Annotated in this window: 35 protein-coding genes (1 of these 35 running past the window's edge); 22 read left to right on the plus strand and 13 right to left on the minus strand. The window is 55.5% G+C overall.

Going from position 1 to position 57671, the window contains the following annotated elements:
* The first annotated feature begins 451 nt into the window (after positions 1 to 451).
* Positions 452 to 1321: a GxxExxY protein gene (locus Pla52o_RS24070; protein WP_146597194.1), complete on the plus strand. Its 870-nt coding sequence runs from the start codon at positions 452 to 454 to the stop codon at positions 1319 to 1321.
* A gap of 709 nt (positions 1322 to 2030) precedes the next feature.
* Positions 2031 to 3458, plus strand: coding sequence for a DUF1552 domain-containing protein (locus Pla52o_RS24075; RefSeq protein ID WP_146597195.1), 1428 nt, complete (start codon positions 2031 to 2033; stop codon positions 3456 to 3458).
* A 69-nt stretch (positions 3459 to 3527) separates the two neighbouring features.
* On the opposite strand, the gene Pla52o_RS24080 is transcribed toward Pla52o_RS24075, so the two are convergent.
* The 5 genes from Pla52o_RS24080 to Pla52o_RS24100 all read right to left on the minus strand — a co-directional run bounded on the left by Pla52o_RS24080 (position 3528) and on the right by Pla52o_RS24100 (position 10910).
* Positions 3528 to 4910, minus strand: a complete 1383-nt coding sequence (locus tag Pla52o_RS24080; protein WP_146597196.1) for a DUF1501 domain-containing protein — start codon at positions 4908 to 4910, stop codon at positions 3528 to 3530.
* A 3-nt stretch (positions 4911 to 4913) separates the two neighbouring features.
* The gene (locus Pla52o_RS24085) at positions 4914 to 7409 is read right to left on the minus strand and encodes a PSD1 and planctomycete cytochrome C domain-containing protein (RefSeq protein WP_197169472.1); all 2496 of its coding nucleotides are present in this window, start codon (positions 7407 to 7409) and stop codon (positions 4914 to 4916) included.
* Between the two features lie 952 nt (positions 7410 to 8361).
* Complete coding sequence (locus tag Pla52o_RS24090) at positions 8362 to 9456, minus strand: redoxin domain-containing protein (RefSeq protein ID WP_146597197.1); 1095 nt, start codon at positions 9454 to 9456, stop codon at positions 8362 to 8364.
* A gap of 690 nt (positions 9457 to 10146) precedes the next feature.
* Complete coding sequence (locus Pla52o_RS24095) at positions 10147 to 10455, minus strand: Rieske (2Fe-2S) protein (protein ID WP_146597198.1); 309 nt, start codon at positions 10453 to 10455, stop codon at positions 10147 to 10149.
* A 5-nt stretch (positions 10456 to 10460) separates the two neighbouring features.
* Positions 10461 to 10910 (minus strand): hypothetical protein, encoded by a 450-nt coding sequence (locus tag Pla52o_RS24100; RefSeq protein ID WP_146597199.1) that lies wholly within the window; start codon positions 10908 to 10910, stop codon positions 10461 to 10463.
* 105 nt (positions 10911 to 11015) lie between these two features.
* On the opposite strand from Pla52o_RS24100, the gene sdhB reads away from it, so the two are divergent.
* Both sdhB and Pla52o_RS24110 read left to right on the plus strand, forming a co-directional pair.
* A complete protein-coding gene (gene sdhB, locus Pla52o_RS24105; RefSeq protein WP_146597200.1) occupies positions 11016 to 11843 on the plus strand; it encodes a succinate dehydrogenase iron-sulfur subunit in 828 nt (275 codons plus the stop codon).
* Positions 11836 to 12258 (plus strand): YbaN family protein, encoded by a 423-nt coding sequence (locus Pla52o_RS24110; protein WP_146597201.1) that lies wholly within the window; start codon positions 11836 to 11838, stop codon positions 12256 to 12258. The genes sdhB and Pla52o_RS24110 overlap by 8 nt, the downstream gene beginning before the upstream one ends.
* Positions 12259 to 12534: 276 nt before the next feature.
* Here the strand turns inward: Pla52o_RS24110 and Pla52o_RS24115 are convergent, their stop codons facing one another.
* From Pla52o_RS24115 to Pla52o_RS24125, 3 genes are read right to left on the minus strand one after another with little or no spacing between them, the layout of a single operon-like run.
* Positions 12535 to 13575: a WD40 repeat domain-containing protein gene (locus Pla52o_RS24115; RefSeq protein WP_146597202.1), complete on the minus strand. Its 1041-nt coding sequence runs from the start codon at positions 13573 to 13575 to the stop codon at positions 12535 to 12537.
* Positions 13572 to 14864, minus strand: a complete 1293-nt coding sequence (locus Pla52o_RS24120; protein WP_146597203.1) for a DUF1501 domain-containing protein — start codon at positions 14862 to 14864, stop codon at positions 13572 to 13574. The genes Pla52o_RS24115 and Pla52o_RS24120 overlap by 4 nt, the downstream gene beginning before the upstream one ends.
* Before the next feature lie 21 nt (positions 14865 to 14885).
* On the minus strand, positions 14886 to 16532 hold the full coding sequence (locus tag Pla52o_RS24125; RefSeq protein ID WP_197169473.1) for a DUF1549 domain-containing protein: 1647 nt from the start codon (positions 16530 to 16532) through the stop codon (positions 14886 to 14888).
* 661 nt (positions 16533 to 17193) lie between these two features.
* Here Pla52o_RS24125 and Pla52o_RS24130 point away from each other — a divergent pair.
* The 3 genes from Pla52o_RS24130 to Pla52o_RS24140 all read left to right on the plus strand — a co-directional run bounded on the left by Pla52o_RS24130 (position 17194) and on the right by Pla52o_RS24140 (position 21754).
* Positions 17194 to 18138 carry a 5'-nucleotidase gene (locus tag Pla52o_RS24130; RefSeq protein WP_146597205.1) on the plus strand — a complete coding sequence of 315 codons (945 nt, stop codon included), beginning with the start codon at positions 17194 to 17196 and terminating at the stop codon, positions 18136 to 18138.
* A 407-nt stretch (positions 18139 to 18545) separates the two neighbouring features.
* On the plus strand, positions 18546 to 19295 hold the full coding sequence (locus Pla52o_RS24135; RefSeq protein WP_146597206.1) for a hypothetical protein: 750 nt from the start codon (positions 18546 to 18548) through the stop codon (positions 19293 to 19295).
* A 281-nt stretch (positions 19296 to 19576) separates the two neighbouring features.
* On the plus strand, positions 19577 to 21754 hold the full coding sequence (locus Pla52o_RS24140; RefSeq protein WP_197169474.1) for a family 16 glycoside hydrolase: 2178 nt from the start codon (positions 19577 to 19579) through the stop codon (positions 21752 to 21754).
* Between the two features lie 569 nt (positions 21755 to 22323).
* Here the strand turns inward: Pla52o_RS24140 and Pla52o_RS24145 are convergent.
* On the minus strand, positions 22324 to 22911 hold the full coding sequence (locus Pla52o_RS24145) for a c-type heme family protein (RefSeq protein WP_146597208.1): 588 nt from the start codon (positions 22909 to 22911) through the stop codon (positions 22324 to 22326).
* Between the two features lie 269 nt (positions 22912 to 23180).
* Positions 23181 to 23588 carry a hypothetical protein gene (locus tag Pla52o_RS24150; protein ID WP_146597209.1) on the minus strand — a complete coding sequence of 136 codons (408 nt, stop codon included), beginning with the start codon at positions 23586 to 23588 and terminating at the stop codon, positions 23181 to 23183.
* A 1059-nt stretch (positions 23589 to 24647) separates the two neighbouring features.
* Here Pla52o_RS24150 and Pla52o_RS24155 point away from each other — a divergent pair.
* The 14 genes from Pla52o_RS24155 (at position 24648) to Pla52o_RS24215 (ending at position 50007) form a co-directional block, all read left to right on the plus strand.
* On the plus strand, positions 24648 to 26657 hold the full coding sequence (locus Pla52o_RS24155) for a DUF1592 domain-containing protein (RefSeq protein WP_146597210.1): 2010 nt from the start codon (positions 24648 to 24650) through the stop codon (positions 26655 to 26657).
* Positions 26658 to 26710: 53 nt separating this feature from the next.
* Complete coding sequence (locus Pla52o_RS24160; RefSeq protein ID WP_231612625.1) at positions 26711 to 28075, plus strand: DUF1552 domain-containing protein; 1365 nt, start codon at positions 26711 to 26713, stop codon at positions 28073 to 28075.
* 457 nt (positions 28076 to 28532) lie between these two features.
* Positions 28533 to 29252 carry a 6-phosphogluconolactonase gene (gene pgl / locus Pla52o_RS24165; protein WP_146597211.1) on the plus strand — a complete coding sequence of 240 codons (720 nt, stop codon included), beginning with the start codon at positions 28533 to 28535 and terminating at the stop codon, positions 29250 to 29252.
* 611 nt (positions 29253 to 29863) lie between these two features.
* Positions 29864 to 31729 (plus strand): CocE/NonD family hydrolase, encoded by a 1866-nt coding sequence (locus Pla52o_RS24170; protein WP_146597212.1) that lies wholly within the window; start codon positions 29864 to 29866, stop codon positions 31727 to 31729.
* A gap of 46 nt (positions 31730 to 31775) precedes the next feature.
* Positions 31776 to 31910 (plus strand): hypothetical protein, encoded by a 135-nt coding sequence (locus tag Pla52o_RS27740; protein ID WP_261343360.1) that lies wholly within the window; start codon positions 31776 to 31778, stop codon positions 31908 to 31910.
* Between the two features lie 311 nt (positions 31911 to 32221).
* Complete coding sequence (locus Pla52o_RS24175; RefSeq protein WP_146597213.1) at positions 32222 to 34459, plus strand: DUF1549 and DUF1553 domain-containing protein; 2238 nt, start codon at positions 32222 to 32224, stop codon at positions 34457 to 34459.
* 9 nt (positions 34460 to 34468) lie between these two features.
* Positions 34469 to 36637 carry a serine protease gene (locus Pla52o_RS24180; RefSeq protein ID WP_146597214.1) on the plus strand — a complete coding sequence of 723 codons (2169 nt, stop codon included), beginning with the start codon at positions 34469 to 34471 and terminating at the stop codon, positions 36635 to 36637.
* Positions 36634 to 38067 (plus strand): DUF1501 domain-containing protein, encoded by a 1434-nt coding sequence (locus tag Pla52o_RS24185; protein WP_231612626.1) that lies wholly within the window; start codon positions 36634 to 36636, stop codon positions 38065 to 38067. Before Pla52o_RS24180 ends, Pla52o_RS24185 begins: the two co-directional genes overlap by 4 nt.
* 226 nt (positions 38068 to 38293) lie before the next feature.
* Positions 38294 to 41509, plus strand: coding sequence for a PSD1 and planctomycete cytochrome C domain-containing protein (locus Pla52o_RS24190; protein WP_146597215.1), 3216 nt, complete (start codon positions 38294 to 38296; stop codon positions 41507 to 41509).
* Between the two features lie 4 nt (positions 41510 to 41513).
* A complete protein-coding gene (locus Pla52o_RS24195; protein WP_146597216.1) occupies positions 41514 to 42983 on the plus strand; it encodes a DUF1501 domain-containing protein in 1470 nt (489 codons plus the stop codon).
* 773 nt (positions 42984 to 43756) lie between these two features.
* Positions 43757 to 44671 carry a DUF1559 domain-containing protein gene (locus tag Pla52o_RS24200; RefSeq protein ID WP_146597217.1) on the plus strand — a complete coding sequence of 305 codons (915 nt, stop codon included), beginning with the start codon at positions 43757 to 43759 and terminating at the stop codon, positions 44669 to 44671.
* 116 nt (positions 44672 to 44787) lie between these two features.
* Entirely contained in the window at positions 44788 to 45201 is a 414-nt protein-coding gene (locus Pla52o_RS24205; protein ID WP_146597218.1) for a hypothetical protein, read from the plus strand.
* Between the two features lie 504 nt (positions 45202 to 45705).
* On the plus strand, positions 45706 to 46377 hold the full coding sequence (locus tag Pla52o_RS24210; RefSeq protein WP_146597219.1) for a hypothetical protein: 672 nt from the start codon (positions 45706 to 45708) through the stop codon (positions 46375 to 46377).
* A gap of 273 nt (positions 46378 to 46650) precedes the next feature.
* Positions 46651 to 50007 carry a LamG-like jellyroll fold domain-containing protein gene (locus tag Pla52o_RS24215; protein WP_197169475.1) on the plus strand — a complete coding sequence of 1119 codons (3357 nt, stop codon included), beginning with the start codon at positions 46651 to 46653 and terminating at the stop codon, positions 50005 to 50007.
* Positions 50008 to 50253: 246 nt separating this feature from the next.
* Here Pla52o_RS24215 and Pla52o_RS24220 read toward each other — a convergent pair whose 3' ends face one another.
* The 3 genes from Pla52o_RS24220 to Pla52o_RS24230 are packed head-to-tail and all read right to left on the minus strand — an operon-like array spanning position 50254 to position 55954.
* Positions 50254 to 51624, minus strand: coding sequence for a c-type cytochrome domain-containing protein (locus tag Pla52o_RS24220; protein ID WP_146597221.1), 1371 nt, complete (start codon positions 51622 to 51624; stop codon positions 50254 to 50256).
* A gap of 21 nt (positions 51625 to 51645) precedes the next feature.
* On the minus strand, positions 51646 to 54159 hold the full coding sequence (locus Pla52o_RS24225) for a DUF1549 domain-containing protein (RefSeq protein ID WP_146597222.1): 2514 nt from the start codon (positions 54157 to 54159) through the stop codon (positions 51646 to 51648).
* A 1-nt stretch (position 54160) separates the two neighbouring features.
* Entirely contained in the window at positions 54161 to 55954 is a 1794-nt protein-coding gene (locus Pla52o_RS24230) for a PPC domain-containing protein (RefSeq protein ID WP_146597223.1), read from the minus strand.
* Between the two features lie 445 nt (positions 55955 to 56399).
* Between Pla52o_RS24230 and Pla52o_RS24240 the strand changes: the two genes are divergently transcribed.
* Positions 56400 to 57671: the 5' portion of a DUF1501 domain-containing protein gene (locus Pla52o_RS24240; protein ID WP_146597225.1), read on the plus strand. 168 nt of this gene lie beyond the right edge of the window; the window shows 1272 of its 1440 coding nt (coding positions 1-1272); the start codon lies at positions 56400 to 56402; its stop codon lies beyond the right edge, outside the window.

The raw sequence follows: 57671 nt of genomic DNA on the forward strand, positions 1-57671 counted from the left end.
TTCTGTCAATCATCTTCCTGTAAACCAACTCCCCAGAAACGAACAACCCCATGCCGATTGAGCTGCGATTGTGAGTAGCGATCTCATCCAGAAGGCTGGGCGGCGGAAATCAGATAAACAGAAAAATGAGTGGCAGGGAATGAAACGCAGTCACTCCATTTTTCTGTCAATCATCTTCCTGTAAACAAATCCCGAGAAACGAACAAGCCCACGCCGATTGACCGCGATTGTGCTTAGCGATCTCGTCCAGAAGTCTGGGCGCCGGAAATCAGATAAACAGAAAAATGAGTGACAGGAAAATGAAACGCACTCGCCCCATCTTTCTGTCAAACATCTTCCTGTTAACCAAACCACCCCAGAAACGAACAAGCCCACGCCGATTGACCGCGATTGTGCTTAGCGATCTCGTCCAGAAGTCTGGGCGACGGAAATCAGATAAACAGAAAAATGAGTGGCAGGGAATGAAACGCAGTCACTCCATTTTTCTGTCAATCATCTTCCTGTAAACAAATCCCAAGAGACGAACAACACCATGCCGATTGAGCTGCGATTCACGCCTGAGCGTTGGGATCAGGAGCGATTTACGAAAGTCGCCTATGAAGTGCTTGGGAAGACCTTTGATATTCATAATGAATTTGGCCGGTTCTTTGACGAAGAGATTTACAAACGTGAATTGGGATTTCGTGTTGGCGGTCTCTCCTTGGAAGAACCCATTGACGTTGTGTTTAAAAGCTATCGGAAACAATATTTCATCGACGTATTAGCGGGGTCTGGAGCGATATTTGAATTCAAGGCCACTGAATCACTGACGGAACGACATCGATCACAGCTCATCAACTATTTGTTACTTACCGGCCTACCTCGTGGAGTGTTGATCAATGTACGAACTGAAAAAGTTCAGCATGAGTTTGTGAACTGTACACTAATGCCTGCCGACCGCCAGCAATTTGAGATCGACGATAAGCTTTGGCAAGCTGAAACCCAACGCGAGATTGATTTGAGGAACTGGGTGGAAGGTTTCCTTCGTGATATTGGCGTTGGACTCGATGTTGCCCTGTACGAAGATGTCGCGACAGAATTCCTGGGTGGCGAGCGACGGGTCGTACAAAATGTGGAAATTGTTTCGCAGAACGGTAATCTGGGAAGTCAAAAATTCAGACTGTGCCGCCCACGCATCGCTTTTCGAATCACTGCACTCGCCGACCAGTTACATATTTTTGAGCATCACGCCCGCAGAATCCTTAATCACACTGCACTCAAAGCGATTCACTGGATCAATATCAACCGATCGATGGTCACCTTCAAAACTTTAACCGCGTAACCCCCATCTTTCTGTCAATCATCTTGCTGTAAACCACCTCCCCAGGAACGAACAAGCCCATGCCGATTGACCGCGATTGTGATTAGCGATCTCATCCAGAACGCTGGCCGACGGAAATCAGCTAAACAGAAAGATGAGTGACAGGAAAATGAAACGCACTCGCCCCATCTTTCTGTCAATCATCTTCCTGTAAACCAACTCCCCAGAAACGAACACGCCCATGCCGATTGACCGCGATTGTGCTTAGCGACCTCGTCCAGAAAGCTGGGCCACGGAAATCAGATTTACAGAAAGATGAGTGACAGGAAAATGAAACGCAGTTACCCATCTTTCTGTCAATCATTTTCCTGTAAACCAAATCCCGAGAGACGGACGACCCCATGCCGATTGAGCTGCGATTGTGCTTAGCGATTGCGTCCAGAAGTCTGGGCCACAGAAATCAGATTTACAGAAAGATGAGTGACAGGAAAATGAAACGCACTCGCCCCATCTTTCTGTCAATCATCTTCCTGTAAACCAACTCCCCAGAAACGAACAACCCCATGCCGATTGACCGCGATTGTGCTTAGCGACCTCGTCCAGAGGGCTGGGCGACGGAAATCAGATAAACAGAAAAATGAGTGACAGGAAAATGAAACGCACTCGCCATATTTTTCTGTCAATCATCTTCCTGTAAACCAACCTCCATCCCCCTCGCGGAGACGAACGAATGAAGATCACGTGTATTGATCGACGCATGCTTCTTAAAGGGATCGGTGGAGTCACTATCGGACTGCCATTCCTCGAGGAGATGTTGGTATCGACGGCGCATGCCGCGGAGAAAGCGATCGTTCCTGTGCGGGCCTTCAATGTTTTCTTTGGCCTCGGCATTCCGGCTCCGCTCCAAAAAGAGGGATTTGAAGGGGTGCTCGAACCACTCAAGCCGCTGAGTAATAAACTGCTGATCATGCGTGGAGTGGACCATCTGCGTGCCGACGAGAAAGGAATCAACGCTCATTACGATGGTGCGACCGCGGCGTTCACAGCCGAACCACCGGACGGGGAAGCCAAAGCCGGCGGTGCTTCGATTGACCAAATGGTTCGCCGCGCCCACCACCCCAATGGCCTTCCGCCGGGAATGGTGCCGACGTTGGTGGCCGGCACGTTCTTCCGCCGCAGCCGCGTGGGCCGCTACGTTCACAGTTTCAACCCAGACGGCACCGTGGCCGCGACGATGCAAGAGAAACCTCGCGACGTGTTTGAGCGTGTTTTCGGCTCGCTGGCAATGCCAAACGAATCGAGTGACGCTCGACGCGATCGAATCAAACGCAGCGTGCTCGATACCGTCGCCGAGGAGTACAAGTTCTACACTGGAGTAAATTCGCCGTTGGGCACCGCGTCCAAAGCGCGCATCGTCGAACATCTCGAACGAATCCGAGAGTTCGAGCAGCGAGCGTACGCGATGCATTCAAAAACGACCGGTGGGCCGAATCTGCCCGCTGAATCGAAACTGTTGCACGGCGGGGCCGCCGATCCGGGTGGGATGGGAATCGACATCACCGTGGAAGAACTCACCAGCGAATGGCGGTTGATGGCAGATCTGTACGCGTTTGCCATTCAAATGGATCGCGTTCGCTTTGGTTCGCTAACTTTCCTGGCCGCCGGTGAACGCATTCGCTTGAAGGGTGACTACGAATACGACGGCCGCAAGGTGATTGCCTTCGATGATGCGGCGCAACTCAAATCCTCGGGCGACAAGGGTTGCAGTCACGAATGGTGGCACCAGTTCAACGAAAAGAAGAACAACGAACAACTTCGCGCGCACGCCCACTTGAAGATGCGTGAAGTGGCGTACTTCCTGAGTCGACTGGACGATAAAAATTCGGTGGACGCCAACGGCAAGACACTGCTGGACAATTCGTTGATCACGATCTCGACTGAATCTGGAGATGGACGGCATAACGACGTCAAACGTGAACTCTCCGGTATTTTCCACGCCATCACCGCCGCTGATGGTCGATTCAAGACAGGCCAAATCATGGACGTCAATGCCGAAGGGCTGGACGTTTACAACACAATGCTCACCGCAATGGACGTCAAAGATCGCCTTGGCTCTGAAAAACGAAAAATGACGTCCGTCGATTCAATCCGTACCTAACTTGATTGGTTGTCGTTCCCGGGCTCGTCCATCGTCACTGCAGTATCCGGCACATGCCAAGTCCGGCGGTTAAGCGATTAAGTCGCGAATCACCTTCGCTTTCTCGACTCCCGTCAGACGCATATCGAGGCCTTGGAATGGAAAACTGAACCGATTTGAGTCGATTCCCAACAAATGCAACATGGTGGCGTGGAGATCGCGGACGTGCACGACGTCGTTAACGGCGTGATACCCCAGTTCGTCGGTCTCTCCGTAGCTGGTGCCTCCTTTGACGCCGCCGCCTGCCATCCACATCGAAAATCCTTTGATGTGGTGATCTCGCCCCGGCCCCCCTTTGCCTTGAAACATCGGCGTGCGACCAAATTCACCGCCCCAAATCACCAGCGTGTCTTCGAGCATCCCACGCTGCTTCAAATCGTGGATCAACGCCGCAGTGGGTTGGTCCGTCAATCCACAGCAGATGTCCATGTACTTCTGCAGATCGCCATGGTGATCCCAGCCGCGATGGTAAAGATGGATGAACCGCACGCCGCGCTCAGCCAGACGTCGCGCCAACAGACAATTCGAAGCGTAAGTGCCATCACCCGGCTGGGCACCGTAGGCATCGAGAACGTGCTGAGGTTCATTCGATATGTCCATCAGTCCAGGCACCGATGTCTGCATTCGAAACGCCATTTCGTAGGCCGAGAGCCGAGTGTCGATGTCGGCGTTCGCGACCTGGGCGTTGCGTTTTTGGTCCAGCTTGTGAATGGCATCGATCAGCGCCGCTTGCTGATTCGCCGAGACGCCTTGGGGATTGCTTACGTAATCCACCGGATCGCCGGTGGAGTTAAATTCGACGCCCTGAAACCGACCTGGCAGAAATCCAGCCGACCATTGACGTGAGCCAATCGGTTGTGGGTTGCGGCCACCCTGGCTGGTGAGCACGACGAAGCCAGGCAATTCCTCGGTTTCCGAACCCAAGCCGTACGTGACCCATGACCCCATCGACGGTCGTCCGCTGATCGCGGTCCCCGTATTCATGAAAGTATGCGCCGGATCGTGGTTAATTTGCTCGGTCACCATCGAGCGGACAATCGCGATATCATCAGCGATTTTAGCTGTGTGAGGAAGATAATCGCTGATCCGTTGGCCGCTCTGGCCGTGACGTTGAAACTTGGTGAGATGGCCCTGAATCTTCAGTGTCTGTCCCTGTAGCTGGGCGATGGGTTGGCCGTTTGTGAACGACTCCGGCATCGGTTGCCCGTCTAACTGGTCCAAATGCGGCTTGTAGTCAAAGGTTTCCAAATGAGACGGGCCTCCTGCCATACACAGAAAAATTACCCGCTTCGCTTTGGCCGGAAAGTGAGGCAGAGTGCGTGGCGAAGCGGCGGAGGCTAGGCTCGACATCGCGGCGGAACCGAGGCTGAGACCGGTTTGGTTGAGGAACGTGCGGCGGGTAAAAGGATTCATGATCTAGTTCCGGGTAACCGTTTCGTTCAAGTTTAACAGCGTCCGACAGATTGCCGTCCAACTAGCAAGTTCGATCTTGTCCAGTTGCTTCGAAATCGGTGCGATGCCTGTTTTGAGCAACGCGTCTGCACGAGCGGGCTCGCTGACATACTCAGTCTGCGTCGTTTCTAGAAGCGTCTTCAGCACGTCCCGTTCCTCGGCATCCGACGACCGCGACAGCACCACACGATAAGCAAACTCAATCCGATCATCGGCCGTTTCTCCGCCCTCCGTCAGAATCCGTGCCGCCAACACTCGAGCGGCCTCGATAAACGTAGGATCGTTCAGCAACACGAGTGCCGCATTGGGAGTGTTCGAGCGTGCGCGCTGCGACGTGCATTCCTCTCGGCTCGGAGCGTCCATCGCCTTGAGCATGGGATGCAGAAACATCCGCTGCCAATGCACGTAGAGTCCCCGCCGCCATTGGTTTTCGTTCTCGTGCGGCTCGTATTGGCGAGTGGGAAAGTTGAGATGTCGGTAGTAGCCGGCCGGTTGATACGGTTTAGCCGTGACGCCCCCTTGCTCGCGAATCAGCAGCCCTGAAACGGCCAGCGCATTGTCGCGAATCAGCTCGGCAGGCAGCCGATAACGCGATTGACGCGCCCCCCATTGATTGTGGGGATCACGCTCCAGCAATTCCGGAGACCCAACCGAAGATTGCCGCCACGCGCGACTGGTGACCAACAGACGCACTAAAGCCTTCACATCCCAGCCACTCTCGTGGAAGCTAACGGCCAGTTGGTCGAGCAATTCCGGATTCGCAGGCGGTTCGCCCTGGCCGCCGAAATCGTCCAGAGAACGCGAGATACCGGTGCCGAAATACAGATACCAGAATCGGTTCGCAAAGACCCGTGCGGTCAACCCGCCTCGGCCGTTTTCGGCGTCGACTAGCCAATTCGCCAGATCCAGACGCGTTGCACGATCTCCCGCGGCCGGGCTGACTTTGCCAAGAAACCCGGGGACTGCCGGCAGCACCACTTCGCCGCTGTCATCTTGCCAATTACCGCGGGGCAGCACTCGTATCGTTCGCGGCTTTTCCGCTACGGTGATCATCGTCAAACGCCCCTGATTTGCCAATTCACGGTGCTGTTTTCTTAGCTCACGAAATGCGTCAAGTTGTGCTGGTGGAGCAAGCACTGCGATTTGTTGCTCCACTTCAGCCCGCTGTTTGGCCAACGCCTGCTGCATCTCAGGCGTTTTGTCCTGTTTCATTCGATCCGTTAACGTCTGATGCGTCAGTTCCAGCTTCGTAAGCCGAGTTTGCGTTTCGTTACTGAACACGAGCGTCATTTCCCGATCTAAACGAGCGAGTTCCTGCTCCTGCGTTTCAGTGTAGACCCGGATCTCCGGCGGACGGTTTGCAGGTAAGGCATTTCCGCCAAACCCGCGGTCCGCGATATCCGCGAAGAACGCCCCCAACGCATAGTGGTCTCTGATGGTGTATGGATCATATTTGTGATCGTGGCACTGTGCGCAACCGACCGTCGCGCCCATCCAGACCGCTGCAACATTCCGCACTCGATCGGCATTATAAATCGCATCGTATTCTTTTAGCTGCAGACCGCCTTCGTGAGTTGTCTGAAGCAGCCGATTGTAACCCGACGCCACTTTCTGGGCCGTGGTTGGATTCGGCAACAAATCGCCAGCGAGCTGCTCACGCGTGAATTGATCAAACGACATATTCGCGTTCAATGCCGCCACGACCCAATCACGGTACGGCGAAATATTATGATCCTGATCCCCGTGGTATCCCACGGTGTCGGCGTACCGAACCAGATCTAACCAGTACATAGCCAATCGCTCACCAAAGTGGGGCGACGCTAACAAATCATCAACGACGCTCGCCAAATCACGTTCTCCGTTAACAAACGCGTCCGTCTCCTCCGGCGTCGGCGGCAACCCGGTCAGATCAAAGTGCAATCGCCGGATCAATGTCACCCGGTCCGCATCCGGTGCGGGTTGCAAACCTTCGGATTCCAAACGTGCGAGCACGAAGAAATCGATCCAGTTTTCCGGCCAAGCTTCATCCTTAACCTTTGGAATTGCCCGCTTTATTGGCGAGACATAGGCCCAGGGTTCCGAATACTCTCCGCCATCGGCGATCCAACGTATCAACAGTTCCACCTCCTCGCGTTTGAGCGATTTGTGTGAATCCTGCGGCGGCATCGGATCTTGCTCGTCAAGCATCCGCCGCACCACTTCGCTTTCGTTGGGCCTTCCAGGAACCAGTGCAGCATACCCTCCTAAATCAGCCAAAGCACCTTCGGAGGTATCAAGCCGCAGGCCAGCTTTCCGCTCATCCGCATCGGGACCATGACAAAAGAAACACTTGTCCGATAGGATCGGCCGGATATCGCGGTTGAAATCGATATCTCGCTCGGTGCCCCACGCCGAGGACAGGCTGATCAGTCCAAAACAGCTGAGCAAGAGAAGTTTCAGCAAGTCGAATTGGGTTCGCACTCTTTTTCGCCTTCACTACGTTGTGTATCGATTAACAGCGTGTCATAAGCAGCTAAAGCAGCACTCGTTCCGCCGATTAGCCGTTGTGATGCTAGACCGGACCTTGCATACGAACGACCAAAATGTCTTAACGGTTTTCTCAGAAAGGTGTGATGGCAATTGAGTGATGGACGCAATTAAAATCATAACCCGAAGCGTTAGCGAAGGAATTTACGAAGGCTCCCTCGCTGACGCTTCGGGCTATGCAATATCCGCGTCTAGCGTCGAAACGGCTAACGGGATATCACCCGATCGTGCCTAGCAGCTTCGCTTGTCGAACTGGTTTCAAAATCCCACGAGCCCGAGTTTAAGTCCAACGAAAAATACCTTGTCCAGCCAACCATGGCTGCCGTTTTCGCCGACGCCCTATTTCCAAGTTTTCGTGGTTGAGGTTTCCCACCTCTGTCATTCGCATTCGCACACTTGCCTCAACCCACCGCCCTGCCTCGCCCCACCGCCCCTGAGGCGAGACTGCGGACTTAGTCGCACTGCGTATCATCAAAGAAACGCAAAACGCTCTCCCTCTGGGAAGGTCGCGAGCAACGAGCGGGGAGGGTTTAAGATCCCCGTACCAAACTCAACGCGATTAATTCAGCATTCCCCGCGCGCCCAGTATGATTCTACACTCTGGCCGCAATCGAATTTGAGGTGCCAGGGAAATCAGGGAAATCGGTGCCTCGCATCGAGATTCATCCGCAAGCAATCCGTCCATTTGGATCGCCCCGACTCCGCTCAAACTGCCTGGCCGATTGTCGCTGATCGCTCCGCGACCAGAACGCTGGATCGCGACAGACGTGCGTTCCATAAATCGCTGACAGGGGAACGAACTCGCAGAAACGAGAACGGGGTCCAATCGCCCCCCCTGCGTCGCGTTTCCCAACGAGCCTGTTTCTCGCCGTCGATGTCAGCGGGACTATTCAGCTAACAGGGCTTCGATCGTGGTCCGCATTTGTTGTTCGCCGGGCGTCCCCTGCCAATTCATTTCTCCCTGCCACCAGCGGCGGACGAAGCCTTCTTTGTCAATCAAATAGACCGTCGGCCACATCGTCGTGTTGTACGATTTCCAATTGGCGGAGTCGGCGTCGAGCATCACGGGGTAGTCGATCCCTTCGGCCTTGGCCGCAGCTCGGACTTGGTCAAATTTTCGCTCCGACGATGTCTCGGGCGTTTGGATGCCAATCACCACAAGCCCCGCGTCGGCATAGTCCCGGTGCCAAGCGGCGTAATGCGGCAGGTTGCGTTTGCAATTGATGCACTGATACGCATAAAAGTGGACCGCGACCACTTTGCCTCGGTGCTGTTTCAGCGTCACCGGCGTGCCGTCAATCCACTTCGCTCCTTCGCTTCGCAATTCGGGCGCCAGCGGGTAGGTGCGTTTGATACTCGCGAAATCGAACGGTTTGCCCACCAATGAACCAAGCTTCGACCGCTGAGCATTCGTCAAAGTTTTCAACAAGCTTTCTCGCTCGTCCGTTTTTAGATCAGCGATTGCGTTGTTGACTTCGTCCGCTGGCTTCTCGCCCGCTGCCATCGCCTGCTGTAACTCGCGCGATTGCTCGTCGGTTTGAGCAAAGCTTTCCACGAACGACTGCATTTGAGTGTCGGTAATTTGCAGGCTCGCTTGCACCTTGTCACGCAGCACCATTCGTGTTCCAAGGGCTTGCGATACGAGTTGATCGAGTCGTGATTTTTGAGTGGGATCAAGGATGGAATCCAGACGGGACGCGAGCGTCTGAGTTAGTTGATCGGCGATGGGTCGTTGTTGATCCGGTGAAAGATTGCGAGAGCGAAACCAGGGCCCATCGACTTCGACCAGGGTCTCACGCAGTGACGCGATTTGGCTTTCTGAGAGCTCCAGCTCCGCTTGGATTGCCGAGTCGCGAATCATTTGTAACAGCACCGGCGGGACGTTGATCGCACCATGCGGCGTTTCTGCGGCCGCCGGCGTCGTATTCACGGCGGTGCCAAGGAGGCCCATGATCGACAACAAGAGGAGGATTTTCGACATCGCCGCACCGGAATTTACGAGAAGGACAGAAAAACGCTTCGATCACAGAGGAATGGATCTGTCTATTGGACTCGTTCCCACGCAGCAATACATCCCCCTGGGGAGGTCGTACCGCATTATAAGTCGTTCGAAGTGAGTGCATTAAAGCGATTCATCTCGTGCCACACATGTTTTGGGGTGAGACCAGAACGAGCGCAGCAAATTCACCGTGGAGGGCGGACTGGATCGGCTCGTGTTCACGCCGTCCAACACGGGCCAAACTCAGGTTTTGCCGGAGTAGAACGCCGGTAACCGCGTCGCTAGTGGTTGCCCCCACGAAGAACCACAGACGGGCACCGTTGTGGCATGGAATACCTTCAACGAAGCGCCGTCACTTCAATCGACTCCGCTCAAACACCAAACACCAAACCTTGCATCGGCACAACCTCTTCCGCCTCCTCGCTGTCGGCCCAACGAGGGAGTCGTCGAACCGGGGGGTCGCAACAAGTGCAGATCGAGCGTTCGACGCGACAGTTGACCGGTGGGTGTCAGCGAATACGCTCTGAAATGATTCTTCAGCTCACCTTTGAGCACGCCGACATTGACGCAATGCTGTACCTGAACACTGCACAGACGCGAGGTCGAGATCATCGACTCGTCAACCGGTTTGGTCACTATTCATCGCAAGAATGCAATCGAAGGAAACAAACGTTAGGGTACTTCGAGCAACACGTCCTCACCGTCGATCGCGACCTCATAAGTCTTGACATCACGCACACCTGGGCCGCACAGTAATTTCCCATTGGTGACATCAAATTCGGCGCCGTGCCAAGGACAAACCGTGACGCAGCCTTGGACCATGCCTTCACTTAGCGGGGCCCCCTGATGCGGGCAAGCATCATCAATTGCGTAAAAAACTCCGTCGATGTTGAACAACGCAATCAAGTGGTCGTCGACGATCACCAACTTGCCTGTTCCCATCGGTACATCGTTGCACTTCGCTGCTTTGATCCAAGACATTCGTGTCAATCCTCTCGCGTGAACTTTGCAATTTGTTGATCTTTGGTGTGCTCAAAATCACGCAGACGTTTCGCTAGTTCAATGACCGTGGGTGCGGCGCTGCAGTCCTCGATTCGGTCCAACCATTCGTCGAGTCGTCGGTCCGACGTCAATGCACAGGACAGCGTGTCATCGAAACTCGGCTCGCCTTCGCAGCGACATTCGGCGGCATGAATTGCCTCCGAACTGAGCCTCGGTCCTGAGATCAGGTACGTCGAGTGCTCCGGCGCAAGCTGCTCCATCTCGGACCGGATCACGTCCATCGAATGCGTTTCCAACTCGACCAAGTGTTCCAACAATATCTCGGCTCTCGGGTCGGTACTAGCATTGCTAAGTTGCTTGTAACGCTTTGCTCGCTGTTGGTGATAGTCGGCTAACATCACCAGCACTTCGTAAATCGTATTTGGCTGATTCATCACTCACCTCCTAGGCGCACGCAGGACTGGACAACGTCTCTTGACCCGCTTATCCTACACCATCAGGTAGACATTCATCAGGTCTCGATCCAGTGGTCGTTTTTAATGTCGCAAAAACAATTCGCAGTCCGCATCGAGCGTCAAGATCAACCGTCGCGGCCGCCCTACTGGCAGACGTTTGTCTTGGATTACGAACCGGGATTGAATGTCACAAGTGTACTGCAACGCATCGCAGCCAATCCCACGACCACCGACGGGGTTAAGGTGCCCCCAGTCGCCTACGAATCGGGGTGTTTGGAAGAGGTGTGCGGTTCCTGCACGATGCGCATCAACGGGCGTGTGCGTCAGGCATGCTCGGCGCTGGTCGATCGCTTACTCCAAGATGATCCGACCGGAATTGAGCTTCGCCCGATGAGCAAATTTCCGGTCGTTCGCGACCTGTGCGTCGATCGCTATCGGTTGTTCCGAGCTTTGGAAAAGCTGCAATGTTGGGTTCCCGTTGATGGCTACGCCGACATGGGCAGCGGACCGAAGCAATCACCCGACCAACAAGAGCAGAATTACCCGCTCAGCCAATGCATGAGTTGCGGATGTTGCTTGGAAGCCTGTCCCCAGTACCAAGAAGTCGCGATCCAGCGCCGTAAAGATGAATCGGAAAAAGACTTCGAGCAACGTCGCGACGAAGAGCTTGATCGCCACTTCATCGGTGCGGCTGCGATGAGCCAAGCGGTGTTGATGAACTCAAATCCAACCGGCAAAGCACTCGCGACCAGCCGCATCGAAGCGATGATCGCTCCGGGCGGTATTCAAAACTGCGGCAAAGCGGGCAATTGCCAAGCGGTCTGTCCCAAAGAAATTCCGCTGATGCATTCCTGGGGGCGGGCCAACCGAGCAGCGACGATACACGTGGTCAAGAAATTCTTCGATGGTTGAACCTGCCCGCGGAACCCGACGTGTTCTGTATTGGATTTTGGCCGGTCTGTTCTTTGCATTGGCGATGATCGGTGTCATCCTGCCGGGCATCCCCACCACGCCGTTCTTGTTGCTGATGTGTTACTTCCTTGTGCGAGTTTCGCCATCGATGCACGCCAAAGCGATGGCGTGGCCAGTCGTCGGTGGTCCGCTTCGCGATTGGCGAGACCAGGGCGGAGTGCGACGAAACGTAAAACGTCTGGCCTACGCAATGGTGACGCTGCTGGTTGGATCAACGTTGGTCTACGGTGAACTGTCGGTATCGATCAAATCGGTCATTGCTTGTGCCGCCATCTACGGCATCTACGTCGTGGCTCGGTTGCCGATCGCACACGCTAACGAATCGTTACGGCCACAACCGACTCGTCCATCGTAATTCGGTGGGTTGACGCGATCGGAAGCGACAGCGTCAACGATGTTCTGCTGCGGCGTGGGAGTCTCGATAACGCGTTCACCTCGCCTCTGTTTGATTCGATGCAGCCGGTGCAAAATGCAACCGCGCAAGACCGGCAGTGCGGTTTGACAAATCTGGTTTGTCAGCGGTTACCAACTGGGCCGCCAAAACGGAAGCCAATGCAGCCCTCAAGCAACAGGCGAAGAAGACATCCGTATTGCGATGCACGATTTGTTAGGGTCTGAAAATAAGTGGAGCTCAGCCATCTTGTGGGGCGGCTTTGGACATTTGATACACGCCGACGTTTCCATTAGCGTGGGCCACGGCTAGACGGTCGTCGCCGATCAGGTCCAAGCCACGTGCAGCGGATGGCAGTGGAAAGGTATGGAACGGTTCGTCTTGTTCAGCGTTATAGAACCAGAGCTCTCCTTTGCCGTTCTTATGAGCCCCGGCTCCCACAACAAATCCGCGTGGATGGAAACGCACGCCCCAAGCGATGCCTTTGAAATTTTTATCCGCTCCGAGTTGGCGAACGGGTTCGTCCGATTTCCAATCGAAAACGACAATAATGGGATCCTGGTCTCCGGCGAACCCGTTGGTCAGTTTGGTGATTCCCGCGCTGGCCCATTGAGTACCGTCGGGATGAAACTGCAAGTCGCGACTTCCCCCCATGTCGGCTGCGAACTTTTTGTCATAGCCAGTCATCATCTCCGCCACGAGCGATCTTTCCTCTTGGCCGCTTAACAGGTTCCACACCTTCACCACGCCCACTAAGTCTTGCGACACGATGTAGGGGGCGGCGGGATGAAATTGGACGCCATAGACGTGTCGCCTGTGTCCGGCAAATGTCTGCACCAGCGTACCGCTTTCCGCATTCCAAATTTTCACCAGCAAGTCGTTGCCGCAAGTCGCCAGTCGTTTTGCGTCCGGGCTGACACTGACCCAGCGAGCGGATCCCTGATGAGCCTGGATGCTGTAGATCACCGTGGGTTCGGCCTGCGTCAGATCCCAAGCTTTCACCACTCCTCCCCAGCACGCCGTATACAGCCGGGAACTGTCTGCGGAAAATTGGATCGAACGAACCCAGCTGTCATGCCCCCGCAACGTGCGTGGTTGTTCGTCTTCGAGACTCCATAACTGGACGTCCAAGTCCTCTGCACCGGCGGCAACGTATTGTCCCGCTGGATCGCAGCACAAAGTGGTGAGGGGACGTTCGTGTTTGAGCTCCACTAACAGGTGTGTGTGGAGCGGATCGACCGTGGCTTCGGTGGTTGCTGGTTCAGCTTCAACAGGGCTCATGACAATAGCTCTCCAATCTCTTCCGCCGCAGGGTCGCCGATGGGAATGGAGCGACCGGGAAGATCGTGGTCGGCAAAAGTATCCAGCCCCACGGCTCGCAAATAGGTGTGGAACAGATGTCCGGAATCGACTTCACGATCCGCCACTTCGGTTCCCTCTGCATTGGTGCTGCCAATGATCGCACCAGGTTGCACGCCACAACCGCCCAGCACCGTGGACCAAGCGGTACCCCAGTGGTCGCGGCCGTATTTAGTGTTGATCTTGGGCGTCCGGCCAAACTCGGAGCAGACCAGGACCAGCGTGTCGTCCAACATCCCGCGATCGTGCAGATCGTCCATCAGCATCGCAAACGTTTTGTCGAATTCACCCAGTTGTTCGAGGTGGAAGTTGAAGTTCTCGGCGTGCGAGTCGTAACCGTGGTGGGTCACCTTGACGCAAGTGGCTCCGTTTTCAAGCAACGTGCGAGCCAGCAGACAATACCGGGCGAAGTCGTGCGTTCCGTAGCGTGCCAGATCTTTCTCCGAAGCGCCCCCTTCGAAGATTTTCTTGCGAGCCATCAACAAGGCGGCCTGCTGAAACGCGGCGTCGTAATTGTCTAATTGGGCGTTGCTGCGACGCCGCGAAAATTGGGCGTCGAACTGCCGACGCAGACTTTCTCGCTGGGCGTCGAGTTCTTCGTCGAGATCCTTGGGCAGCTCAAGATTGGACGGCGGTTGGACGCCTTGGAGCTTCAGTTCCGCGTGCTGTGCTCCTAGGAACGAAGCGGTCGAATCATTTAATCCACGCGTCGAAATGTGGATGTAACCCGGTAACGCAGCGTCGGATCCGGCCAGGTATTTCGAGGCGACCGAACCGAGGTAGGGAAAGTCGCCCGTCGGACGACCTTTTTCCATATACAGCATTCCTTTGCGATGATCGTTGATCTTGCTGTTAATGCTCCGCACAATCGAAAGATGGTGCATCCGCTGGGCGGTATGGGGCAGCAATTCGGAAATATGCATGCCGGGAACCGAGGTCGGAATGGCGCGAAACGGTCCGCCAAATTTGGTGCCCGGCTTGGGGTCCCAAGATTCAAGCTGACTGACGCCACCCTGCAAAAAAATCTGTAGGATTCGCTTCCCCGATTTCTTTAGTAGGTCGGATTGCATGAGCGGATCGGTGGGCACCGGCGGGGCGGCTTGCGCCGTTTGACTCAGGCCTGTGGCCAGCGCTGCCGCCCCGGTTCCAGCGAAAAACTGTCGCCGCGCCAATAGATGCTCGACCGAGTTACAGCCTTGGTTTCGTCTCACCGTATTCCTCCGTTACATGGATCAATGATTGAAGCGAAACTCGGTCGACACCAAACTGGCCCAGGTCAATTGTTGAATTGCCCGGGGCCGGTCCGATGACGAATTTAGAAAGTCGGCGACCCGACTTGATTCTTGTTCGTTAGGCATGCGCGAAAACACTCGCAAATAGAGTTCTTCGGCGAGCTGTGGATCGTCAAGCTTTTGTAAGCTCGCGACCAAGCCGTTCTTGACCGTTAGCCAGGAATGAATCAGGTTGCCATTGCGAAGAAACAGGGCTTGATCGGCAGCCGCATCAAACTGCGTGCTCTGGCCCGCGGCACCGAACACCTTGGCGAAGGTTTCGATGTGCTTCTGGACTGCGTCGTCGATCGGAGTCGCGTCGCTATCGGTTTCGGCGAGTTCGACATCGATGACACCCGTCGCCTGCATCATCGACCAAGCAAGTTGTTCGGGCGACAGCGGCTTGAGCCGGCCAACGGAATAGTGGTGATCATCTTCGGCCGTAACGTCGCCGGTACGATCTTCGAGGGACTGACTTTCGATAGTCCGATTTTCCACCGCCTGGCTGCTGCGTTGGTAGGTCCTGGTTAACGCCAATTCACGCAGCAGGTCACGCAAATCGTAATCGTGCTGGAGCAGTGAATCGGCTAACAACTCAAGCACCTGCGGGTGCGTTGCAGGATTTTGGGCGTGCATCATATCGAGCGGTTCGACGAGGCCTCGCCCCATCATCAACGCCCACATGCGATTGGCGATGTTTTCCCGAAAGGCTTGATTGGCATCATCGGTCATCGCGATCGCGAGTTGCTCTCGACGACTATAGACCGGAACGCCGCGAACATTCTTTTCCAGCTTGACCTTGTACAGTTCTTTTTCCGCCGGAGGATCGGCAAGCGGAGGCAGGTTCAACATTCGGGGAGCGGTGCCGGCCGTTTCACTGGTGAACACGGAGGTAAACTTCACATCCCCTTTCGCTTTTTCACCAATGGAAGTGACGCCGGTTTTAGGATCTTTGAACAAGTAGCTTCGTGTGATAAACGCAGTCAGGCCAAAGTAGTGTCGCTGCAGGTAGTCATCGACGGTCGGATGATCATGGCACTGGGCACACTGCAGGTCTCGCCCCAGAAAAATCCGCCCCAGGTCGCGAGTGACCTCGTCGCGTTGCAGTTCGCGATCGAGCAGAAACTTTGCCGCCGGTCGCGTCTCCGGCTGACTGCCGTCGGCGGAAAGCAGCTCGCGTACAAGTGCGTCCCAAGGTTTATTTTCCAATACCGACTGACGCAGAAACGTCCGCCACTCGTCGGCCGCAACGTGTTTGCCCGATCGGCGTTCCATCAGCAATTCGTCGAGAACGTACTGCATGCGTGTGGCGTGTTGGGGTGAAGCGAGTAGCGCGTCGATGGTCTGCGTCCGTTTCTCGGGCGACGGATCGCTGAGAAATGCTCGAACTTCCGTAGCGTTCGGAATGCAACCGCCAAGATCTAAATAGACACGACGCAGAAACATGGCGTCGTCGGCCGGGTCGGCTGCGGAGGCGTCGAACCCAGGCTGGACTTCGATCAACGCATCGATCTGTTCATGCAGCGGTGGCGTGGCGTTAAGCGGCGCAGAGAGAACCGCGGAAAAGCTGACGGCAATCAGCGTCCAGAGCGTGTGATAATGGAACATCACGACGGTCTCGGGTGGGTGGAATTTGGGGAAGGAACGCAACATGAATGTCGCGTAGCCCCCCACTATAGCCGATCCAGTGGCCGTCGTGGTAACGCAGTCGCCCAGGCCAGTGAAGTAGGGCCGGTTCCTACGCTCGAACGAAGCACCGGGATCGAGCACGTTATCGGATTGGGGCTGAATATGGTGCGATGTCCCCAGTGGTTCCTTGTCCCCAGCCGTTCAGGCTTCGCGCGCCGTATATGATGAGTTGGAGTTTTATTTATGATGGTTGAGGGTGTGACCAGATGCAGCGTGGCCTGTAGTTCACCCCCTTTGATCAAAACAGTCGTGAGTCATTTGCCTAGTCTCTCGGTGTGACTTGCTTCTTTCGGACGTGACTGTGGCTGCCACGGAATACGTGTAGATAAATCGGAGCTGTTCAAGTGCCACGACCAATGGAAGTGGTGGTTTCCAGCAACTAGCTTTTTCTTTACGGATGCTTCGAAAAAAACAAAGCGTTCTTCGCCAATATCAGTAAGCATACGTCGGCTGACTCGGCTCCCTTTTCAGACAATCCTGTGCACCTGCGTCGGACTTGCAGCGGCTTTGGCAATGGGTTATCAACGCCTCCTACCCGCTGAACAGAATCGATACACGACTAAAATTGCGATCAAACTAAATGGCCTACGAACTTGAGAATCGACTTGTGGTTGGTGTCGCATCTAGTGCGGTCTTTGATTTGTCGGACTCTGATGAAGTGTTTCGACGTGATGGCGAAGAAAATTACAGGCAATATCAAGAACAACACTTGAACGATCCCCTAGGCAAGGGAATTGCATTTTCATTTGTTCGGCGACTTTTGAGCCTCAACGACTTGAGTGCCGACCCGAACAATGACCCAATGGTTGAAGTCGTACTATTATCACGCAATGATCCTGACACAGGTTTGCGTGTAATGAAGTCGATTTCTCATTATGACCTGCGAATGACACGTGCGATTTTCATGCAGGGAAAATCGCCCATTGAGTACATTAAAGCATTGAATATCGCTCTTTTTCTTTCCGCCAACCGAGAGGACGTGAAAGCGGCGATTGCTAGGGAGCATCCGGCTGGACAGGTACTAGATTCGGCCGTCGTCGATGACGACCACGATAAGGAACTTCGAATTGCGTTTGACTTCGACGGTGTTCTCGCAGATGACGAATCAGAATCAGTGATGCAAACAAAGAACCTTGAAGAATTTCACGACCATGAAGTCAAGAACCTAACGCACCCCCACAATCCTGGTCCTTTAAAGGAGTTTCTGATGCGTATTGCAAAAATCCAATCTGCAGAAGAGGCGAAACGAAGAGAACAGCCCGACTACGTCAATAGACTTCGTGTATCGCTAGTCACTGCTCGAAATGCACCCTCACACGAACGAGCGATTAATACCCTGAAAAAATGGGGAGTTATGCCGAACGATGCTTTTTTTCTAGGTGGCATTGAGAAAAGGCGTGTACTGGAGGTATTGAAGCCGCATATCTTCTTCGACGACCAGTCTGGACACCTCGTTAAAGCAGCGACTGTCGCGCCATCTGTGCATATCCCGTTTGGCGTGACGAATCGAGCAACCGACCGGTGAGGTCGGATAGTGGTCGCATGACCGAGCGCACAGACAGGCTAGTGTTTCAATCCGGCGCAATCTGAAGTGGAAAGTTTGAGACACAGGAAGATTGATGCGACAGAAAACCTGGGGACTTCGCAAACGGAATGCCTTGTCGGCGCGCCCCGCCGTTTTCCCTTCAATGTCAGTCCGAAAACCAGGTAACACACTATTTTTGTCTGTGTTTAACCGGGTCGATGTTTAGACACCATCGACAAAAACGCGTGCATCCGTCGTTTTACATCGGCTAGGATATTCCCTGCACCACTCCATGTACGCCTGAAACCGCCAAGATCCCAGAGCGGCCAAGTTCAATACATGATTTATCAGAAGACAGTTAGAAATCGCCGGACATGTCCCAATTCGTTAGTCAGGTGAAAATGATTATGAATCGAAAATCACGTCAGCAACTCTACGCCTATCAAGGAAACTGCTGCCACAGTTGCGGACTCAACATTTTTGAGGTTATCGAGCGTTACGGAACGATTAAGCGTCGGTTTGAGTTCCACCACGTTGCCCCGGCACAGAAAGCCCCCAACTACCATAATCTCATACGACGCGTAATCAGCACTGATCAACTTGATGAGCTTGACAAATGCGTCCTCCTATGCGATCAGTGTCACAATATCGTTCATGCACAAAATATCCAGATGCGAATGGAAATTGAAGTTCGTGTTGCTGATCGCTCATGCAGACAAACTTTTGTTGGACAGGCAATTGTGGATGCAAAAGAACACTCAATAACATTTTTGACGAACGAGCGCCCGACAGTCATTCCGTACCGTCTTGTTGTAGCACGTCAATCGCAGACGTTGGTTTTTGGTTCTGAGTTGAGTAATGAGGCTTTGTTGCCGGAACTAATCGCAGAGCTTCCTTCATCCGCGGAATTTTCGATCTACGAATGGAAATCCGGACGACGCGTCTTCATGGGACGACATCTTGATCACGAGAACTGCGAACTAACACAAAGTATTTGCTGCGACTTTATGCAATGGGACTTATTTGGCGAAACACCCGAGGACCGAGTTGCTTGGTTGAGAAATGGTTTTATGTTGACACGAGACGGTGGCGTAACCGCCGAAGGATCGATTACCGCAACCACAAAGTACAAAACAAGTCCATCGGATCGTTGCTAAAGCCGCAACTGATTTGACCGCCGAGCAGAGGAACCTAGGGAGCTAGCATTTTCTTGGCTCTTCGTCTCCTTTCCGCAAACCTCGATAGTACCCGCGAAAAGCTCAACGACCTCTTCTTGAAGGTAAAACCGAACGACTCCAAAGCTCACCGCCGCCGGTCTCTCCTACTCCCATCGGTAATTGAATTCACTTTGATTCCTTGCGTTTGGCTTGACAGAGCAGGAATGGAGTATCATGGAGCGTGCATTCTTCGTTTGTCTCTTCTGGATAGGTCTGCTGCGATGCGATTGCTTGGCTTGGTCAACTGTTTGTGGCTGTTGTTGGTTGCTTGTGGAGGAATTTGTTCAAATCCCAGCCTTGCGGATGAAGCGGATGAGCCAGGCGAATCCGCCGCCAAGGACGTTTCGGTGGTGTCGCCCGAAGATGATTGGAGTCAACCTTCGTTTTGGCGGACTGGCAAAGGAAAACCGGTGGGAGAGGCCTGGGAGTTCGCTGATGGGGAGGTTCGCTTGGTGAAACCTCGCACCGGAGATGGAAATATCCTCAGCCCTCCCCTGCCCCCTAATTTTGAACTCGCTTGGGACTGGAAGATCTCTCCCAAAACCAATTCGGGACTGAAGTACCGAGTCCGCAAATTTGGTAACCGTTACTTGGGGGTTGAATACCAGATTATTGACGAGGCGATCCCGCTGAAAGAGCCTAGCAAAGGCTCAACCGCTTCGATCTACGATCTGCAAGCTCCGACACTCGACAAACCTCTGAAACCTGCTGGCCAGTGGAATCATGCCCGGGTGGTCGCCCGTGGAACTCACTTGCAACATTTTCTAAATGGAAAGCAGGTCGCTGAAATTTCGACCGTGGGCACAGCCTGGGACGCGAGCTATGTACGGAGCAAGTTTTTTGAGGAGTCCGGTTTTGCCCAACCCCGTGAGGGAGACCGGGTGATGTTGACCGATCATGGTGGGCAAGCCGCTTACAAAAACTTTCAATTGACGGTGTTGCCGGCACCCACCGAAGCTGACGTTTCCTCATCCATCGCCGGACCGTTTCTTGCGAACGGGATGCGCAACAGTTGGGCGGATCAAAACTCAATCGTGTTGTGGACTCGGACGACCAAGAATCCAGAAGCGAAGATGGATGGACTGCCTTTTGTGAAATTGTCCAAGGGCAAAGCAAAGAAGCTGGCGACGGGGACTGACGCGAAAAAACTTCTTGACGCACAGTTGCCCGCCGGAGCGGAACTGGACCAGATGCTCGGAGCGTGTCCCGGAATCGCAGGCGAGGTGCGATTGACCTATTTCCCAAAATTGAAACGCTACGATTCGAAGACCACCCCGTGGAAGACGACGGTCGCTGAAGAAGATTTCACGGCTCAGTGGGCTTTGAAAGATCTAAAGCCAGGTACCGAGTACGCGGCAATCGTGGAAACGCGGCCGGTGGGCAACGATGGAGTTCCGGCGGAAGCTCTGTCGGCGGTTTTGCGAGGCGGCTTCGAAACGGCGCCCGATGCGAGCCGCGATCAAGACGTACGGTTCTGTATGACAACCTGCCACGATTTCATTCGCCGCGATGATGGCGATTTGGGACACAAAATCTATCCCGCCTTTGAACAGATTGGACCTGATTTTGTCGTGCACGCCGGAGACATCGAATACTACGACAAACCCGATCCATGGGCGATGACAAAGGAATTGATGCGGTTTAAATGGCAGCGTATTTTTGCCTTGCCCAACAATCGTCGTTTCTATGCAAACCACACCACTTACTTCATCAAAGATGACCACGACACATTGAAAAATGATTGTTGGCCGGGCGAACGCTACGGATCGGTTTCCTTTGAAGAAGGCGTCCAATTGTTCAACGAAGAACAATTCCCCTCGCACCAGCCTCGGTACCAAACGGTTTCGTGGGGCAAGCATACCCAGATGTGGATCTTGGAAGGACGCGATTTTCGAAGCCCCAACAACATGCCGGACGGACCTGAAAAGACGATCCTTGGGAAGACACAAAAAGAATGGCTGTTGCAGACGCTGAAAGATTCCGACGCGACGTTTAAGTTGCTTTTCAGTCCGACGCCGATCGTGGGGCCTGACCGTGAAAACAAGAGTGACAACCATGCCAACGACAACTTCGTTCACGAGGGGGACGAGCTGCGGCGGGCCTTTGCAGAGATCGACGGTTTGATCATCTTCTGCGGCGATCGCCATTGGCAATACGCGTCGCTGGACGAAAAATCGGGGCTGTGGGAATTCGGCTGTGGCCCCGGAAGTGCCGACCATGAACTGGGCTGGAAGCCAGGTGACAAACGGCCGACGCATCAATTCCTGCGAGTCGCTGGTGGCTTTTTGTCAGGCCGAGTTAAAGCCAAAGGAATGGATGGCAAGCCCGAGCTGACGCTGCGTCATCATGAAGTGAATGGGAAACAAGTCAGCGAGTTCCATTTTCCCGTCAAGGAATGATCGATAAGGCGAGCATGAGGAAGAGCAGGTTTGCCGAGTGATCGGTCGAACGCAGCCCTTGGTTGGCTTGGGTTGGGGCGAATCGATGACTCGAAAATACAAACGCAAATCCCCCACCGCCGCCATTAGGCTGTTGCCTTTCCTCTTTGGGATTCGTTCCGGGATGCGGATTGAAACGCGGAGTGGCGGAGGAGCGGAGAATCGCGGAGGTAAAAAGGACATGAGCCGAAATGGACGAGGGGCTGGGCTTAGTCGGAACCTCGCGGACCTTGTTGGTTGCTGACGACTCGGCGTAGTCCGTCGATCCGCTTGGCTTCGTGGAAGTGGAGCAGCAGGTCGGCACGAAACGCACATGGATCACGCAGTTCGTCGTACTGGCAACCACAAAGAACGCCTTCACCTCCTCTGCGATGCTCCGCGTTTCCAACCGATGCCGCCGCAACAGGCGGGCGGAAAAATGGAACGGTATTGCTCCTGTCCTTATTTCCTCCGCCAGCGTCGCTTTGATCGCCGCATGAGGGTCGAGCGTATCGTAAGCAAATAAGATCGAAACACTCTGCCGAGCTACGTTACGGCTCAGAACGCAATGGAATGCTGACGACCAGGCCAGCAAATCTCTTGCGGCCACTGTTTTGAAAGATGCCTTCATGGCAACTCAAACAACCGCCCGTTAATGGAATCGCCAGAGCGCGGCGATAATATCCGTCTTCCACCAATTCGACGTGTGTGGAACCTGTGGCGATCTCCTTCGCCGCTCGCTTTTCAAATTCACTCTTGGGGGCGTGGTCGACGCTCATGGGCTTGAGGCTCGCCGATATCCAACGTGCTTCAACACCCGACTGATCTTCGATATCGGAAAAGATGTCCTGCATCGCCCGCGCTGGAAGCAGGGACTTGTCACGATGAAAGTATCGGTCATGTAACATCGCCAGCGTTGACTTGTAAACATCCTGCATCACCGTCGCACGATCGCGTGCCAGCTCGACGGACAGTTCCTTCGTCTCAATATGCTGCGTTTCGGTTGCAGGCGACTCGTTGTCCGCGGGACGTTCCGAGGGTTTGCTTTGCGCGACGTCGTCGCTGCGTCCTCCAGGAGCAACAGCTGCATACGCGGCGGCGCAAATCATCAGCAACCCAATCAATCGAGTGATCCTCATCTCTGACGCTCCCACGCACAGGGTGACCAACGACACGAGGGGCAAATCCCAGCCACTCCCAAGGCGTGACCCACTGGAACTTGGTGGCGGCCGTTGCTATCCTCGAATTATGCACCCGCATGTCTAGAATTGCAAGCGAGTAACCATGGGCGAAGCAATTACGAGCCTCCGCTCCACCGTTTCGCAGTCGGCGTCCACGTCGTCGGCGTCCACGGCATTCACTGCTGACCCTTTTTGTTACGCTCAGCCTTTTTGCTACGCCGCTCGGTTTAGGAATCGAGCAACAACGGGAGTGTCGCGATGCCTGCGATCACAAACAACAAGATCGTTGCGGCGCACCCCTTTCGTGGTTCGATGCCCAGTTCGTGCGTCAAACGTTCGATGAACTTCTTTGATTCCTTCAACCTCACGCCCGTAGCTTCTTTGTAAAGCTTGACAGCTTTGAGCTTGCTGCCCGCTTGGATGGCATCGAGAATTTCGTCGATCTGTTTCCCATCGAGATCCTTGTCCCAGGAAACGGTTGCGGTGCCAGCGGGGAGACCCTCTACGTAGTTCTTGGCAGCGACAAGGGAGCTTCCCGTCCATTGTTTGTACAGCTTGACTGCATTGAGTTTTCGCCCCGCTTGTAGTTCAAGGCGAATCGTGTCGATTTGTTCGTCGGTTAGCTTGTCGGCCACGAAGTGCCTCCCTTGTGCAAAATGGTTGTTATCGACCGCCGAGTGTCGTTCGGATTGCGGATCTTCAATTGTTTGAAGACGTCGTAATTTGTCGCTTCTTCTCGGGCCGCACTTTTGACTTCAAACACGACCAGCGGCACCGCTTTAATGTGCAGAATGCCATCGGGAATACATTTTTCACTGTCAACGATTTCGAGTTGGTTGACGAGCTAGAAGAGCTTGTGCCCCGATTTGTAGTCAGCGGACGACTCAACCGCAAGCGATGCTTCTGATGTAGTGGATCTTGCTAAAGATCCTCTTGCAGGACGTGTAGCCACGTCCACTACGATTGACAATTCGCGATAGTCGATCCGTTGCACATACAGATCTTTTTGGTGGTGGTCTTCGCGTTTGGTCTAGAAGCCATCGGCGGCCGTGCATGCGGTGAGTTACCGAATCACCGCTTCGATTTCGCCGGGCGTGATGTTGTCCGCCGCATACTTCGCGATTCTCCGCGCCTCCGCGTTTATATCTTTCCCGTGTGTTTTTTTAGCGCGGAGTGACCGAGCCTTTGCAATTCACGATGCGGCGGAGAGCCACTCGCAACAGAACCATTGCGTTCTCCTGACCATCTCTTTGCCAGATTTCCTGAAGCCGTTCGCATGTGCCCACGACAGTGAAAAGGGGGCATCCGCCGTTTTGCTATTCAAGGCACATTGGCCTCGCTCGTTTGGGTTTCACCCCATTCAGGTTCAGCAGCTTGCTTCGATACTCCGACCTCCGTGCTCTGATGTTGCTACTGAAATTGCCCCCCCCTGACATTCCGGCCGCGGTAATCGCGGCGGCCCCCCCCATTACAGAGCTTCGGCGTCCCTGCGAACAAGCCAAGGGTGCGTGTGAACCCGAAAAGACGCATTTTGACGAAAAAGGAGGACAAAACCGCGTGAACTCAGGTGCCGGTCGATTGTTGTTTTGCTTTCCAGTTTGAATTGGTACAATGTGACGTCCCACCGAGAGACCTGGCTTCTCTCTCCCCCCCTCCTTTGGAAACGCGACATCGCGCGCGTGACGGAATTGCTGATGGCAAGACCACCACGATATTGCAACGCAACGCCTTGCTCATCGACGCGCTGCATCTATCTGCTCGTTTTGCTGATCGGATCACTGCTTAGTAATCACGCGATAGCCAATCCGAATGAAGCCACTTGGAAGGCAGATTTTGAAGCCCATGTTTTGCCGCTGATGAAAACGCATTGCTTGGATTGTCATCGCAAGGACAATGCGGAAGGGGAGTTTGACATCCAACAATATGCGGATGCCAACACAGCCCTGAAGCACATCGATTCATGGGAACGAGTCGTCAAGCGGATTAGCCTGGGCGAGATGCCTCCCGAAGGTAACGAACCCCTTCAACCTGATCAAAAAGCGAAGGTCCAAGCTTGGTTTGATTCCCGTCCAAAGCCGAATCTGTGCGATGAGCTGGCGTCGGAGGAGACGCAAAAGTGGTATCGCGGCACGGTGATGTCGCGTCGCTTGACCCGCAGCGAATACCGTTTTGCGGTCGAGGATCTCGTCGGCAAAGTGTTACCCGAGTCGATCAGTCTGCCGTCGGACGGCAGCGGTGGCGAGGGCTTTGACACCAACGGTGACTCGCTGTTTCTTTCTCCGATTCACCTCGAAGGCTATCTTCGCGGCGCGGACTGGGCTATCCAACAACTGCTCGCCCCTGACAATAGCACCGAGTTCGTGTTGGCAAACGAAACGTCACTGGACCGCGACGCCGCCAACGGGATAGTCGAACGCTTCGCACGCCGAGCTTGGCGACGCCCTATTGCCGAGGACGAGCTGGAGCGGTTGATGGTCTTGTACGATGCCACGTTGGCTCGAGCTCAGGACAATTCAGGTTCCAAACAAGATCACGCTGCGTTCCAACAAGCCGTCGCACAACCGCTCAAAGCGACGTTGTTGTCCCCCAACTTTCTATTCGTCGTGGAGCGTGAGTCGGACCAGGGAGGCGTCCAGCGTCTGACTCCGCACGAACTTGCGATGCGGTTGGCGTTGTTCATTTGGTCCTCGATCCCGGATGCCGAATTAGCGGCGTTGGCGGATTCGGGGGAGAACCTTGACGACGTGATCGTGAAAGCACAAGTCGCCCGCATGCTGTCAGATCCGCGTGCCAGTCGCCTCGGTGAGAATTTTGGGCTGCAATGGCTCGGACTCACCGACCTGCAACGCAAAGTACAGCCCGACCGCGAGCTGTTCCCCGATTTTGATCCCGCCCTTGTTGCCGACATGCGTCAGGAAGCGATTACCTTTGTCAGCGATATTTTCCAACACGACCGACGTTTGCTCGACTTGATTGATGGCGACCATGTGATAGTCAATCCACGTTTGGCCGCACATTATCAACTTTCGCAGCCGGACGATTCGTTTCCGAGTTCCACGGACAAGACGGATGCATCTTGGCAGCGGTTGAAAGTGGAAGATGGACGTCGCGGAGGGGTGATCACCCTGGGTGCGGTGCTGGCGAGCACCTCGCATGCGCGGCGAACCAGTCCGGTGCTGCGTGGCCAATGGATCCTAAGTGAAGTGCTTGGTTCGGCCGTCCCGCCACCGCCTCCGAACGTTCCTGCGTTAGAAGGGGTCGCCGACGATGGTAAACCCCGTTCGTTACGCGAACAGCTCGAAGTCCATCGCGACAATCCCGCTTGTGCATCGTGTCACAGTCGCATGGATCCGCTCGGCTTTGGCTTGGAAAACTTTGATACCGTAGGCCGGTGGCGAACCGCCGACGGCGAGTTTCCGATAGACGCCAGCGGTCAGCTTCCCTCGGGGCAAACTTTTAGCGGTCCAAGCGAGCTAAAGAAGCTCATCGCCCAACGTGACAACGATTTCCGCAAACACTTTGTCAAGAAGCTACTCGGCTTCGCGCTGGGACGGTCACTCAACAAGTTTGATGATTGTGTGGTGACCGAGTGTTTAGAGCAGCTAAAATTGCACAATGACCACGCGGCGTGTTTGATCGAAACGATTTGTTTGAGCCATCCGTTTCAACATCGCTTTTTCAAACCACCGCAACCATCGGAGTAACGTCACTCCATCATGAAACTCACTCGACGGCATTTCCAGGGACGATTCTAACGATGACCCATCAACCGATTCCGACGCCAGACACCCCCGATCGACGCCGTTTTCTGAAAGGCATGGGCGTGTCACTGGCACTCCCGTGGATGCACTCCGCACTCGCTCCGTCGGCTCGCGCGGCCGTCGATGCCGCCGGTGGCAATGCACCAATCCGATCGGCGTTTCTGTACTTCCCCAATGGCGTTTGGGAGAAAGCATGGGTGCCTGAGACGCAAGGGCCTGACTACGAATTAACTCCCTCGCTGCAACCGATCGCCCCCGTCCGTGACGATGTGTTGGTGCTAACCGGCTTAGATAAGAAGCACAGCCATGGCGGGGACGGACACTATGCCAAGACGGCTAACTTCTTGACCGGAATGCCCGTCACCAAAACGACCAGCAAGGATATCAGTAGTGGTGGGATTTCGGTGGATCAAATGATCGCGAAACACCAAGCCGGCCAGACTCCTATTCCCTCCTTAGAATTGGCCACCGAGCCCGTGGTTTCGGGGATCGACAGCAACGTGGGCTACACCCGATTGTACGGTTCTTATATTTCTTGGGAGACCCCGAATCGTCCCGTCGCTAAGGAGATGAGTCCCCGGATCGTCTATGATCGCTTGTTTGGCCATGCATCCAAGACGAGCCACGAGGAATCCGAATCGTATACGAATTTGCTCGACTACGTGCTCGAGGATGCGAAACGCGTACGTGGCCGTTTGGGACGTGACGACCAATTTAAGATGGATGAATACCTCGACGCGGTTCGTGCGGTCGAGCGACGGATCGAGCATGCGGCCCATCATGGGGGTCGCGACTGGGAACCGAGTGTCGATCCAGTTGAAATCGCCCGACGTCGCCCGGGCGTGCCCAATGATTTTCGTGAACACATCGATGTCATGCTGGACCTAATGGTACTGGCGTTCCAAACCGATTCGACCCGAGTGGCGTCGTTCATGTTTGCCAATGATGTTTCGGGACGCAATTTCTCGTTTCTCGATGGCGTCGCAGGAGGGCATCACGAAATGAGTCATCATGAAAACAAGGAAGCGAAAATCAGTCAGTACCAACAGATCACGCATTGGCACGTCCAGCAATTTGCTCGTCTGCTAGAGAAGATGAAAGGCATCCGTGAAGGCGAGTCGACCTTGTTGGACAATTCGATGATTTTATTCGGATCAAGCATCTCGGATGGTAACCGTCACGATCCCGACAATTTGCCAATCCTGGTCGGCGGGCGTGCCGGAGGCAAATTCAACAGCGGTCGCCATATTGCCTACAAAGATGTTCCCCTCTGCAATCTGTACCATTCGATGTTGAACGCAAGCGGGATCGACGTCGAGTCGTTCGGCGACAGCACCGGTCCCTTGACCGAGCTCAGCTAAGGCCCTCCGGCGGCAGCGATTGCGGGGCTACGATACACCGTCGCGTCCTCCGGCGATTGCATGGCAATCCTTCCTGGTCACTCTCCACCTGATTCTTCGCGATCGCGACGAAAGCACCTCGCTGCGGGTGTCAGCTCGCAGAAACGCCCTCCCCTGGGCCCGGATCCGAAGTCACGATCGTGACTCGCTCGGCGCAAGCGACGTTTTACCCGCGGCATACACCGTGGGCTAAGCGCCTTAGTCGCTATCGGAACGAAAGCAAAGATGCTCTAATCTTGGACCCCATCACCGGCGCAGCCCCTTAATGAAGCCAGTACCGATCGGCCCATCGCGGTGAAATCCGCCGTAAATCGAATGCGACGCGCGGTGGGATTGGTAACGTCAAAACAGAATTGCCCTGGGGAATGTTTAAGAGAACAACCAGGGCGAACGTGGCATCCATTTTTTAGAAAAAAACATGAGTATTGAAACAAAAACCTTGGCCGACCCTTCCTCCGTCGCAGCCGCCTTTGCCGCCGATTTCGCCGCCTGGGTCGAAACACAAGGACAAGACAAAATCACCGTAGCCCTTTCGGGTGGCAGCACCCCCAAGATGCTGTTTGAGCTATGGGCAAGTGAGTATGCGGACAAAATTGATTGGTCCCGCATTCACTTTTTCTGGGGCGACGAGCGATGTGTCGATCCGGACGACAGCGAGAGTAACTACGGCGTTGCCAAAACACTGTTCTTCGACAAAATCCAAATCGCCGAAGACAACGTGCACCGTGTCCATGGTGAGTCCGATCCCGACGACGAGCGACTGCGTTACGAAAACGAAATTTACAATCATGTTGAGATCGACGAAAACGCAATCCCTCAATTCGACCTGGTGATTCTGGGAATGGGAACGGATGGGCACACCGCCTCGATATTCCCTCATCAAAGTCAATTCTTGAAATCGGTCCAGGTTTGCGAAGTGGCGATTCACCCCGAGACCGCTCAAAAGCGCATCACGCTAACCGGCCCTGTGCTCAACGGAGCCAAGAAGGTCGCGTTCCTGATCACGGGCGAAGAAAAAGCGGACGTGCTGGCCCAGGTGATCAACAAGACCGGTGAGTTCGAAAGTTTCCCTGCGTCGCATATCGAACCAGAAAACTTGACCTTCTACGTCGACCAAGCGGCAGCCAAGAGCCTGTAATGCGACTGCGCTAACGCACGGATCGAGTCTCAGTGGGGGTGGTGTCGCAATCGCCCCCACGCCTCCTTGCGTCCTCCGCTGAAGTGGTCGTTCATGCGACCGTTCGCGAATCGTGGCCCCGCTCCCCCCCCTTCATCGCATCTCCGCTTTGCCCGTAAGTGTTCTGCGAACCTTCGATGATTCGATTGCGGGACGTTCCCCTTGCCTCGGGCCAACCCTCTCCTCTGATCCATCTCCTCTGATCCATCTCCTCTGCGCCATCTCCTCTGCGCCATCTCCTCTGCGACATCTCCTCTGCGCCATCCTGTTGCCTGAATTAGATCAATCTAACAACGGACTTGGGATTCAAACCGTAACTGCGTTTTGCCAGTACGTGGTCCATCGACTAGCGACGGCAGCGACATCAAAATTCAAAAGGCTCTAGCGAACGAGGAAAAAGGCACAGCCTCCTTCCCCCTGGTATCCATCGTCCGGTGTATCATCGGAGCTACCAATCCCCGATAGCGTTTTCCGATTGATCGATGCGTTTGTAAATCGCTTGAATCATCTGGATTAGGTTCGCTAACGGCAAGCCCATTTCACGAACCGATGCATCCTGGAGAAATTCTCACATGGCTTTATTGATGCCCACCGTTCTGATCCCTCATCCCTTGCGCCGATCCCGTGTGGCTTGGTGTATTGCCGTGATGTTGGCAGCAAGCTTTATCACTTTTTCAGCTTCGGTCGCACGAGCTCAACCGCAAGCGGGTGAAATTTCCTCTGCTAGCTACGAAGTGCTTGACGAATTAAATCGCGCCGCGCCGATGCGCGACGGGGTGGAGTTAAAGTTGGATATTTTTCGTCCGAAAGATGACGGACGTTTTCCCGCCATCTTGCAAATGACGCCCTACAACAAGAACGGCCAAGCGGCGCGGGCCCGGCGTTTTGCAACACGCGGTTATGTGGTGATCAATGTGGATTCCCGCGGTCGATTTGAATCGGGTGGCGATTGGGATCCCTTTTCCCCGTTACATAAAACCGACGGTTACGACTTAGTCGAGTGGATCGCCAAGCAACCTTGGTGTACCGGCAACGTCGGCACCTACGGGCTTTCTTATATGGGGTGGGCCCAATGGTGGACCGCTACCCAATCGCCACCGTCACTAAAAGCGATGGTTCCCGAGGTAGCTCCGCCCGATCATTTTTATAACGCACCTTATCAAAACGGCATCCTGGTTTGCTGGATGATGGACTGGGGTGGGACCAATTCGGGTCGCGCGTCACATTCGGTAGGCCCCGGACCCTATGGTGGTTTCGCGGTCAACCGCGAGCAGGCCTACCGGCAACTTCCCTACATCGAATTTGACAAGTCACGTGGGCATTTGCCGACGGATTGGTGGCGTAAATGGATCACTCAAAACACCGCTGCGGGAAAGTACTGGCGTGACATCGCCTACCAAACGCCGGAACATTACGCAGCGGCGAACGTCCCGACACTGGCGATCAGCGGTTGGTTTGACGGCAATTTCCCCGGCACGCCGATGAATTACCTGGGCATGAAACAGCATGGTCGCTCCCCGGCGGCTCGCCGCCCCCAAATGGTGATTGGGCCTTGGGAGCACATCATCAATCGTCATCAGCAAGCCGCAGGTGTCGATTTTGGTCCCCAAGCCATCATCGACTGGGATGGCTACATTTGCCGCTGGTTCGACTTTCACTTAAAGGGCATCGAAAACGGCGTGATGGACGCACCGCCGGTGCATGTGTTTGTGATGGGCAAGAACCAATGGCGTGCGGCTCAGGATTGGCCGCTACCCGAAACGCAGTTCACCAAGTACTACCTGCACAGCGGCGGCCCAGCCAATTCGTCCGCTGGCGATGGGAGTCTTCGTCTCGAACCCCCGAGCGATCAAGAACCCGATGTCTATCGCTATGATCCAGAAAACCCGACGCCCTCGGCGGGATTCACCAATGGCCACATCGACGGCCCTCGCGATATCAGCGTCTCCGCAGCACGCAACGATGTGCTGGTCTACAACACCGAGGTGCTCACGCAGGACGTTGAGATCGTCGGGCCGATCACGGCGAAGCTGTATGCAGCGACCAGCGCCAAGGACACCGATTGGATGGTGCGTTTGTCCGATGTTCACCCCGATGGACGAGCGATGTTTCTAGCCGAAGGGGTAATGCGGGCGCGGCATCGTGATCCACAGCGAGGCGGCGCCTTCAATCCGGAACAACTCAGCACGATCACTCCCGGAAAAGCGAGTGAATATACGATTGAATTTTGGCGTCCGACTGGAAACCTGTTTGCCCGCGGCCATCAAATTCGGATCGAAATCTCGAGCAGTTACTACCCGTATTATCTACGGAACCTCAATACCGGCGAAGACAACATCGGGCTGGCTGAAACATCGATCGTCGCTGAACAGACGATCTTTCATGACAGCGAACGGCGATCCCACGTGGTGCTGCCGATCATCCCCGCCGGGAAGTAGTCTGGGCAGCGAAGGCATATGGGCCGCTAGAACATGTTGAAAAACGATGTCGGCTCAAAAAAGTAGCTACGTTCGCCAGAACGTGGCCCACCGCGAACGCGACGGTATCGACATCAATCATGGCAACGTCAACTTTTTCTCAGTCCCGCTGCTTAGCCATTACTCAGGATTCTTTCCGTAGATTGGCCGGTTTGGTGTTGGCGGCCTGTTGGTTTGCTTAGCGGCTTGGGATTGTCCACAACGATTCCTGCCTACATGCTCCATCCCGCCGGTTCAAGTGTTTTGGATGGTGCTACGCACGAGCGTCAGACAGGAGGGTGTGCCAGACCTAAGCAGGGCGTCCACGTGGGGGGAGAATCGCGGAATCGGCGAAACAGCCCCTCTTTTGGCTGTGCTGGACTCGCACTCGCTGGTCGGATATAATACGGGCGGTCCATTGGACCTCCTGCCCCCGATTACGGGTCCCTTCCCAGTCATAATTGACCTCCAGCCATGCGATTCGACATCCACTGTCGCGTATCAGCTCATGCTCGACGGATCTTAGTTTGCCTGTTTCTAAGTGTGAGTGTTGGACTTCACGCAAGCGAGTCCGAGTCGACCATCAGCTTTGTCAATGACATCGCTCCGGTGTTGACCAAGGCGGGCTGTAACACCGGAGTGTGTCACGCGAAGGCGGGCGGAGGCCAAAATGGTTTTCAGCTTTCATTGCTCGGCTTCGAGCCGCTCGAAGACTATGAGCACACGGCACTCGAGGGACGTGGTCGACGTCTTTCTCCCGCGTCCCCCGATCAAAGTCTGTTGTTGCAGAAGGCCTCGGGACAGACTCCGCATGGCGGAGGCATTCGTCTGGAGCCCGATTCAGAAGGCTACGCGGTGATGCGTCGCTGGATTGCTCAAGGAGCGCCACTGGGACCTGAACAAGAAATTCAACTGGTGTCAGTGGAGGTTCAGCCAGCCGAAGGTTTACTGCAATGCAATTCAGAACAATCGCTGAAAGTGATCGCCCACTATTCGGACGACAGTGTCCGCGATGTCACGAAGTTAGCATTGTATGAATCGAATGACCGCGCGATGGTTGAAGTATCTGAGGGCGGATTGGTCAAGGCACTCGATCTGCCCGGTCGCGCCGCGGTGATGGTCCGCTACCAAGGTCAAGTCTCGGTATACAGCGCATCGATCCCGTTGGGTGCCGAGGTGGCTGAGTTACCCACGCCTAATAACTTCATCGATGAACGGGTCTTTGCAAATTTGCAGGAACTGGGTATTCCACCGTCTCCGTTGTGTGACGATGCGACGTTCTTGCGACGGGTCAGCTTGGACATCGCCGGCCGATTGCCCAGCGTGGCGGAAACGGAAGCGTTTTTGGCCAACCCGGATGACGATCGCAGAGACCAAGTGATCGATTCGCTGTTGCGCAGCCCTGAGTACGCTGATTACTTCGCCAACAAGTGGACGACGCTGCTGAAGAATCGCCGTGATGATCGTAGCGACATCACATCGAATTTTGCCTTTCATGCATGGTTGCGCGACAGTCTGTTGGCGAATCGCCCCTATGATCAAATCACGCGTGAACTCTTAGCGGCAACGGGTACCGTGATCGCAAACCCCGCGGTCGCTTGGTACAAGCGAGTCAAAGAGCCGAATGCTCAACTCGAGGACGTTGCCCAATTGTTCCTCGGCGTTCGCATGCAGTGTGCTCAATGTCACCACCACCCCTTTGAACGCTGGAGCCAAGACGACTATTACGGTTTGGCCGCGTTCTTCAGCCAAGTGGGACGCAAACCGACGGCGGTCCCCGGCGAAGACTTGATCTTTCATCAACGAGGCATGGCGGGTTCCAAGAATATCAAGACGGGCCAGACGATTCCGCCCGCCGCGTTAGGAGATGACGTTGGCGTGATCAGCGCTGATGAAGACCCACGCCTAAAGCTGGCCGATTGGATGGCAGCCGAACAGAATCCGTTCTTTGCGAAAGCCTTGGTGAATCGATACTGGAAACACTTTCTATCGCGGGGCTTGATCGAGCCCGAAGATGACATTCGCGACACCAATCCACCGACCAACCCACTGTTGCTCGAGGCATTGGAACGGCATTTTGTCGAAAGTGGCTACGACTTGAAGGAACTGGTTCGTGTAATCACGAGTTCGCGAGCCTATCAACTGAGTGCCGCTCCAAACGATCAAAACTTGGTCGATCGCCAAAACTACTCGCGGTTCTATCCCAAACGATTGCAAGCGGAGGTGTTGCTCGATTCGATTGACAACTTGGCAGGTTCTCGCACGGACTTTGCCAACCTGCCCGCAGGCACTCGAGCGGTCGCACTGCCGGACAACAGCTACAATAAATCGTCGCCCTTTCTGAAGGTATTTGGACGCCCCGAAAGTTCCAGCGTGTGTGAGTGCGAGCGAGTCCAATCGGCGAGTTTGGGGCAAAGTCTGCACCTGCTCAACGCCGCAGACATCAAATCCAAGCTTGCTTTCGCAGGTGGCCGCGCCGATCGGTTCGTCAAAACAGAGATCGCGCCCGAGGCGCAAGTCCGCGAGCTATATCTCGCCGCCTTTTCACGGCCACCTCGAGCGGACGAGTTGGCGACCGCCATTGCCTATCTGGCTGAACCACGTACGGATGCGGAAGGAAAACCGCTCGACGCAGCTCGAGTCGCTCGCGAGAATTTGCATGATTTATTGTGGGCATTGATGAATACAAAAGAATTTTTGTTCAACCACTGAGTACAACAAGTGACATACCGCAGAAAAAAATCCACTGCCATTGCGTTCGCTCACGGTGATATCGCTTGCCGACGATCTCGGAGCGATTCGAGAACGCACGTCTCGGCGAACCAAGCTGCTATCCTCCGCTCGCTCACGTTCGTCACGCTGGTCTTGTTTGGGGTTCCCGCGTCGACGTGGGCCCAATCGGTCTGTTTGCCAGCGCCGCGGCTCTTGACCACGATGCCGATGGGGGGCCAAGCGGGGACGCAAATCGAGGTCACGACCAGTGGCGAATTACTCGAAGAGGCCAGCGAAATGGTGTTTTCCCATCCTGGGATCGTCGCCACTGCGAAACTCGACGCCAATGGTGCGGTTGTGCCCAAGCAATACGTGGTCACGATTGCAGCCGATTGTCCTCCCGGCGTCCACGAGGCTCGTATGATGACCAACCGAGGTCTATCGACGTCGCGAGTTTTCTCCGTCAGCAAACTCCCCGAGGTGGTGCAATCCGGGGCATCGGCGAGTCCAGAGTCGGCGATGACGCTGGAGGTAAATTCCATTTGCAACGCCGTGATGCCGGTTCGCGCGGTCAACCACTACCGCTTCGAAGCCCGCAAGGACCAACGGGTGATCATCGATTGTGCCGCTCAAGGCATCGATTCAAAACTCAACCCGGTGTTGATCATCGCGGACTCCGAAGCTCGCGACTTAAGGGCCCAACGACGTGGCGATCTGTTGGATTTCACCGCACCGGAGGATGGAACCTACATGATCAAGGTTCACGATTTGACCTTCAATGGAGGTGACACCTATTTCTACCGCCTCGCGTTGCAGGAGTTGGCGGCGGACGCCGCGCCGGAGCGTTTGCCATCGACAGCGCAAGTGAATGCGTTTTCTTGGCCACCGTTGGGGCTGCCGGCCGCCGCAGCCTTAACCGAAACCGAACCGAACAACCAACATACCGAAACCCAATCCATCACCCTGCCCTGCGATATCGCAGGAACCTTTTACCCTGCTGCGGACGTCGACCGCTTTGAATTCACGGCTAAGAAAGGCGAAAAGTGGTGGGTGGAAGTCGGCTCTGAGCGATTGGGTTTCCCGACCGATCCGTCATTGTTGGTCCAACGCGTTGACGAAGAGGGTGAAGGGGAAACGTTGGTTGACGTGGTCGAATTGCGTGACATTGCCAGTCCCGTGACCGTTTCGACCAATGCGTACTCCTACAATGGTCCTCCCTACAACGCGGGCTCCGCCGATGTTTTGGGTGTGATCGATATTCCGGCGGACGGTCGCTATCGATTGCAACTGACCGATCTGTTTGGCGGCACGCGAAACGATCCACGCAATGCTTACCGGATGGTGATTCGTAAAGCGGCTCCCGACTTTGTCTTAGTGGCCTGGGCAATGCACATGACCCTTCGCAACGGTGACCGCAACGCGTTGTCGAAACCGATGGCGCTTCGTCCCGGTTCGACGATGCCGTTGGAGGTGATCGTGGTCCGGCGAGATGGTTTTGACGGCGAAATTGAGATCTCCATGGACAACCTTCCCGATGGCGTCACCGCCCACGGGTTGAAGATCCCGGCCGGGGGATCACGCGGCATTATGTTGGTCACGGCTGACGAGGGCGCTCCACAAGGATACGCTCGCGCCTCATTTGTGGGCCGCAGTGAAATCGATGGCGAGAGCGTCACCCGCAACGTTCACTTGGCCTCGATGGCGTGGCCGGTCAAAGACGGTTGGTCCGAGATTCCCAGCCCGCGTCTACTGGCCGACGTCCCGGTTTCGGTCAGCGGCGTTGAAGTGGCGCCGCTAACGATCGCCGCTCGAGAAAAGAAGGTTTGGGAAGTCGCTGCCGGTGAAAAACTAACGATCCCGTTGGTCCATTACCGCCGTAGTGAATTCTCCGGTGCAGCCATGTCGGTGAAAACCTTCGGAGCGGGATTCGATAAGAACTCCAGCTTTGATCTCCCCTTGACGGCGGACAGTTCCGAAGCCGTGCTTGATTTATCGAAACTGAAAACACCTCCCGGCGATTACATGATCGCTTTCTATGGCAGCGCCGTGGCGAAATACGTCGATCCCCCCGCACCGAATGCGGCGGCCGGCGCCGCACCTGCCAAACCACGAGACATTGTCGATATTATCGTTTCCGAACCGATTGCCATTCGCGTCATGCCTGCGGAGAAATCATGAGCCAGTTCCCCAATGCCCCGTTCGTTCCCAATCCAATGGCATTCCAATCGGGACGCCGCGGATTCATGCGGATGGGGTTAGCCGGTTTCGCCTCGTTAAGCTTGCCCGGCATGCTGCGGCTTCGTGCGGCCAGCCCGACGACGAGTGCCGAGAAGACGGCGATTATCATGGTTTGGAAACCGGGAGGATGCTCGCACATCGATACCTACGACCCCAAACCGCATGCCGGTAGCGAATATCGCGGCCCGTTCGGGACGATTCCGACCAAGGTCGCAGGGATGCACTTTACCGAATTGCTGCCCCGCCAAGCGCAGATCGCGGACAAGTTCACGGTGCTGCGCAGTATGAGCCAAACCGCGGGCGGGCATCCGGCCGGTTCGATGCAAATGCTCTCCGGTGACTCGGACACCCGTGACAAACCCAAACCACGGCTTCCCGATTGGATGTCGGTGGCAAACTATCTCCGCTCCCAGCAAGGCTCTCGCAACAACCCGTTACCGTTGTCGGTCGGTGTCAATCCACCGACCCAGTACAATGGACCCGCCTACCTAGGCGATGCCTATTCGCCCTTTTCCGTTACCGGAGATCCGAACCAGCCCAACTTTGTCGTTCCCAATATTGGCTTGTCCGATGCCTCGGAAATTGAACGTCTGGGGCGCCGAGTGAGCTTGCGAGAAAAACTCGATACGCTCAGCCGAGCCTTCGACCAATATGGTGAACTTGGTGCCTTGGACGAGTTTGAAACGCAAGCGATGACGCTGCTCACCAACCCTCAAACCAAAGAAGCGTTCGACCTCAGCAAGGAGGACGACCGAACCCGCGATCGCTATGGCCGCAACACCTGGGGACAGCAATTGCTGCTGGCCCGTCGACTGGTCGAAGCCGGCGTCGAGATCTTGACGAGTAGTTTGCGGGGGCCGTTGTGCGGTCGCGTGCAAAATTGGGATGACCACGCCGTGAATCATCATGTTTTTGACGCGATGCGTTTCCGGTCGGCCGCCTACGATCAAGCGGTCACAGCGTTGATCGAGGATATCTATGAACGAGGCCTCGACAAACGCGTGATGGTGGTGGTGACGGGCGAGTTCGGACGTACGCCGAAAGTCAATTACCAACCGAGCACCGGAGCGGGCAACGCCAGCGCCCCGTCGGGAACCCAGCAACCGGGCCGCGACCATTGGCCTCGCGCCTTTTCGAACATCTGGGCCGGCGGGGGAATCGAAACCGGCCGATTTATCGGTGCCACCGACAAACGTGGCGAGGATGTGACCGAACGACGTTGCAGTGCGGATGATTTTCTCGCCACCATTTACCAACACCTCGGTATCGACTCGTCGCAAGTCTTTATCGAAGACTTCAATGGACGTCCCACCCCCATTGTTGATCAAGGCAAACCGATTCGGGAACTGATGCGTTCGAGTCCCAGCTAATTCCTCGACTCGTCGAATTCAACGGTCGAAGGGTGGAAATGGCTTCGCATTCGCAGCTGATTGCTGTTATGCTGTCTAGTTAATGCTGTTAATTAGATCGTTCAGGCGATCACTCGCCCCCCCCTTGCCTGCCCCCCCACCCTTCGACACTGCTGACGCCGGGCAACGCCAGTAGTCGATTCGGCCTTTTGAGGTCGCGAGCCGCAATCTGAGCGGAGGAGTCTTAATGCGTATTGTCATCTGCTTTGTCGTATTGGCCATGACAACGATTTTTGAGTCGCCGGTCTGGGGCGTCGATTATCTGACGCAAATCAAACCGATGCTCGAGGAAAAGTGCTACTCGTGCCACGGGGTGCTCAAACAGGAAGGCGACCTACGTCTTGAGACGGTGCCTTTGATGCTCGAGTCGGGTGCAATCGAGCCGGGCGATGCGGAGGCGAGCTTAGTGTTCGAACGGATCATCGCAGACGAGGATGATCGCATGCCGCCGGCGCATGATGGCTCCGCGTTGAAGCCAGATCAGATTGCTTTACTGAGAACTTGGATCGACGAAGGCGCGATTACTCCCGAGGAAGAGATTCCCAAGGGCCCCGCATCGCACTGGGCATTCCAAACGATTCAGCGGCCGCCGCTACCCGAATTGCCTGCGGACACCGCGTCCGAATGGACCGCCAATCCCATCGATCAATGGTTAGAATCCAAACGCGCCGCGATCGGTTTGCAAACGACACCGGTGGCCGATCGATCGATTAGCCTGCGGCGACTGTATTTAGACCTGGTGGGCTTACCACCGACCGCCGATCAACTCGATGATGATCGTCCTTGGGAAACGATTGTCGACGAATTGCTACAGAGCCCTCAGCATGGCGAACGATGGGCTCGGCATTGGATGGACGTTTGGCGTTACAGCGATTGGTACGGTCTGGGTGCCCAGTTGCGGTATAGCCAAAAACACCTGTGGCATTGGCGAGATTGGATCGTTGAATCGCTCAATCAAGACAAGGGATACGACCAAATGGTCACCGAGATGTTGGCCGGTGACGAACTCGCCCCGGAAGACCCCGATGTGTTGCGAGCGACCGGCTTTCTCGCTCGAAATTACTATCTGTTCAATCGCACGACGTGGCTCGATTCGACCATCGAACACACCAGCAAGGCGTTCATCGGGCTAACGCTCAATTGTGCCAAGTGCCATGACCACAAATACGATCCGATCACGCATGTCGATTACTATCGTTTTCGCGCGATCTTTGAGCCGCATCAAATCCGTCTTGATCCAGTCCACGGGGTCACGAACTTTGATACCGACGGATTGCCCCGAGCGTTTGACGACAAACTCGACGCCAAGACTTATTTGCATCTCCGCGGCGAAGAGAGTAAACCGGACAAAGAAACCGAGATCACTCCGTCGGTTCCGGCGATCCTGGCGGATTTCGCCCCGCCGATCGAGCCGATTGAACTTCCCCGATTTGCCTACGCCCCAGGCACGCGAGATTACTTCCAACAAGCCAAGCTTGCAGACGCCCAAGCCAAGGTCGCCGCGGTCCAAGATGAATTGATCGCGGCTCGTCAGCGGCACGAGACGGCCCTTTCAACTGCCTCAGTCGAGCGTCCCGACGAGAAAGTCGACTTCGTCACCGTCGATGAGTCATTTGACCAACTCGATAACGAGCGATGGGAGCTGATTGGGGACGGATGGGAATTCCGCGACGGCATGCTGCACCAAACCACCGACTGTCGCGAAGGGCATGAGCTCAAGCTACGAACCCCGGCGCCACGAGACTTCGAATTGACATGCCGCTACCAGGTCACCGGTGGCAGTACGTACAAATCGGTGATCTTCCAGTTTGATCGAAGTGACGATACCAAGTACAGCAACTCGGTTTACACCAGCGCTCATGAACCCGGCCAGAAGGCGCAAGTGACGTACACCCGCAATGGCAAACCTGTCTATCCAGGTCAAGGCACCAAGTCGCTCAAACTCGAAGTCGGCAAAGCGTATCAACTGCGATTCGCGGTTCGCGATCGCCTCGTCAATGTTTGGCTCGACGATACATTCTTGATCGCTTACACCTACCCCGACCGCCGTCCCGAAGGCGTTTTCTCGGTGGCTGGATTTGATGCCACGGTGGCCTTTGACCAACTCACCCTCCGAGCATTGCCCGAAGATTTCGAGCTGAAGCCCGCTGGCAACAAAGCCGCGCCAACGGTCGACCAATCGCTCAAGGCGATTGCCGTGGCGGAGGCGAAACTCGATGCCGCAAAGGCTCACGTCGAACGCGTGAGCGCCATCATCGCCGCAGACAACTTGCAATACGAGACAAACTCCGCCCCGAAAGAAACTTCGGCTGCAATCCAATTGGCCAACCAGCGGGAAGCTCAATGGATGCAAGCGGAGGCAGCTCATGAATTACAGTTGCACGAAGGGGACGACAAAAAGACCAAGGCGGCGCAAGCGAAACAGGTCGCCGCAGAGGAGCTACTAAAGAAAGCCGCCGACGGCTCGGCGCACTACACGCCGCTTCGAGGTTCCCGCAAGGCGCTTGAAACCCCCGAGCATAACTTTGAGACCTACGCGGCTACCTATCCCAAGCAAAGCACCGGACGCCGACTCGCTTTGGCACGCTGGATCGTCGATCGAAAGAATCCCTTGACCGCACGCGTCGCGGTAAATCATGTCTGGATGCGACACTTCGGTGAGCCACTAGTGGAGACGGTATTCGATTTTGGGTTGCAAGCGAAACAACCCGTGCACGCTGAATTGCTCGATTACCTCGCTTCGGAATTCATCGAATCGGGTTGGAGCTTTCGACACTTGCATCGTTTGATGGTCACCTCGCGTGCCTACCAACTACGCAGTTCGACGCTCGACGCTGACCCTGCGACGTTGGCGGCCGACCCGAATAACGCTTACTACTGGCGGATGAACACGCGCCGGATGGAGTCTCAAGTCGTGCGTGATAGCTTGTTACATTTGGCGGGCACGATTGATCTGACACTAGGCGGTCCCAGCGTCAAACCGGGGCCTGAAAGCCGACGTCGCAGTCTGTATTTCACCCACTCGGCCGAAACGCATGATAAATTCCTGACCATGTTCGACGATGCCGATCTGATGCAATGTTATCGCCGTAGCGAGAGCATTGTCCCTCAACAAGCACTCGCCCTGTCCAATAGCGAGCTAGCCTTGACCGCTTCGCAGCAGATCGCCCAACGGATCGGTGACAACGATCCCGAAGCGAATCTCGAGCAGTTCATCGAACAAGCATTCTTTGCCCTGCTCGCTCGTTTGCCAAATGAGGAAGAGGTCCGGCAATGTACGCAGTTCAGCCACGACATGGCGGTGCTGCGAAACGACATGAACGCCGCTGAGTTAGACGCTCGAATTCGAGCGAGATTGGTGCATGTCTTAATTAATCACAACGACTTTATTTCGATTCGGTGACTCGATGAATCCCCTCCGTTTAAACCCAACCCCGCCGAGCGCTAGCCGCGTTTCACCACGTCGTCAATTTTTTACTCAGTCCGCTTTGGGACTCGGGGGCGTGGCGTTGTCGGCGATGCTGCAACAAGATCAGCTTTCGGCGGCTGGCTTGAATGCCATCGATGGACAACCGCATTTTACGCCCAAGGCGAAGAATGTGATCTGGCTATTCATGCGCGGTGGCGTCTCGCACATGGAGAGTTTTGATCCCAAACCGGCGCTGAATCAGTTTGCCGGGATGTCGATCCCCGAGACTCCCTTTGCCGAAGTGCAACATTCCGAGAAACTTAAACGCGTCCGGGTGGTGGTGGTCAACGATGCCAACGGACAACAACGCAACAAACTCTATCCACTACAAGTGGGTTACAAAAAGTACGGCCAAAGTGGCATCGAAGTCAGCGATTGGTTTCCTCACATTGGCTCACGGATTGACGATATTTCGGTGATCCGATCGATGTGGACCACCGACGACAATCACGGCGCTCAGGTGCAATTCCATTCGGGTCGACACATGCTCGACCCCCGCGTGCCGACAATCGGAGCGTGGATTAATTACGGCTTGGGAACGCTCAACGATAATCTGCCCCAATTCATCAGCATGGGGCCGCGCTTCTTTGATCGCCGCGATGGCCATTACCTGGGTCCCGCCTACGATGCCGTCGGGCTTAAAGTCGATCCCAAAAATCCGTTGGATTACGCTAAAGCAGAAAAGGCGGTCTCCGACCCAGAGCAGCGACTTGGGTTTGACCTTGTTAGCCAACTCAATCGGCTCAACGAATCGCAATTCCCCCACGATTCCGCTTTGGAAGCGCGCACGAAGGCCTACGAGTTGGCGTTCCGAATGCAAACCGCAGTGCCCGACGTGATTCAATTCGACCGCGAAACCGCAGCGACAAAAAAACTGTACGGTTTAGACCGACCCGAAACTCGCGATTTCGGCCAACAACTCCTGGCGGCTCGCCGGTTCACTGAACAAGGCGTCCGCTTTATCCAGATCATGCATGGTGATGGCGCCGCGGGCGCTTGGGACCAACATTCGAATCTGAAGAACATGCACTCCAAACTGGCTGGCCAAGTCGACCTGCCCATCGCGGGCCTACTGACCGATCTAAAGCAACGAGGAATGCTCGACGAAACCTTGGTGGTGTTCGCGACCGAATTCGGACGCACCCCAGGATCTCAAGGCAGCGACGGACGAGACCACCACCCCTATGGCTTCAGCGTCTGGATGGCTGGAGGAGGGATCAAAGGAGGCGTTGCTCATGGTGCCACGGACGAGATCGGATTCCATGCAACCGAGCATCCGCATTATGTCACCGACGTGCATGCCACAATCATGCACCAACTCGGCCTCGATTCACATCGCATGGAAGTCCCCGGTCACAAACGTCTCGAACAAGACTTTGGCAACGTGATTCACGACATCATCAGCTAGTCTCGACTTTCTTTGCTGGCCCATTCGAAACGACGTCCCAACCTCAAGCGTCATCTACGTCCCTCCGACACGACGCCATGGAAACACTTGGCACCTCACCCAAGTGTTTCGATGCGATCAAGCTGGAGCGTGAGACGCCTCCAACCCGCAATGGAACGACAACGGCGTCATTGCATTGTTCGATTATTGGCAGCACCGGGGATCGCATCGTTTGCTTAGCGCGGAGAACCCAACCGTTGCGATCACGCCGATGGTCCGATTAAGCCGGCGACCCTACGCATGTATTCTGTCTTTTTCTTAAGTTTTTCGAAATCGATGGCAACGACATTGCTCCTCCCCCCAGGCAGTCAAAGCTAGCTAGCCCCAAGCGACTGCCGCCCTCCCCTGAGCAGGTGTGGTGATTGGTCTCGCACCTGCGAAATGAGCCAACTTTATCGCGCAAAGCAGTCTCAATGGCGGTCGACACGCTCCCATGGAGAGGTACCGCCCCCACCTCGGGTGCACCCTATTGCCCCCTCGAAATAGACTTGCGATTCAGTCTAGCAACCAACCGGCGCTGCCATTTGTTTGTGCCCCCCTGCGTGGCTAACGGGAAGTGTTTTTTGCGGCAATTTACGTGTTTTCGTGCAAACAACCCACGCAACACGTGACGTGCACGTGCGTGCTGTCCCCTTTTGCAAAGGAGTCACGGCAAGCTACTCTATAGGTTTACTTGCAGCTCCAATTTCCAAAGTTGCTGCGCATCTTTGACACCTAACTTTTCACAAGTGAACATGACGCAACCAAACCGCCAAAAAGGATTCACCCTCGTAGAGCTCTTAGTAGTCATCGCCATCATCGGAGTTCTTGTCGGACTATTGCTTCCAGCGGTGCAAGCTGCCCGCGAGGCGGCTCGCCGGATGAGTTGTTCCAATAACATGAAACAACTCGGCTTGGCGATGCACAACTACCATGACACCTTCCGTTTGTTTCCGTACGGATACATGGAAACCGGTAATTTCCACAAACGTGAAGGTTGGATGCAGCAAGTGCTTCCGTTCATTGAAATGGGCACCATGTACGAACAATACCAAGCGTTTGACGGGGCGTGGACGATGGACACCCCGCCCGAATTGAAGGACGCCCTGATTCCGGCGTTCATGTGTCCCTCGGATCCTGGCGCTGGCGGATTTGGCGGCGGCGGAGGACTTCGTGCGGGTGGCGAAGGTTTCCAAGGCAATTACGTCGCTGCGACGGGAAACACCGAGATGACTCGTCCGATGACCAATTTGAATGGCATGTTCTATAACGAGTCGAAGACAAAGATGCGAGATTTGATCGACGGCACGTCAAATACGGTGATGTTTGGCGAGTCGCTCGTCCGCCCTGGTTTAGGCGGATGGGGCGGTGCCGGTGGCTACTGGGGCGGCGGTCCACACGGCGCCTTCGGCTTTACGACCTGGCAATCACCGAACTCGACCCTGCCCGATCAAGTCTACTCCTGTAAGGACGAGAACTATCGATTGGCACCCTGTACCTCGGTCGGTACCGCGCCGGAAATTCGTAACTTCGCTCGCAGTGTGCACCCCGGCGGAGCTCAGTTCACACTCGCCGATGGATCGGTTCGCTTCCTGACGGAGTCGATCGACTTGATCACCTATCGTGCCATCGGCTCACGCAACGGTAGCGAAGTCGTTCAGTTGCCATAGGTTCGGTTCGTGCTTCGCTGGATGGATCGGCACTGAAATCTTTTTCACGCTGCCTCCATTCTCCAATCGTGCTTTCGCACTCCACTTCAAAACCACTCGCCCCTAATTTCAAAACGATGTCTGTAAAGTTCAATCTTTCCTTTGCTGCCTGTCTGCTGTTGACCGGACTGACCCTCGCTGGATGTAGCAGCAGCGATCCGCTGGATCGGGCCATCGCCGAAGGAACCGTCACCGTTGATGGGACTCCCCTAGCGATTGGGGACATCACCTTTGTCGATGATGACCCTTCGGTTCAATCGGACAACGTGAAAGTAGTGGACGGTGCGTTTAGTGGACCGGTCATCCCTGGCACCAAAAAAGTCCAAATTCGTGGCTATGAAGTGGTGTCTGCTAACGTTCCAGCGGACTCACCCGAGGCGGGAACGACCTTCAAGAAGCAAATCCTGCCCGCGAGATTCAACGACCAAACGGAACTGACCGAAACGATTCCAAGTTCGGGACCGCTTAGCTACAGCCTGACGACCCAGTAAGCCGATCGGCCTACTTGAACGAAGATCGCGCCCCTGCTTTCCGCCGGCCCCACGCTCGGCGGAAAGCAGGGGTTTTTCATTGCGTTCCGCTCAAACCCGGATATTGCATGCGAACGACCAGTAATGTTTGAACCGCTTTGTTGCCCAAAGGTGTTACGCCTTTTGAGTGAGGTGCGCAATTAAAATCATCCCCGAAGTGTTAGCGAGCGAATCGACGAAGGCTCCCTCGCTGACGCTTCGCGTGATGCAATGTCAGTTCTAAGCTTCACGACTGGGGTGGCCCCACGCCCTCCGCGCGGCACGATGAAGGAATCTCAATCGCATCCCCCTCTCCATTTGACGAGAAGCATCTCTGACACGGCAGCGACTAGGGGGATAGGCACCATCCGGCTGGGTGGCACGCAGGGATTTGGGAGACGAGGGTGCAGGTTTTGGGTTGAAAAGACATTCAACCTTAATCATTGTTGCGTAACCCCCCCCTCTATAAATCACCCAAGTAGATTCATGCTTAAACAAGCCACGGCCCCCAACAACCGTATTCTCGTCCTCCTGCTTCTGGCTGACCTTTGTTTCATCGTCCTGTATGGATTGTATGGGTTCAAGTTCGTGACGGATCCTAAGTTTGGTTTGATTGAGGATTGGTCCTACGGCGAGGTCTTTCAGTACATCAAGGAACTGTGGATCATCGCGTTACTTCCTTTCGTAGCGGTGCAACAGCGCACATGGCGGTACGTCGTGTGGATCGGCGTGTTCACTCTCATCTTGCTGGATGATTCGTGCCAGTTCCACGAACGCATTGGGGGACAATTGGCGGAGGCGTTGAATCTGCCTAGCTTCGGCAATCTACGCGCTCAAGACACCGGAGAAATGCTTTACGCAGGAGTTCTCGGTCTCAGTTTGCTGTCAGCGATTGCGGCATCGTTTTGGAACGCCTCCGCGATCTACAAGCAAACGGCGATTCAATTGATCGCCCTACTCGGTACGTTGGCATTCTTCGGCGTCGGTGTCGACATGATTCGTGTTGATCAATACCCGTTGCTCGATAAAGCAATGGGGGCCCTAGAGGATGGCGGCGAACATATCGCGATCAGCCTGATCACTTGGTTTGTCTATTGTCGTTCCATGCCCGATTCCACGTCATCTCTCCCTAACCGCTACTCGATCGCCGCGCGTTGATCATCCGACGCGCAAGAGAACCGTTTGTGTGACAAGGCGTTCGTCCTTTGGACGTGACATCGTTTCCATCAAACAGCGTCGGTTCGATGGAACGGCGGTTAGCCTATCGGTTCCCCATCGTCGGTGGTGCCGACCGTCGACTCCCTCAAGCCAGGGAGCCGTTTGCTGCTACGCCGCCATCAACTCCGTTCAATGCCGTGGAATGGCTCCACGCAGGTATCAAAACAGGGTAAACTCTTTCGGACTCCCACCGTACGAAACACGAGATCCCCAATGCTCCAACCACGAAACCGCGGAATCCGAATCCCCCAAATCGGATACCGTTTGATCGCAGCGACCGTCGTCATCGCCAGCACGTTTGCCGCAGGCAGCGTGTCAACCGCGTTAGGGCAAACCAACGCAGCGACATGGTGGAACGGCTACAGCGGCGCCGACGCAAACGGCGTCGAGGTGTTGGGGTTCTGGAACTTTGATGGGGACGAAGCTGCATTCACGCGTGATTCATCGTCACATCAGCATAAGGCGAACCTGCGTGGTGCCAAACGCAGTACCGAGGGTCGCTTTGGCGGTTGTTTGGAAAGCGCTGCTGGCTATCCCGTGATCGACGAAAGCCATGGGATGCAGGTCACTAAGTCATCGGTCTTGTCACCGCGTGGGGCGTTTACCGCCGAATTGTGGATCAAACCGAAAGCGGCGGAGGCGTTTCCCAAGGAGACGCGTCCGGTCTTGCTCGATTCGAAATATGTGCCCAATGAGCATACGGGATTCATGTTCTCGTTGACCACAGGCGGTGCCAACAATGACCGCCGGATGAGCGTTGCGATTGGAATGGGATCACGCTCGGAGACCTGGTTCTCGGATCCCTTTGAGTTGTCCCCCGGTCGTTGGCAGCATGTGGCATTCACCTACGATGCGCTGGGGACCGTTACCTTTTACGTCGACGGTTCGGAGCTCAGTCGCCGGTTCCACTCCGATGCCGGCCCGATGGCTCCGGCGACGCGAGCGTTGTCGATTGGCGATCGGCTCGGTTCAAACTACAACGGTTTCCCAGGTTTCATTGACGAGGTTCGCTTGACGAGCGGCCAACGGGAATTTCACCCTGTCAAGTTTGAAGCCGATGTAGACCGTTTTGTCGTCGTGCGAATGAGTGAAAAGGCGACAATCAGCGGGGTGTTGATCAACCAAACCGGAAAGCCGCTCACGGGGGCAACCGTCGCGGCGCGACTTCCCGGTGGCACGACAAGTTCCACTCCGTTGCCGGAGGTGCCCGCAGGCGATCGTCATCCCCTAGAATTCACCATTGATTCATCATTGAAGCCGGGTGAATACACCGTGGAACTGAGTGTGAGTTTGCCCGACTGGGGAACTCACGAAGCCGGCTATCGCGCCACGAGCCAGATCCCGGTTGTTATCGTGCCTCGCGATTTACCGACACGCATGCCTGTTGTGATGTGGGGTGTTGGTGGCACCGACGGGGTCGTCCAAGAGATCCCGCGGCTCAAAGAACTTGGCTTTACTCATTGTCTTGGTTTACGGGTGGACTACCGAAAGGTTTGGGACGAAGGTGCCAAGGCGTTGCCTGGGACGCCGGAGAGCATTCGCAATAGCCGCGAGATGCTCAATGCCGCACTGGAGAACGACATCAAAATCATCGCGTCAATGTCACCCGGTAGTTGGTTGCGCCACGCCGAGGTTGGCAAGCCTTTTCGACGCATCGACCGGAACGGGAAAGCATACGATCGCGAGGATGTCAGCGGGATTTATCAACCCGTCCAAGATTTCTGTTTCCATGCCGGAGCTGCCGTCGGCAAAGCTTACGGTGATCATCCCGCCTTCGCGGCCGCTTTGCTTCACACGGAAGTTCGCGGCGAGTCGCAACTCTCATTTCGACCTGAAGAGGTGGAAGCCTATCGCAAAGCGACCGGCGCTATGATCCCCGATGAAGTCAGCATCAAGAATGGCGTGGACTATCGCAAGCTTGCCGATTTCCCCAAGAATCGGGTGATCCCCGACAACGATCCTATCCTGCAGTACTTACGTTGGTTCTGGCAAACCGGCGACGGATGGAACGAATTGAACACGCGGCTCGATCAAGGTTTAAAAGAACAGATGGATCGAGACGATTTCTGGACGTTCTATGACCCGGCCTGTCGCGTCCCCAGTATCAGCGGCAGCGGCGGAGGCGTCGATGTGTTGTCGCACTGGACGTACAGCTATCCCGATCCGATTCGCATCGGATTGTGTACGGACGAACTCTTCGAAATGGCTCGCGCCGGCGGACGCGAGCAAGATGTGATGAAGATGACTCAGTTGATCTGGTATCGTTCCCAAACCGCCCCAATCAATGCGACCCCGACTGGCGAAGCATCCCCTTGGGTCGACCAAGATCCCGACGCCGCTTATATCACGATCGCGCCGATGCATTTACGTGAAGCGTTCTGGTGGAAGATCGCACGACCGATCAAAGGCATCATGTATCACGGTTGGCAATCATTGGTCGAAACCGATTCACCCTCCGCCTACCGCTACACCAACCCGAGTACTCAGCACGAGTTGAAGCGACTCGTGGCCGACGTGGTGGTGCCGTTAGGCCCGACGTTGATGCAAGTGCCCGATGCGGAGTCGGATGTTGTCTTTCTGGAGAGTTTTACTTCTCAAATGTTTGCTCGGCGCGGCACTTATGGCTGGAACCACACTTGGGCTGGCGACATGTATCACATCCTCATGTATTCACAATTGCAACCGCGTGTGATGTACGAAGAGTCCTTGCTGAATGGTGGACTCAGCGGCGCCAAGGTGCTCGTGCTGGCGGATTGTGATGTGCTGACCGAATCGACCGTCAAAGCCATCCAAGCTTTTCAAGCGAACGGTGGATTGGTGATTGGCGATAACGCAACGTGTCCCGCGATCCAATGCGACAAGACCATCACTCGCTTTAATCGCACGAAAAAGGCCGACGCCGATCGTGCGAACCTTCAAGCCGCAGCCAAAGACTTACGTGACTGGTTGGATTCCCGGTATTCACGCATGCTCGACTCGGCAACCCCCGATGTCGTCACGCGACGGCGGCAATTTGGAACTACCGACTACGTCTTCGCCGTCAACGACCGTCGCGAATTCGGAAGCTACGTGGGTGACTACGGATTGACGATGGAGAACGGATTGCCATCGGAAACCCAGATCCAACTGGAACGACGATCGGGACACGTTTATGACTTGCTCGCCCATCGCGAAATGTCAATCGAAACCAACGACGATGCGATTGAGTTTCCCTTGTCCCTCGGGCCTTGCGAGGGTCGTGTGTTCATGGTCACCGAGCGGCCGATACGCGACGTCGTCGTGACGGTGCCCGAAACAACGGCCCCCGGCCAAACCGTGACATTCGAGTTCGCGGTGACCGATGGTGATTCCCCGATCGATGCGGTGATTCCAGTCGAGGTTCGAATTGTCGATCCCGAGGGGATGGAAGCGGAGAAGACCGGTTACTACGGCGCCGTTGGTGGGAAGCTCAGCATCCCGTTTGACTTCGCAACGAACGACCGCCCCGGGGTGTGGGAAATTCAAGCCAAGGAGCTCGCCTCAGGTCGTGAAGCCGCCGGCTATCTTCGTTTGACCGCCCGTCAGGAATGAGATTCAACCGCACGGTTGCGGCTTGCTTGCTCGCTGCGGTCACAGACTGCGCTCACAGCGCCGCTACCTTCTGGCGAACGTAGCTACCCGGAATTACTTCACAGCGTAGCCCTTCGGGGCTTTGCTAACGTGGGGACACCGAAAAACCTAGGAGCTTTCATTCCCAAATCCTAAGTGCTATCGCGCCTCGGGTACTCAGAAAATCGCAACGGCAACACTGACGCGTCAGGTTGTCCCATACGCAGATTACGGGACAACGGTCACTTTGCTCAAACCTGGGGCGGCGAGAAAGCGGGTGATCTCACTGCCGTCCTGCATGTTCCAGACATGGACCTCGCCATTGAACGTTCCCGTGACCAACCGCTGCCGAGTGCTGTCCACCGCGAGAGCCGTCACCCAATCGTTGTGCTTGTCATAGCTGCGAACCTGAGTTCGCTTCGCCCAATCGAATTGCCGAGCGGTTCGGTCGGCCGACATGCTAAACAAAGAATCGCCCACGATTTGCAAACCATGAACCGCATCCGCATGTGCCAGTAGTGCTTGACGCGCTCCGTTGGCGACCGCCCAGTAGTGGATTTTCCCATCGCCGCCGGCGCTGAAGACGTGCGTTCCCTCGGGTGAGAACAACGCATCAAACACAACCGATTTATGTCCAGCATAGTTAACGACAAGGGTTCCGGTATTCGCATCGAACACCTTGGTCGTGTGGTCCCCGCTAGCGGACACCAACTGCGTTCCATCGGGACTCCAATTGACGGAGTGGATGCGATCGCCGTGGGCCTCGATCTTCAGACGCTCCTTGCCTGAGTCCAGTTCATAAACGCGCAGGGTAAAGTCGGGCAACGCCGCCGCCAATTCTTGTCCATCCGGCCGGACGGCGATCCCCAAGACTGTGTCACTGGTTTTTACTAGCAGTCGGCGTTCGGAGAAGTCACTCCCGTCCAAAAGTCGCACTTCGCCGTACACACCGGGGATTCCACCACTGGTCGCGAGTTGACGGGGCGTCGCGAAATATTCCAATTCCGCACTGCGTTCGGTGATCTTGGGCATCCGCTGCAGAAGCGTCCCATCCTCTGTGTTCCAGATCGACAATTCGCGATACCCGCTAACCAAAACATTGCCGCTCTCCGGTTCGATGGCGAGCGCCGTGATCGGGACGGCAGCACGATAGGCTTGTGGCGCTGCGGTATATTCCGCACGCGGCAACTGGGACGCCAACGGTAGGGCGGGGTTGGGGACATCCACCTTCGCACCTTGTTCGATCCAAGTTCGAATGGCGTCTAACTCCGTCTTCGGCAATGGGTCACCATCCAAAGGCATCCGCTCGCCGCGATCGTCGCTATTGACGAGCCTCCAAAGCAGGCTTTCCTCAAGGTTGCCTGCGGTCACTTGCCGCTCGCCGTAGTCAGCTTGTTCCATCAAGGAAGCGACCGTGTCCACACGGTAGCTGCTCTCGCTTTTTTTGGCTCCATGGCAACTCTCGCAACGTTGGACCAGAATCGGAGCGACGTCGCGGATGAAGCTGATCGGCCGCTCACCTTCCGCAGCGTGCGCATGGTTCAGACCTAGTCCGATCGTGCTGATTAGCAGCCCGCCTAGGCAACGAAGTCGTGACACCAATGAAGTACTCAAGATGGATTAATGCCGAAAAAGGAATTCTTTGGAATTGATGATGGACCAACAAATATCCTCCCAACCTTGCAAACGATCAGGCTGAGCATCGAGGTAGGCAAAGGCGGTCGCTTTTTCGTTTGCCTCGGGATAGCGAGCGTAGGCGGCCAAGTATAAATCCCTCAGCACGGTCGCGTCGTCCGCCTTGGCGGTGAGGGCAACACGGAAACGGTTGCTCGCACTTTGCAGTTTGGAATGAACCGCGCCGCCATTAAATAACTGCAACGCTTGCCCGAGATTGGAATCATCGGATCGTTCGCAAACACAGGTCGTCTCTCGATCGGGTTGTCCAAACAGCTTAAGAAAATCGTTGGCAAAGTCGGGACTCGGCAACTGTCCGGCACGTGTGCCCGGTGGTAGCCGCGAATAAGAATCCCACACTCCGGTCAACTGTCCGATCGAATCAGCCAACTGTTCGGCACTCAACTGGTTCACCTTGGCGTGCGAAAAGTAGTGGTTATCGTCGGCATTAAATGCGTTGCTCTGAGAACTGTGTTGGTAGACACGGCTATTGAGAATGCGACGCAAGATTTCCTTTTGGTCGTAGCCCGTTTTAATAAAATCCGCAGCCAAGGCGTCAAGTAATTCGCCATTCGCGGGTGGGTTCGAATCGCGAAAATCATCCACGGGCTCCACGATGCCCCGCCCCATCACGTGTGCCCAGATGCGATTGACACTGACCTTGGCGAAGAAAGGATTGTCATCGCTGGTCAGCCACTGCGACAAAACGGGGCGCAAATCGAATTCGTTTTCGTTTTCAACAACGCCTTTCAGCGGCAGCCAAGGCTTCATCACTTCTTTTGTACGTGGTTGCACGACGTCGCCGCGACGCGCGACCCATACCACCGTCTCGCCGTTGCGGCTGCCGGGCTTGCTTTTGACGCGTTGAAAGAACGCGGACAATCCGTAGTAGTTATCTTGCGTCCAACGTTCGTAAGGATGGTTATGGCATTTGGCACACTCCATCCGCACTCCCAAAAACAACTGTGCCGTCGCTTCGGTAGCCGACTCGGCGTCCGCATGGGCGCGATAATAGTTGGCGGCGGGATGATGGAACGTACTGCCCTGGGCGGTCAACAGCTGGCGAACGAATTCGTCCATGGGCATGTTGTGCTGAAAAACGTCCACCAACCAGTCGTTGAATTTGAACACCCCTTCGGCGCTCAGCGTCTTTGTTCGCACCCGCAACAAATCGGCCCATTTTTGAGCCCAAAAACTGGCATACTGAGGGGAATCCAGTAATTCGTCGATCAAGCGTTGGCGACGCTGTGGGTCTGCGTCCTCTAAAAACGCTTGGGCCTGATCAAGGGTCGGTGGGACTCCCGTGACGTCCAAATGAACGCGGCGAACAAACTCGTTGTCCGTACAAACCTCCGCCGCTTGTATCTGCATCTGTTGCAGTTTTTTATAGACCAAACTGTCGATGTAATTGGTTTCCGCTGGACTATTCCAGACAAACTCGGGAACGGGCCGCACCATGGTCAACAAGCATGTTTCCAAATGTTCTTCGAACCGGGCCATGATCGCCACATCACCGCGTTTGAGCCCCACGACCAACCCATCGGGTTTGACAATTGCGATGGCGGGATCCGAACTCGTCAATTTGGTCAAATCGGTCACGTCACGCGTTGATCCATCGGAAAAATGAGCCAAGACGAGCAATTGCTGGGTGTGGGCAGGCCAGTTCAGCAAACGCTGTTCGCCGGGCAACACCTCCACTTTGATACACTCGGGGGCATCCGCTGGATCAACAGGGCTGCCCTGGGCAATCCATTCCTTCAGCACCGCGTAGCCGGGGACGTCGCGGTGCAACCGCCGGCCACCGCCGTGGGCGACCTCCATCGTCGGTTTGCGCAACAACAAACTTTGTTCCGGATCATTTGCGTTGGTGCGGCGGCCCAAGGCCTCGCGAATCAATGTCAACTTATCGGCGTCGGGATCATAGGCCTCCAACGACAATCGAAACCCTCCCTTGCCGCTGGGCGTGCCGTGACAACTACCGCTGTTGCAGCCATGTTTAGTAAGTGCGGGAAGCGTCTCAAACATGAACGAGACACGCTGTTCTGCCTCCATGGGGGCTACGTGAACGGGCACGACCGCATGGAAATCGCCGACCGTCACGTCGAACTCCGTATCTCCCTCAGCGACCGGACGCACCAATCCCGCCCCCGATGGCGTCACCCCAGCTACTGCGACATCAGGATTGCGGGGCGTCAACTTCGCGACTCGAGAGAGGTCTCGGTGACCGCCCTGGGCGTCAATGCCCGAAACGATAACACGAACGACCGAGCGGCTTGAATGCAGGTCGATCCGCTGCGGATAAACCGCGATTTCAACGACGCCTGCCGTCGAAATGGCTTCCAGCGGTGGATGGTCAATCGAGCTCTCCGAAGCCCCTAGCTGCCCCGCACCGTTGGCCAAGATCCACGCCGTGATTAACCACAGCCCTGCTCGCTGCCAATGTTGATTTTCGCAATGCACGCTACTTCTCCTCCGTTTTTTCCGGACTCGGTGTTGCCGGTGTCACCCCTATAACCATTGCACCGTCCAGGAATTGCGGCACCCGCATCCCATCAACGCCGCGTGCTTCGATCGCGGGCAACGTGCTAACGACTTGCCGCGGCGAACCCTCGCCGCCGCTGACGCTACCCACGATCTTGACTCGGTGCAATTCGCCTGGGTTCCAAGTCGACGGCAGCTTGGCCTTGAACTCCAGCACGTTGGCGCCTTCGGCGATCACGTTTTGCTCCAACGTCACCCCCTCCAACGCCCCCACTTCAGCGCTCTGCAATGACAATTCGATGGGCCCCTTTTCGCCAGTACGTTTGGCGGTCACCTTGACCACCAGCGTGCCGTTTTGGGCCACGTTGAAAGTATCCCCGTCGGTCGTCAAAGTGAACGCCGGTGGATCCACTTCGATGGCCAATCGATACGCGTAGGCCGCACCGCCACGTTGCTGCAAATCCTCGGCACTCAAGAACACCTTGCCCGCCTTGGTTGCAGCATAAGTCAATTGCGTTCGCTGCGCGCCTTGGCTCGAGCCCTCCGCGAGCATCACTCCCGCTTCCGTCCACAACCGGAGGTAGACGTCCGCGGGCGATCCATAATGTTGCGATTCGGCGGTAACCACCACGCGTTGGCCCTCAGCCGCCGTCCATTGATAGAAATCAACGTCCTGTTCCTGCGCAAATCGACCATACGCAATGCCAGGGACTGGCAACGCAACCGCATGCTCGCGTTCCCCGTTAGGCTCTTGCTCAAGGACCGAGTCGATCGAGGGCTCAGCGGGCATGGTCGTGAATCCAGAGGCATCGTGATCCGCCGGCTTTAGGCTCAGCGTCACTGGGCCACCGCGCGTCCCTGGGCCACCGTCTATCACTGGGCCACCTTGTTCGGAATCGAAACGAGCTCGCAAGTCTGCGCTAGGCTTCAAGATCGAATCATCCGCGTTGACGAAATCCAGCGACGCTAGCGATTCGTTGTCGCTCCCGAGGGGATAAACGCAACGGATCAACGGGAAACGCCCGACGCGCAAGCGATAGCGATAGTCGGCTCCACCACGATGTTGCACGTCCCGCAACGCAAGGAAATAGACTCCTGCCGTCGGAACTCGAAACACAAACCGACTGTCCGCGCCGGAACTTGGTTCATCATCGCTGACGACCAACGGTTCCCCCATCTCATTAAACAGGGTCAACACCGTATCGAGCGGAGATCCAATCCGCTGGGCGACCACTTCAAAGGACAACTCCGTTTCCGCCTTCAGTTCCAAGCGATAGAAATCCGACTTGAACGCATCGCTAGTGCCATCAACGGCAATCGGCCACGCTAAGTCTTGCGCGTTGGCCATCTGGTCATGTACGCCGGACTCGGCAACCGATGGTAGGTCATCGACCATGAACAGATGCCAGGGGCTAACGCCATCCTTCGTGGCGACGCGAATGGCTCCCACCCCCACCGGCTGATCTGCGGCAAGGGTTAACTCACAACGGTATCGCGACGGATCGGTGGGCGTGGGCTCCGCGGTTTCTGCATCCGTTGCAGCTGTGTTGCCAACCGGTTCGGATTTGAGCTCCGTCGGAAAACTGGTCCAAACCTCAGTAATCTCGCCAAGCTCCGTGCCGCGAATTTCGATCGCTCGTGTGCCTCCAGCCGCAATTCCACGAGGCAGGATGTCTTGAATCACCGGAGGAGCGGCGTCAGCGTTGATCGCCATCCATCCACCCGCGAGAATGCAAATGCAACGTCCAGCAATGGCAAAGAAGGAATGCAGCATGGTGGGAACCGGAGGGTCGAAGCAAAGCGACGGGTTTCGAACGCAATGCGGCGGGCGCTAGGCCATGGGTTTGAGAACGCAAGCCAGCGGGACGAAGTATAGACGATAGCTTAGCAGGATGCAAAACCGTCGTTGCTTGCCAGTGCATGGCTGAATTGCAGAATGCGGTAATTTCGCTGTAAAAAGTTGACAAACGCGCCGAGATCTAAGCTAATGCTGCTAACGTCGGTAAACGGTGCCTGGATCGCGGTCGTGCAGCGACGACACGCACCCTCGAGCACTCCAGCGGGTACACTGACGAATGCAAGCGGGTGCACTTGAGCCCGCCGGAAAGCAAAGGGCGTGCGGCAGAGTGCGCATGACGACTTCATAGCCCACGGTTACCCCACTCGCCGCCAACTTAACTCCATCCCACCTAATTCATTTCCCGCCAAGGATCGCAGCCATGAGTCATTCATCCACTCACTGGGGGCATCAAAACGCCTTTGATCATTGGGCCCCACGCGCCCACGAAGGGGTGGTCGCCTACGATCGTCGCGGCATGCTGAAGGCCAGTCTCGCCGGCATGGCTGGATTGAGCGTGCCGAACCTACTCCGCGCCCAAGAGGTTCAAGCGGCGCGCAGTTCAGGCAAGAGCGTGATTCTACTTTGGATGGCTGGCGGGCCGAGCCAGATCGACACTTGGGATCCCAAGCCCGATCGTCCCGTGGAAAATCGGGGTCCGTTCTCCGTCATTCCCACCAAGTTACCGGGCGTAATGTTTTGTGAACACTTGCCGAAACAGGCCGCCATGCTTGATAAGATGACGATCATTCGCAGCGTGGATTGCCGCAAAAGTAACCACGAGCCGAACAAGGTGATGCAGACGGGCAATCTCGATGCGGCCCCGCGAGTGAACCCCGCGGGCGACACGTTTCCGAGTTACGGCTCGGTCATCGCGAAACACCATGGCCCTAACCAAGCGGGATTGCCAGCCTACGCAACGTTTATGAAATCGAAGACTCATGTGGCGTTTGCCGGATCGTTGGGACGTGAATATGACCCGTTTATCGCCGATAGTGCAGCCAAACTGCCCATCTACACCAACGTCGGTGTCGACACCGGCAAGTTAACCGACGCCGATTTATTCAAAACACCGTTAGGAGTCACCCCTGAACGCATCGAATCACGACGAAGTTTGTTACAAAGCCTCGACCGAATGGCCAGCCGAGTCGAACCGGCGATGGATGCGATGGACAAATATCAGCAGAAGGCAGTGGAGATGCTGCTCGGGTCGCGTGCTCGATCGGCCTTCGACATTTCCGCCGAACCTGAGTCGGTGCGTGAGCGTTACGGTAAACATCTATGGTGCCAACAAGCACTGTTAGCAAGGCGAATGGTCGAAGCGGGCGTGGCGTTTGTAACCCTCGACTTGAGCTACCACGGGGCCTCGGGCACCTGGGACAATCATGGCGACAATATTCCACCCTACGGCGGCATCTCCAAAGGTTTGAAGCCACTGCTCCCGTTGTTCGATCATCTGTTGACCACACTGGTCAGCGATCTCGAGGAGCGTGGTTTGCTCGACAAGGTACTGATCGTCGCGATGGGCGAATTCGGTCGAACGCCTCAAATTGGCACCCAGGGAAGCACCGATGGACGCAACCATTGGCCCTACGTAATGTCGATGACGATGGCCGGCGGCGGTTTGCGACATGGCCAAGTGATTGGCTCGACC

The sequence above is a fragment of the Novipirellula galeiformis genome, assembly GCF_007860095.1.
Classification (GTDB): domain Bacteria; phylum Planctomycetota; class Planctomycetia; order Pirellulales; family Pirellulaceae; genus Novipirellula; species Novipirellula galeiformis.

What these genes read in the sequence shown, in the direction of transcription:
- Pla52o_RS24075 (WP_146597195.1), top strand. Translation starts at nt 2,031, where the DNA reads ATGAAGATCACGTGTATTGATCGACGCATGCTTCTTAAAGGGATCGGT.
- Pla52o_RS24080 (WP_146597196.1), bottom strand. Translation starts at nt 4,910, where the DNA reads ATGAATCCTTTTACCCGCCGCACGTTCCTCAACCAAACCGGTCTCAGC.
- Pla52o_RS24090 (WP_146597197.1), bottom strand. Translation starts at nt 9,456, where the DNA reads ATGTCGAAAATCCTCCTCTTGTTGTCGATCATGGGCCTCCTTGGCACC.
- Pla52o_RS24095 (WP_146597198.1), bottom strand. Translation starts at nt 10,455, where the DNA reads ATGTCTTGGATCAAAGCAGCGAAGTGCAACGATGTACCGATGGGAACA.
- Pla52o_RS24100 (WP_146597199.1), bottom strand. Translation starts at nt 10,910, where the DNA reads ATGAATCAGCCAAATACGATTTACGAAGTGCTGGTGATGTTAGCCGAC.
- sdhB (WP_146597200.1), top strand. Translation starts at nt 11,016, where the DNA reads ATGTCGCAAAAACAATTCGCAGTCCGCATCGAGCGTCAAGATCAACCG.
- Pla52o_RS24110 (WP_146597201.1), top strand. Translation starts at nt 11,836, where the DNA reads ATGGTTGAACCTGCCCGCGGAACCCGACGTGTTCTGTATTGGATTTTG.
- Pla52o_RS24115 (WP_146597202.1), bottom strand. Translation starts at nt 13,575, where the DNA reads ATGAGCCCTGTTGAAGCTGAACCAGCAACCACCGAAGCCACGGTCGAT.
- Pla52o_RS24125 (WP_197169473.1), bottom strand. Translation starts at nt 16,532, where the DNA reads ATGTTCCATTATCACACGCTCTGGACGCTGATTGCCGTCAGCTTTTCC.
- Pla52o_RS24130 (WP_146597205.1), top strand. Translation starts at nt 17,194, where the DNA reads ATGGCCTACGAACTTGAGAATCGACTTGTGGTTGGTGTCGCATCTAGT.
- Pla52o_RS24135 (WP_146597206.1), top strand. Translation starts at nt 18,546, where the DNA reads ATGAATCGAAAATCACGTCAGCAACTCTACGCCTATCAAGGAAACTGC.
- Pla52o_RS24140 (WP_197169474.1), top strand. Translation starts at nt 19,577, where the DNA reads ATGCGATTGCTTGGCTTGGTCAACTGTTTGTGGCTGTTGTTGGTTGCT.
- Pla52o_RS24145 (WP_146597208.1), bottom strand. Translation starts at nt 22,911, where the DNA reads ATGAGGATCACTCGATTGATTGGGTTGCTGATGATTTGCGCCGCCGCG.
- Pla52o_RS24155 (WP_146597210.1), top strand. Translation starts at nt 24,648, where the DNA reads ATGGCAAGACCACCACGATATTGCAACGCAACGCCTTGCTCATCGACG.
- Pla52o_RS24160 (WP_231612625.1), top strand. Translation starts at nt 26,711, where the DNA reads ATGACCCATCAACCGATTCCGACGCCAGACACCCCCGATCGACGCCGT.
- pgl (WP_146597211.1), top strand. Translation starts at nt 28,533, where the DNA reads ATGAGTATTGAAACAAAAACCTTGGCCGACCCTTCCTCCGTCGCAGCC.
- Pla52o_RS24170 (WP_146597212.1), top strand. Translation starts at nt 29,864, where the DNA reads ATGGCTTTATTGATGCCCACCGTTCTGATCCCTCATCCCTTGCGCCGA.
- Pla52o_RS27740 (WP_261343360.1), top strand. Translation starts at nt 31,776, where the DNA reads ATGTCGGCTCAAAAAAGTAGCTACGTTCGCCAGAACGTGGCCCACCGC.
- Pla52o_RS24175 (WP_146597213.1), top strand. Translation starts at nt 32,222, where the DNA reads ATGCGATTCGACATCCACTGTCGCGTATCAGCTCATGCTCGACGGATC.
- Pla52o_RS24185 (WP_231612626.1), top strand. Translation starts at nt 36,634, where the DNA reads ATGAGCCAGTTCCCCAATGCCCCGTTCGTTCCCAATCCAATGGCATTC.
- Pla52o_RS24190 (WP_146597215.1), top strand. Translation starts at nt 38,294, where the DNA reads ATGCGTATTGTCATCTGCTTTGTCGTATTGGCCATGACAACGATTTTT.
- Pla52o_RS24195 (WP_146597216.1), top strand. Translation starts at nt 41,514, where the DNA reads ATGAATCCCCTCCGTTTAAACCCAACCCCGCCGAGCGCTAGCCGCGTT.
- Pla52o_RS24200 (WP_146597217.1), top strand. Translation starts at nt 43,757, where the DNA reads ATGACGCAACCAAACCGCCAAAAAGGATTCACCCTCGTAGAGCTCTTA.
- Pla52o_RS24205 (WP_146597218.1), top strand. Translation starts at nt 44,788, where the DNA reads ATGTCTGTAAAGTTCAATCTTTCCTTTGCTGCCTGTCTGCTGTTGACC.
- Pla52o_RS24210 (WP_146597219.1), top strand. Translation starts at nt 45,706, where the DNA reads ATGCTTAAACAAGCCACGGCCCCCAACAACCGTATTCTCGTCCTCCTG.
- Pla52o_RS24215 (WP_197169475.1), top strand. Translation starts at nt 46,651, where the DNA reads ATGCTCCAACCACGAAACCGCGGAATCCGAATCCCCCAAATCGGATAC.
- Pla52o_RS24230 (WP_146597223.1), bottom strand. Translation starts at nt 55,954, where the DNA reads ATGCTGCATTCCTTCTTTGCCATTGCTGGACGTTGCATTTGCATTCTC.